Annotated in this window: 52 protein-coding genes and 4 pseudogenes (2 of these 56 cut by a window edge); 21 read left to right on the plus strand and 35 right to left on the minus strand. The window is 59.5% G+C overall.

The features are described from left to right. The 14 genes from AB4O23_RS24415 to mtnA form a co-directional block, all read right to left on the minus strand. Positions 1-159, minus strand: partial view of an EpsG family protein gene (locus AB4O23_RS24415; protein WP_017526593.1) — the 5' end (the start) only. 957 nt of this gene lie to the left of the window's left edge; 159 of the gene's 1,116 nt are visible here — the first part of the coding sequence; it begins with the start codon at positions 157-159; its stop codon lies beyond the left edge, outside the window. Next, complete coding sequence (locus tag AB4O23_RS24420; RefSeq protein ID WP_135196692.1) at positions 159-1,439, minus strand: O-antigen translocase; 1,281 nt, start codon at positions 1,437-1,439, stop codon at positions 159-161. Before AB4O23_RS24420 ends, AB4O23_RS24415 begins: the two co-directional genes overlap by 1 nt. Next, the gene (gene rffA / locus AB4O23_RS24425) at positions 1,423-2,568 is read right to left on the minus strand and encodes a dTDP-4-amino-4,6-dideoxygalactose transaminase (RefSeq protein ID WP_135196712.1); all 1,146 of its coding nucleotides are present in this window, start codon (positions 2,566-2,568) and stop codon (positions 1,423-1,425) included. Before rffA ends, AB4O23_RS24420 begins: the two co-directional genes overlap by 17 nt. A gap of 496 nt (positions 2,569-3,064) precedes the next feature. After that, the gene (locus AB4O23_RS24430) at positions 3,065-3,310 is read right to left on the minus strand and encodes a lipopolysaccharide assembly protein LapA domain-containing protein (RefSeq protein WP_017526596.1); all 246 of its coding nucleotides are present in this window, start codon (positions 3,308-3,310) and stop codon (positions 3,065-3,067) included. 24 nt (positions 3,311-3,334) lie between these two features. After that, on the minus strand, positions 3,335-3,631 hold the full coding sequence (gene ihfB, locus AB4O23_RS24435) for an integration host factor subunit beta (protein ID WP_003218804.1): 297 nt from the start codon (positions 3,629-3,631) through the stop codon (positions 3,335-3,337). Positions 3,632-3,762: 131 nt separating this feature from the next. Next, the gene (locus AB4O23_RS24440; protein WP_223496969.1) at positions 3,763-4,047 is read right to left on the minus strand and encodes a hypothetical protein; all 285 of its coding nucleotides are present in this window, start codon (positions 4,045-4,047) and stop codon (positions 3,763-3,765) included. 163 nt (positions 4,048-4,210) lie between these two features. Then, positions 4,211-5,896 (minus strand): 30S ribosomal protein S1, encoded by a 1,686-nt coding sequence (rpsA, locus tag AB4O23_RS24445; protein ID WP_016975322.1) that lies wholly within the window; start codon positions 5,894-5,896, stop codon positions 4,211-4,213. A gap of 119 nt (positions 5,897-6,015) precedes the next feature. Continuing rightward, positions 6,016-6,705: a (d)CMP kinase gene (gene cmk, locus AB4O23_RS24450; protein WP_135196693.1), complete on the minus strand. Its 690-nt coding sequence runs from the start codon at positions 6,703-6,705 to the stop codon at positions 6,016-6,018. Beyond that, positions 6,702-8,912, minus strand: coding sequence for a bifunctional prephenate dehydrogenase/3-phosphoshikimate 1-carboxyvinyltransferase (locus AB4O23_RS24455; protein WP_460150289.1), 2,211 nt, complete (start codon positions 8,910-8,912; stop codon positions 6,702-6,704). Before AB4O23_RS24455 ends, cmk begins: the two co-directional genes overlap by 4 nt. Before the next feature lie 28 nt (positions 8,913-8,940). Next, positions 8,941-10,053 (minus strand): histidinol-phosphate transaminase, encoded by a 1,113-nt coding sequence (hisC, locus tag AB4O23_RS24460; RefSeq protein ID WP_065877012.1) that lies wholly within the window; start codon positions 10,051-10,053, stop codon positions 8,941-8,943. Between the two features lie 9 nt (positions 10,054-10,062). Then, positions 10,063-11,157 carry a prephenate dehydratase gene (gene pheA, locus AB4O23_RS24465; protein ID WP_065877013.1) on the minus strand — a complete coding sequence of 365 codons (1,095 nt, stop codon included), beginning with the start codon at positions 11,155-11,157 and terminating at the stop codon, positions 10,063-10,065. Next, positions 11,157-12,242, minus strand: a complete 1,086-nt coding sequence (serC, locus tag AB4O23_RS24470) for a 3-phosphoserine/phosphohydroxythreonine transaminase (protein ID WP_017526600.1) — start codon at positions 12,240-12,242, stop codon at positions 11,157-11,159. The genes pheA and serC overlap by 1 nt, the downstream gene beginning before the upstream one ends. Positions 12,243-12,353: 111 nt before the next feature. Continuing rightward, positions 12,354-15,008 (minus strand): DNA gyrase subunit A, encoded by a 2,655-nt coding sequence (gene gyrA / locus AB4O23_RS24475; protein WP_065877014.1) that lies wholly within the window; start codon positions 15,006-15,008, stop codon positions 12,354-12,356. 423 nt (positions 15,009-15,431) lie between these two features. Continuing rightward, positions 15,432-16,508, minus strand: a complete 1,077-nt coding sequence (mtnA, locus tag AB4O23_RS24480) for an S-methyl-5-thioribose-1-phosphate isomerase (RefSeq protein WP_017526602.1) — start codon at positions 16,506-16,508, stop codon at positions 15,432-15,434. Between the two features lie 110 nt (positions 16,509-16,618). On the opposite strand from mtnA, the gene AB4O23_RS24485 reads away from it, so the two are divergent. The 4 genes from AB4O23_RS24485 to AB4O23_RS24500 all read left to right on the plus strand — a co-directional run bounded on the left by AB4O23_RS24485 (position 16,619) and on the right by AB4O23_RS24500 (position 20,228). Continuing rightward, positions 16,619-17,950 carry a TRZ/ATZ family hydrolase gene (locus AB4O23_RS24485; RefSeq protein WP_065877016.1) on the plus strand — a complete coding sequence of 444 codons (1,332 nt, stop codon included), beginning with the start codon at positions 16,619-16,621 and terminating at the stop codon, positions 17,948-17,950. 61 nt (positions 17,951-18,011) lie between these two features. Further along, a complete protein-coding gene (ubiG, locus tag AB4O23_RS24490; protein WP_003172645.1) occupies positions 18,012-18,710 on the plus strand; it encodes a bifunctional 2-polyprenyl-6-hydroxyphenol methylase/3-demethylubiquinol 3-O-methyltransferase UbiG in 699 nt (232 codons plus the stop codon). Between the two features lie 4 nt (positions 18,711-18,714). Next, positions 18,715-19,386, plus strand: a complete 672-nt coding sequence (mupP, locus tag AB4O23_RS24495; RefSeq protein ID WP_137219856.1) for an N-acetylmuramic acid 6-phosphate phosphatase MupP — start codon at positions 18,715-18,717, stop codon at positions 19,384-19,386. 101 nt (positions 19,387-19,487) lie between these two features. Beyond that, positions 19,488-20,228 carry a YciK family oxidoreductase gene (locus AB4O23_RS24500; RefSeq protein WP_068933590.1) on the plus strand — a complete coding sequence of 247 codons (741 nt, stop codon included), beginning with the start codon at positions 19,488-19,490 and terminating at the stop codon, positions 20,226-20,228. 132 nt (positions 20,229-20,360) lie between these two features. On the opposite strand, the gene AB4O23_RS24505 is transcribed toward AB4O23_RS24500, so the two are convergent. The 6 genes from AB4O23_RS24505 to AB4O23_RS24530 are packed head-to-tail and all read right to left on the minus strand — an operon-like array spanning position 20,361 to position 26,518. After that, entirely contained in the window at positions 20,361-21,875 is a 1,515-nt protein-coding gene (locus AB4O23_RS24505) for an ABC transporter substrate-binding protein (protein WP_460060998.1), read from the minus strand. After that, positions 21,857-22,876 (minus strand): ABC transporter ATP-binding protein, encoded by a 1,020-nt coding sequence (locus tag AB4O23_RS24510; protein WP_065877019.1) that lies wholly within the window; start codon positions 22,874-22,876, stop codon positions 21,857-21,859. Before AB4O23_RS24510 ends, AB4O23_RS24505 begins: the two co-directional genes overlap by 19 nt. Beyond that, positions 22,873-23,829 (minus strand): ABC transporter ATP-binding protein, encoded by a 957-nt coding sequence (locus tag AB4O23_RS24515; RefSeq protein WP_068931591.1) that lies wholly within the window; start codon positions 23,827-23,829, stop codon positions 22,873-22,875. Before AB4O23_RS24515 ends, AB4O23_RS24510 begins: the two co-directional genes overlap by 4 nt. Continuing rightward, positions 23,826-24,683, minus strand: coding sequence for an ABC transporter permease (locus AB4O23_RS24520; RefSeq protein WP_017526607.1), 858 nt, complete (start codon positions 24,681-24,683; stop codon positions 23,826-23,828). The genes AB4O23_RS24515 and AB4O23_RS24520 overlap by 4 nt, the downstream gene beginning before the upstream one ends. Next, on the minus strand, positions 24,680-25,627 hold the full coding sequence (locus tag AB4O23_RS24525; RefSeq protein ID WP_460061003.1) for an ABC transporter permease: 948 nt from the start codon (positions 25,625-25,627) through the stop codon (positions 24,680-24,682). Before AB4O23_RS24525 ends, AB4O23_RS24520 begins: the two co-directional genes overlap by 4 nt. A gap of 3 nt (positions 25,628-25,630) precedes the next feature. After that, positions 25,631-26,518, minus strand: a complete 888-nt coding sequence (locus AB4O23_RS24530) for a proline iminopeptidase-family hydrolase (RefSeq protein ID WP_017526609.1) — start codon at positions 26,516-26,518, stop codon at positions 25,631-25,633. A gap of 181 nt (positions 26,519-26,699) precedes the next feature. On the opposite strand from AB4O23_RS24530, the gene AB4O23_RS24535 reads away from it, so the two are divergent. Continuing rightward, on the plus strand, positions 26,700-27,464 hold the full coding sequence (locus AB4O23_RS24535; RefSeq protein WP_017526610.1) for a LuxR family transcriptional regulator: 765 nt from the start codon (positions 26,700-26,702) through the stop codon (positions 27,462-27,464). Between the two features lie 93 nt (positions 27,465-27,557). Beyond that, a complete protein-coding gene (locus AB4O23_RS24540) occupies positions 27,558-28,490 on the plus strand; it encodes a proline iminopeptidase-family hydrolase (protein WP_065877021.1) in 933 nt (310 codons plus the stop codon). 37 nt (positions 28,491-28,527) lie between these two features. Here the strand turns inward: AB4O23_RS24540 and AB4O23_RS24545 are convergent, their stop codons facing one another. After that, positions 28,528-30,030 carry a nucleobase:cation symporter-2 family protein gene (locus tag AB4O23_RS24545; protein WP_460061009.1) on the minus strand — a complete coding sequence of 501 codons (1,503 nt, stop codon included), beginning with the start codon at positions 30,028-30,030 and terminating at the stop codon, positions 28,528-28,530. A gap of 158 nt (positions 30,031-30,188) precedes the next feature. Here AB4O23_RS24545 and AB4O23_RS24550 point away from each other — a divergent pair, with 158 nt between their 5' ends. Further along, positions 30,189-31,022: a nucleoside-binding protein gene (locus AB4O23_RS24550; protein ID WP_065877022.1), complete on the plus strand. Its 834-nt coding sequence runs from the start codon at positions 30,189-30,191 to the stop codon at positions 31,020-31,022. Between the two features lie 72 nt (positions 31,023-31,094). Here AB4O23_RS24550 and punC read toward each other — a convergent pair whose 3' ends face one another. Continuing rightward, positions 31,095-32,273 (minus strand): purine nucleoside transporter PunC, encoded by a 1,179-nt coding sequence (gene punC, locus AB4O23_RS24555; protein ID WP_017526614.1) that lies wholly within the window; start codon positions 32,271-32,273, stop codon positions 31,095-31,097. 122 nt (positions 32,274-32,395) lie between these two features. On the opposite strand from punC, the gene punR reads away from it, so the two are divergent. Next, positions 32,396-33,310 carry a DNA-binding transcriptional activator PunR gene (punR, locus tag AB4O23_RS24560; protein ID WP_017526615.1) on the plus strand — a complete coding sequence of 305 codons (915 nt, stop codon included), beginning with the start codon at positions 32,396-32,398 and terminating at the stop codon, positions 33,308-33,310. Between the two features lie 20 nt (positions 33,311-33,330). Here punR and AB4O23_RS24565 read toward each other — a convergent pair whose 3' ends face one another. Further along, positions 33,331-34,500, minus strand: coding sequence for an aspartate aminotransferase family protein (locus tag AB4O23_RS24565; RefSeq protein WP_065877023.1), 1,170 nt, complete (start codon positions 34,498-34,500; stop codon positions 33,331-33,333). 103 nt (positions 34,501-34,603) lie between these two features. Here AB4O23_RS24565 and AB4O23_RS24570 point away from each other — a divergent pair, with 103 nt between their 5' ends. Then, positions 34,604-35,509, plus strand: coding sequence for a LysR family transcriptional regulator (locus AB4O23_RS24570; protein ID WP_017526617.1), 906 nt, complete (start codon positions 34,604-34,606; stop codon positions 35,507-35,509). Here the strand turns inward: AB4O23_RS24570 and AB4O23_RS24575 are convergent. After that, the gene (locus tag AB4O23_RS24575; RefSeq protein WP_068931589.1) at positions 35,506-36,129 is read right to left on the minus strand and encodes an HAD family hydrolase; all 624 of its coding nucleotides are present in this window, start codon (positions 36,127-36,129) and stop codon (positions 35,506-35,508) included. The genes AB4O23_RS24570 and AB4O23_RS24575 overlap by 4 nt on opposite strands. 208 nt (positions 36,130-36,337) lie before the next feature. Next, complete coding sequence (gene fabV / locus AB4O23_RS24580; protein WP_460061017.1) at positions 36,338-37,531, minus strand: enoyl-ACP reductase FabV; 1,194 nt, start codon at positions 37,529-37,531, stop codon at positions 36,338-36,340. Positions 37,532-37,841: 310 nt separating this feature from the next. Here fabV and AB4O23_RS24585 point away from each other — a divergent pair, with 310 nt between their 5' ends. The 3 genes and pseudogenes from AB4O23_RS24585 to AB4O23_RS24595 all read left to right on the plus strand — a co-directional run. Continuing rightward, positions 37,842-38,666: an aspartyl/asparaginyl beta-hydroxylase domain-containing protein gene (locus AB4O23_RS24585; protein ID WP_017526620.1), complete on the plus strand. Its 825-nt coding sequence runs from the start codon at positions 37,842-37,844 to the stop codon at positions 38,664-38,666. Positions 38,667-38,812: 146 nt separating this feature from the next. Then, a complete protein-coding gene (gene ppnN / locus AB4O23_RS24590) occupies positions 38,813-40,186 on the plus strand; it encodes a nucleotide 5'-monophosphate nucleosidase PpnN (protein WP_460150292.1) in 1,374 nt (457 codons plus the stop codon). A 14-nt stretch (positions 40,187-40,200) separates the two neighbouring features. Continuing rightward, positions 40,201-40,463: pseudogene (locus tag AB4O23_RS24595) on the plus strand (PIN domain-containing protein); the annotation flags it as partial. Between the two features lie 148 nt (positions 40,464-40,611). Here the strand turns inward: AB4O23_RS24595 and AB4O23_RS24600 are convergent. Together AB4O23_RS24600 and AB4O23_RS24605 are read right to left on the minus strand one after the other, a co-directional pair. Then, entirely contained in the window at positions 40,612-40,941 is a 330-nt protein-coding gene (locus AB4O23_RS24600) for a YXWGXW repeat-containing protein (protein WP_050553981.1), read from the minus strand. A 207-nt stretch (positions 40,942-41,148) separates the two neighbouring features. Further along, positions 41,149-42,045 (minus strand): LysR family transcriptional regulator, encoded by an 897-nt coding sequence (locus tag AB4O23_RS24605; protein WP_217855998.1) that lies wholly within the window; start codon positions 42,043-42,045, stop codon positions 41,149-41,151. Between the two features lie 99 nt (positions 42,046-42,144). Here AB4O23_RS24605 and AB4O23_RS24610 point away from each other — a divergent pair, with 99 nt between their 5' ends. Next, positions 42,145-42,810 carry an NADPH-dependent F420 reductase gene (locus tag AB4O23_RS24610; RefSeq protein WP_368949088.1) on the plus strand — a complete coding sequence of 222 codons (666 nt, stop codon included), beginning with the start codon at positions 42,145-42,147 and terminating at the stop codon, positions 42,808-42,810. Positions 42,811-42,873: 63 nt separating this feature from the next. Here AB4O23_RS24610 and mqo read toward each other — a convergent pair whose 3' ends face one another. Further along, positions 42,874-44,532, minus strand: coding sequence for a malate dehydrogenase (quinone) (mqo, locus tag AB4O23_RS24615; protein ID WP_368949089.1), 1,659 nt, complete (start codon positions 44,530-44,532; stop codon positions 42,874-42,876). 421 nt (positions 44,533-44,953) lie between these two features. On the opposite strand from mqo, the gene AB4O23_RS24620 reads away from it, so the two are divergent. Continuing rightward, on the plus strand, positions 44,954-46,141 hold the full coding sequence (locus tag AB4O23_RS24620; RefSeq protein ID WP_065877027.1) for an MFS transporter: 1,188 nt from the start codon (positions 44,954-44,956) through the stop codon (positions 46,139-46,141). 99 nt (positions 46,142-46,240) lie between these two features. Here the strand turns inward: AB4O23_RS24620 and AB4O23_RS24625 are convergent, their stop codons facing one another. Both AB4O23_RS24625 and AB4O23_RS24630 read right to left on the minus strand, forming a co-directional pair. Continuing rightward, positions 46,241-46,462: a hypothetical protein gene (locus AB4O23_RS24625; RefSeq protein ID WP_026067160.1), complete on the minus strand. Its 222-nt coding sequence runs from the start codon at positions 46,460-46,462 to the stop codon at positions 46,241-46,243. Between the two features lie 135 nt (positions 46,463-46,597). Continuing rightward, positions 46,598-46,951, minus strand: a pseudogene (locus AB4O23_RS24630) (DUF6124 family protein); the annotation flags it as partial. Positions 46,952-47,759: 808 nt separating this feature from the next. On the opposite strand from AB4O23_RS24630, the gene dusA reads away from it, so the two are divergent. Continuing rightward, positions 47,760-48,746 (plus strand): tRNA dihydrouridine(20/20a) synthase DusA, encoded by a 987-nt coding sequence (gene dusA, locus AB4O23_RS24635; protein WP_135196699.1) that lies wholly within the window; start codon positions 47,760-47,762, stop codon positions 48,744-48,746. A gap of 302 nt (positions 48,747-49,048) precedes the next feature. After that, positions 49,049-49,975, plus strand: a complete 927-nt coding sequence (tal, locus tag AB4O23_RS24640; RefSeq protein WP_460150293.1) for a transaldolase — start codon at positions 49,049-49,051, stop codon at positions 49,973-49,975. A gap of 115 nt (positions 49,976-50,090) precedes the next feature. Here the strand turns inward: tal and rssC are convergent, their stop codons facing one another. Together rssC and rssB are read right to left on the minus strand one after the other, a co-directional pair. Continuing rightward, positions 50,091-50,573, minus strand: coding sequence for an anti-sigma factor antagonist RssC (gene rssC / locus AB4O23_RS24645; RefSeq protein ID WP_003172602.1), 483 nt, complete (start codon positions 50,571-50,573; stop codon positions 50,091-50,093). Continuing rightward, positions 50,573-51,755, minus strand: a pseudogene (gene rssB / locus AB4O23_RS24650) (two-component system response regulator RssB). Before rssB ends, rssC begins: the two are co-directional and overlap by 1 nt. A 277-nt stretch (positions 51,756-52,032) precedes the next feature. On the opposite strand from rssB, the gene AB4O23_RS24655 reads away from it, so the two are divergent. Continuing rightward, complete coding sequence (locus AB4O23_RS24655; protein WP_267864263.1) at positions 52,033-52,329, plus strand: PilZ domain-containing protein; 297 nt, start codon at positions 52,033-52,035, stop codon at positions 52,327-52,329. A 62-nt stretch (positions 52,330-52,391) separates the two neighbouring features. Here the strand turns inward: AB4O23_RS24655 and AB4O23_RS24660 are convergent, their stop codons facing one another. Next, positions 52,392-53,078 carry an MlaA family lipoprotein gene (locus tag AB4O23_RS24660; protein WP_017526633.1) on the minus strand — a complete coding sequence of 229 codons (687 nt, stop codon included), beginning with the start codon at positions 53,076-53,078 and terminating at the stop codon, positions 52,392-52,394. 195 nt (positions 53,079-53,273) lie between these two features. Here AB4O23_RS24660 and AB4O23_RS24665 point away from each other — a divergent pair. Continuing rightward, positions 53,274-53,882: pseudogene (locus tag AB4O23_RS24665) on the plus strand (HAD family phosphatase). Positions 53,883-53,993: 111 nt separating this feature from the next. Then, positions 53,994-54,260, plus strand: a complete 267-nt coding sequence (locus AB4O23_RS24670) for a DUF4404 family protein (protein WP_017526635.1) — start codon at positions 53,994-53,996, stop codon at positions 54,258-54,260. Positions 54,261-54,398: 138 nt separating this feature from the next. Here AB4O23_RS24670 and queF read toward each other — a convergent pair whose 3' ends face one another. Then, a complete protein-coding gene (queF, locus tag AB4O23_RS24675; protein ID WP_017526636.1) occupies positions 54,399-55,229 on the minus strand; it encodes an NADPH-dependent 7-cyano-7-deazaguanine reductase QueF in 831 nt (276 codons plus the stop codon). A 66-nt stretch (positions 55,230-55,295) separates the two neighbouring features. Next, positions 55,296-55,817 carry a copper-resistant cuproprotein CopI gene (gene copI / locus AB4O23_RS24680; RefSeq protein ID WP_065877047.1) on the minus strand — a complete coding sequence of 174 codons (522 nt, stop codon included), beginning with the start codon at positions 55,815-55,817 and terminating at the stop codon, positions 55,296-55,298. Between the two features lie 156 nt (positions 55,818-55,973). Here copI and AB4O23_RS24685 point away from each other — a divergent pair, with 156 nt between their 5' ends. Together AB4O23_RS24685 and AB4O23_RS24690 are read left to right on the plus strand one after the other, a co-directional pair. After that, positions 55,974-56,654, plus strand: coding sequence for a heavy metal response regulator transcription factor (locus AB4O23_RS24685; protein WP_017526638.1), 681 nt, complete (start codon positions 55,974-55,976; stop codon positions 56,652-56,654). Then, positions 56,651-57,137, plus strand: the 5' end (the start) of a protein-coding gene (locus AB4O23_RS24690) for a heavy metal sensor histidine kinase (protein ID WP_017526639.1). 869 nt of this gene lie beyond the right edge of the window; the window shows 487 of its 1,356 coding nt (coding positions 1-487); the start codon lies at positions 56,651-56,653; its stop codon lies beyond the right edge, outside the window. The genes AB4O23_RS24685 and AB4O23_RS24690 overlap by 4 nt, the downstream gene beginning before the upstream one ends.

A 57,137-nucleotide genomic window follows, 5' to 3' on the forward strand; every position in this document is an offset into this window, starting at 1 on the left:
ACCGGCCACCCTGAAGGTTGCCAATAGGAAAAGCGGCACCCCCATCAGAGCAGAAACAACCGCTTGCGGCAGTTTCTGTTCACCCAGTATGTCCCACGCGGCGACGATGACCAGAAATCCGAATACGAGATACAGCGGGAGAAAAAACTGCATGCCCATCAGTTACGTGCCCAATAAATAAAACCGGCCATCGAAATCATAAAGTATATGATATATGCTAGCATGTAAGCATACATGACACCGTGCACCCCACCCACTTCGCGCCCTACAGTAAATGTCAAGCCGATAAAAAGTAGCGCCTGCAGCACTTCAGCCAAGATATATAGTTTCGTTGCCGCCTTCGCCACCGCGACGAAACCAACAACATAAGCAGAGACTTTAAAAAAATCGCCAATCAACTGATAAATTATATAGCCTTCCAATTCATGAAATTCGGAAGATAATAATGCTGGGATAAAAAAACTACGCCCAAAATAAAGAACACTACCGCCAGCTAAGAAAGCCGCCATTACCAATAGAAGAAATTTCACTACCTGGGCTTTAACCGCTGCTTTATCTTGAGTCGATGACACCAGCGGCATGTAATATGATGCTAAAAAAACGCTGAAAAAACCAATATACGCGCTCGAGAGCTTGATACTCCCTTGCCAAATTCCCGCCTGGGCATAGCCCACCTGCGTTATTAGCGATTCCCTGATGATTATTTCGACCACTGGAAACATTAAGGCGCTGACAAGCAGCATCAATCCGAATCGGGAAAAATTCCTGCCAAGTGTTATATCAAACTTCTGCCACTTGACCATTCTGAAAATCGACATCCTCCTCAGAAAAAACAAAGAAATGAGCGCGGGCATGGTAAACAATGACACCATTGCCATCGCTGCACCAGACACACCCCATGCAGAAATTAACCACCAGATTATGGGGAGCACAAGAATATTGGAAATAACCTGAACGCTGGCGTTTACCTTCAGTTTCCCTAGACCGTTAAAAAAACCGGAGAACAAAATATTGAACGCAAATACAAATTGAGCAAAGGCCAGCACTATAACAATCCAGAAGTCTTCACGCCGCCCGAATATTAGCGTCGAAATTTTTTCTGAAAAAACAAGCAGAAAAACAAACGCCACAAGGCAAAAACCCAAGGCGTAGAATATTGACGTCGAGAACAATTTGTACATTTTAAAATGACTTTCTTTAAACTCCGCGACGTACTTGATTACGCCGTGGCTTATACCGCCCCCTGCCAGCAACACAGCGATAGATACCAAGCTCATGAAATGACCCAGCTTGCCGAGGCCATCCGCCCCCATGTACACAGCGATTAATTTTAGTAAACAGAAGCCAACCAATATCTTTGACGCTTGAGCAGCGCTTGTAAAAAAAGCGCCGATCAGCATACCTCGGTTTGAGCCATCCAACTTACCGGCCGAGGGCATTAACTGCACCTATCACGGAATTGATAACATGCTGGATCTCAGCCTCTGTCATACCATGCCAGACAGGCAAACGAATAAGACGCTCGCTTTCCCTGGTAGTAAAACGGTCTTCACCGTTGAATCGACCGAGCAAAACACCTGCAGGCGCGCTGTGAAGTGGAACATAATGAAAAACCGCCCCCACGCTGGCATCCTTCAAATGGCTGAGAACTGCCCCGCGTGCAGCGATATCTTTTACTTTGATATAAAACATATGCGCATTGGCCACACAGCCATTTGGAATGGTCGGAACTTCAATCAGTCCCGTCGCCGCCAACTCTGCGAAGGCCGTACGGTAGTGCTGCCAAATACTGAGTCTAGAATCATTAATGAGCGTCGCGTATTCTAATTGCCCAAATAAATAAGCGGCCTGCAATTCCCCCGGCAAATAACTACTACCAATATCAACCCATGTATATTTATCAATCATACCTCTAAAGAACTGGCTGCGATTAGTACCCTTTTCCCTAATGATTTCGGCGCGACCAATAAAGCGCTTATCATTGATTAACAACAAACCACCTTCACCGCCACTGGTGTAGTTTTTTGTTTCATGAAAACTATAAGCAGCCAAATGCCCGATGGTCCCTAGCCAACGCCCTTTATAAGTCGACATCATGCCCTGAGCAGCATCTTCCACGACAAACAAGTCATGTCGCTGCGCAATATCCATGATCACATCCATGTCACAGGCAACACCGGCATAATGAACGGGCACAATCGCCTTAGTTTTTGTAGTGATCGCCGCTTCGATAAGCGTTTCATCAATATTCATTGTGTCTGGCCGAATATCTACAAAAACAATCTTCGCGCCTCGAAGTACAAATGCGTTAGCAGTACTTACAAAGGTATAGCTTGGCATGATGACTTCGTCACCCGGCTGTATATCTATCAAGATAGCAGCCATTTCGAGCGCTTGAGTGCACGAAGGTGTCAATAACGCTTTTTCACAAGAGAATGTTTTCTCAAACCAACGCTGACAACCAATGGTAAACTCACCGTCACCAGACATCTTGGCACTGCGCATGGCACGTATTACATATTGATCTTCGTTACCCGTATAGGGTGGTTTATTAAATGGAATCTGCATCGCGCTCACCGTAAAATTCTTTTGCTTACTGGGCTTAAGCCAAATATTGCTTAAAGACAAGACCCGCAAATAGAATTGATCGCGAGCCGATTAATTGCTGCCTCGGCATTTGTTCGAACACAAAACTGGAGGAGTTTTCACACAGATATGAGGGTATTCACAGTAGCAGATCGCCGGCCGAATCCCGCCTAACTACTAGCACTGAAAACGCAAGACGCCAGCTATCGTTGATGGGCTGCATTTTACCCGATAACCGGTGCGCTTTGAACCTTGACGTGGCGCTTTTATAACGCCAACCCTAGGCAATCTATCCGCAACTGACTGATTTTTATGAAGAAAATCCTAAGCTCAAGGTATCGATTAACTCGACTGAGCAAGAGGAAGGGCGCGCTTTCAGTAGAGCCCCTCCAAATAATGCGGGCCTCACTTGACGATTACCCGGAAGGAAAATAGCCCCTACACAACCCATAGGGAGAAGCGGTCGCGAGGAGGAACTTTATCCGCGCGCAGCCGACGCTCGCTTATTACGGCGGACACTGGCTGCCAATACGCAAAAAAAGGGACCTATCAACAACCCGACGATTAGCGCAGCGACGACATAAACGGCCACTGGCAGTTGCATGGTGGCCCACCCCAGGAACGAAAGAGAGACGCCTTGTTGGTTCTCCAACACAAAAGCTGCAACCATTAGTGCAACAGCTAGCACTACCAACATCAGAAAAACACGTTTAATCCCACGCATGACTTACTCCCACCCTAACGCCACTCAGACGCCTTCTTCCTCATCTTCATTCACCCGATCCCGCAGTTCCTTCCCCGGCTTGAAATGAGGCACAAATTTCCCATCCAGACTTACCGACTGCCCAGTCTTAGGATTGCGCCCTACCCGTGGCGCACGATAGTGCAGCGAAAAACTCCCAAATCCACGGATCTCAATCCGATCCCCGGTAGCCAGGCACTGGGACATTTGCTCAAGCATGGTCTTAATAGCCAACTCCACATCCTTGGATGAGAGCAGCCCTTGATGGGTGACAATTCGTTCGATCAACTCCGACTTCGTCATATTTTTCCCTTCTTTTTCAAGCAGCTAGGAAAAGCGCTTCGAAGGTTTTAGCATGACTTGATGAATTTGAACAGCCCATGCATAAACTTATCTGCTGGTTAAATAAACACCTGAATAGAACACAAAACCTCTCAATTGCATATGACGAGCATCTTGCGAGTAACCGCGCCGGCGGGGTTCCAGCCGAACAGGTAGTCGCCCTCCTCATCCTTGGCGTCGCTGGATCGAGTGATGACCTTATAGCCCTGCATCTTGCATTCACGAGCGGCGCGCCTCTCGCACTTATCCCAGCCGTTGCCAAGACCGGAGCAGTCGACCTCTATGCCGCTGACGCCGCGCCTGGCGTGAGTTTTGGCGCTGGTGACTGAGCAGCCTGCAAGCATTATCACTGCGAATATTACGATAAGCTTGTTCATTGAAATCCTTATTAAAACAACAACAAAACGGGTAACGCTTTTACCAAGACTATAGTCAGTTCTGACCCCGAGCTAAATGCCTTGGTTCTCGCTTGTTGATTCAACAAATTGCAGGCACAAAAAAAGGGCGACCGAAGTCGCCCTTTTTACAGCCTTACAGAACTTAGTTCTGCTTAGCCATAGCTTCGCGCAGCAGGGAGGCCATAGTGGTCTCGCCTTGTGCAGCTTCCGGAGCCGATTTCAGGCTCTGGATTGCTTCTTTCTCTTCCACTTCGTCTTTGGACTTGATGGAGAGCTGGATTACACGGCTCTTGCGGTCAACGCTGATGATCTTGGCTTCTACTTCCTGACCTTCTTTCAGAACGTTGCGCGCGTCTTCAACGCGATCACGGCTGATTTCGGAGGCTTTCAGAGTCGCTTCGATATCGTCGGCCAGAACGATGATGGCGCCTTTAGCGTCAACTTCTTTCACAGTGCCTTTAACGATGGCGCCCTTGTCGTTCTCTTGAACGTACTCGGAGAACGGATCGCTTTCCAGTTGCTTGATGCCCAGGGAGATGCGCTCGCGCTCTGGGTCAACCGACAGGATAACGGTGTCCAGCTCGTCGCCCTTCTTGAAACGACGAACAGCTTCTTCGCCAACTTCGTTCCAGGAGATGTCGGACAGGTGAACCAGGCCGTCGATGCCGCCGTCCAGACCAATGAAGATACCGAAATCGGTGATCGACTTGATGGTGCCGGAGATTTTATCGCCCTTGTTGAACTGGCCAGAGAAATCTTCCCATGGGTTAGATTTGCACTGCTTGATGCCCAGGGAGATACGACGACGCTCTTCGTCGATGTCCAGAACCATAACTTCCACTTCGTCGCCGACTTGTACGACTTTCGAAGGGTGGATGTTCTTGTTGGTCCAGTCCATTTCGGAAACGTGTACCAGGCCTTCCACGCCTTCTTCCAGCTCAGCGAAGCAGCCGTAGTCGGTCAGGTTGGTTACACGCGCGGTAACGCGAGTGCTTTCTGGATAACGGGCTTTGATAGCAACCCATGGATCTTCACCCAGTTGCTTCAGGCCCAGGGAAACACGGTTGCGTTCGCGATCGTATTTCAGAACCTTGACATCGATCTCGTCGCCAACGTTGACGATTTCGGAAGGATGCTTGATACGCTTCCAAGCCATGTCGGTAATGTGCAGCAGGCCATCGACGCCACCCAGATCGACGAATGCGCCGTAATCGGTGAGGTTCTTGACGATACCTTTGACTTGTTGGCCTTCCTGCAGGGATTCCAGCAGAGCTTCACGCTCGGCGGAGTTTTCTGCTTCCAGGACGCTGCGACGGGAAACGACAACGTTGTTGCGCTTCTGGTCGAGTTTGATGACCTTGAATTCGAGTTCCTTGCCTTCCAGGTGCGTGGTGTCGCGCACTGGACGAACATCGACCAAAGAACCTGGCAGGAACGCACGGATGCCGTTAACGTCGACAGTGAAGCCGCCTTTAACCTTACCGTTGATAACGCCCTTGACCACTTCTTCAGCTGCGAAGGCTGCTTCGAGAACAATCCAGCATTCAGCGCGCTTGGCTTTTTCACGGGACAGCTTGGTTTCACCGAAACCGTCTTCAACCGAGTCCAGAGCAACGTGAACTTCGTCACCGACATTGATTGTCAGATCGCCAGCATCGTTGTAGAACTGTTCCAGCGGGATCAGAGCTTCAGACTTCAGACCAGCGTGAACGGTTACCCAGCGAGCTTGGTAATCGATATCAACGATAACACCGGTGATGATGGAGCCTGCCTGAAGGTTCAGGGTTTTTAGGCTTTCTTCAAAGAGTTCCGCAAAGCTTTCGCTCATTTTAATTCCTGTTGATAAGGGCGAAGAATACGCCCATCTCCACACCCCAGACGGTGTGGGTCAGTTTCAGTTAAAGAAGCCACCGCAGGACTATGACTGGTCCCCTGCGGCCTTCTTGATCACCCGGCGATATCGCGAATGGCGATTTCGCTCAAGATGCGTTCCAGCACCTGCTCGATGGACAGCTCCGTGGAATCCAGCTGGATGGCATCAGCCGCCGGCTTTAGCGGGGCTACTGCGCGCTGGGTATCACGCTCATCGCGTGCACGGATCTCATCTAGCAGACTCGACAGACTAACACCATCGACTTTGCCCTTCAACTGCAAGTAGCGGCGGCGAGCCCGTTCCTCGGCGCTGGCTGTCAGGAAAATCTTCAGCGGCGCCTCGGGAAATACCACCGTGCCCATGTCGCGACCGTCGGCCACCAGGCCCGGTGGTTCCTGAAAAGCCCGCTGACGCTGCAGCAGCGCATCACGCACCGCCGGCAGCGCGGCAACCTGGGACGCCCAGGAGCCGACCTGCTCGTTGCGCAGATCATCGGTCACATCATCACCTTCGAGGATGATGCGCTGGGGATGGCCTTCCGTCGCCCCGACGAACTGCACATCAAGGTGCGCCGCCAGTAGCTTCAGGGACTCTTCGTTGGTCAGGTCGACGCCATGATTACGTGCGGCAAATGCCAGCAGGCGATAGAGCGCGCCGGAATCCAGCAGGCACCAGCCCAGGCCCTTGGCCAGGATGCCGGCGATCGTGCCTTTGCCCGAGCCGCTTGGCCCGTCGATGGTAATCACCGGAGCTTTGATATTCACAATTGAGCCTCTTGGGCAACACGCATGCCGACATGGGCACACAGTGTAAGAAAGTTCGGAAAAGACGTAGCAACATTGGCGCAGTCATGGATACGAATCGGCGCCGTTGCCCGCAGGGAAGCGACGCTGAACGCCATGGCAATGCGGTGATCGCCGTGGGCATGTACATCACCGCCGCCTATCGGGCCGCCGTCAATGATAATCCCATCAGGGGTCGGTTCACACTTCACCCCCAGCGCCAGCAGACCGTCGGCCATCACCTGGATTCGGTCGGACTCCTTCACACGCAACTCTTCAGCGCCACGCAAAACGGTCCGGCCCTCAGCGCAGGCCGCCGCCACAAACAGCACTGGAAACTCATCGATAGCCAACGGCACCAGCGCTTGAGGAATCTCGATACCCTTCAGCGCAGCCGCACGTACACGCAGGTCAGCAACCGGCTCGCCACCCACTTCGCGTGGGTTTTCCAGGGTGATATCGGCACCCATCAACCGCAGGATATCGATCACACCGGTTCGGGTCGGATTGATTCCCACGTGCTCCAGCAACAACTCGGAGCCTTCGGCAATCGAAGCGGCCACCAGGAAGAACGCCGCTGAAGAAATATCCCCCGGCACTTCAATGTGGGTCGCTGTCAGTAAATGGCCCGATTCCAGCGATACGGTAGCGCCCGGCACTGCCACCGGATAACCAAACCCGCGCAACATGCGCTCAGTATGGTCGCGGGTCGGCGCAGGCTCCGTCACCGCGGTGACGCCTTTGGCGTACAACCCGGCAAGCAACAGACAGGACTTGACCTGAGCACTGGCCATCGGCAGCGCATAATTCATGCCTTTCAACGATTGCCCACCACGGATGGTCAGCGGCGGACATCCTTGCGGGCCTGTCTCGATCAACGCCCCCATTTCCCGCAAGGGCTTGGCCACGCGATTCATCGGGCGCTTGGACAGCGACGCGTCGCCCGTCAACACGCTGTCGAAACTTTGCGCCGCCAGCAACCCGGCCAACAAGCGCATGGACGTACCGGAGTTCCCCAGATAAATCGGCCCCGGTGCAGCCTTCAAACCATGCAAACCCACGCCATGAATGGTCACGCGCCCATGGTGCGGGCCCTCGATGACCACCCCCATGTCGCGAAACGCCTGCAAGGTGGCCAAGGCATCTTCACCTTCAAGGAAACCTTCGACTTCGGTCACGCCTTCAGCCAACGAACCCAGCATGATCGACCGATGGGAGATCGACTTGTCGCCCGGCACGCGGATACGCCCGCTCAAGCGACCGCCCGGGTTGGCGATGAAGGTCAGCTCATCGGCATTCACAGCTGTTTCCATATAGGCCCGGCGCGCCAGGATCTTGCTGAAGTGCTCTCGCGCCACTCGTGCACGCGTAAACACGCCCAATAATTGATGGCCGTCCCCCGCATCGACCGCGTCGCGCAAAGCGTCGAGGTCACTGCGAAAAGTGTCCAGAGTGCGCAACACCGCTTCGCGATTGGCGAGGAAGATGTCGTGCCACATCACCGGATCACTGCCGGCAATCCGCGTAAAGTCGCGAAAGCCACCGGCGGCGTAACGGAAAATATCCAGGTTCTCGTTGCGCTTGGCCAAAGAATCCACCAGGCCGAACGCCAGCAAATGCGGCAGATGGCTGGTCGCAGCCAAGACCTCGTCATGACGCTCGACCTGCATATGCTCGACATCCGCTCCCAGCTCACGCCAGAGACGATCTACCACCGCCAACGCGGCCGGATCGGTTTGCGCCAACGGCGTGAGGATCACTTTATGCCGACGGAACAACTGCGCATTGGACGCCTCCACCCCGCTCTGCTCGGAGCCTGCAATCGGATGGCCCGGCACAAAGCGCGCAGGCATGCCGCCAAAGGCCAGTTGCGCGGCGCGCACCACATTGCCCTTGGCACTGCCGACATCCGTGAGAATCGCGCCGCCCAACTCCATGCCGGCCAGCAACGCCAACAGTTTTTCCATGGCCAGGATCGGCACGGCGAGCTGGATCACGTCGGCGCCCTGGCATGCGAACGCCAGGTCGGCCTCACACCGATCCACCACCCCCAACTCAACGGCCAGCTTGCGCGATCGCGGGTCCAGGTCCACACCGACCACTTCGCCGCATAGCCCGCTTTCGCGTAGGCCTTTGGCGAAGGAGCCGCCGATCAACCCCAGGTCGACCACCACCAGGCGACCGATCATAGGCACAACAGGTTGCAATGCAGTGACATCAACCACGAGCCAGAACCTTGGCCAGCGCCTCCAGGAAGCGGCTGTTTTCAGCCGGCAAACCGATGGTGATGCGCAGGTGGTTCGGCATACCGTAGTTGGCCACCGGACGCACGATCACGCCTTCACGCAACAGCCCCTGGAACACCGGGGCCGCCACCTGGCCGAGGTCGACGCAAATGAAGTTGCCCTTGGACGGAATCCAGCCCAGGCCCAAATCACGGAAGCCATCCTGCAACTGCAACATGCCGCTTTCATTAATGCGTCGACCTTCTGCCAGGTACTCGGCATCTTTCAACGCCTCACACGCCGCCGTCAGGGCCAGGCTGTTGACGTTGAACGGTTGGCGCACGCGGTTCAGCACATCAGCCACCACCGCCGTGGACAAACCATAACCAACGCGCAACGACGCCAGGCCATAGGCCTTGGAGAAGGTGCGCGACACCAGCAGGTTCGGGTAGGCCGCCAGGAAGTCCAGCCCATCCGGCAGGTCGCTGCCTTCGGCGTACTCGATGTAGGCCTCATCCAGCACCACCAGCACATGCTCCGGCACGTCTTGCAGGAATTCATTCAGCGCCGCTGCATCAAACCAGGTACCGGTCGGGTTGTTCGGGTTGGCGATAAACACTACGCGCGTCTGGGCATCGATGGCCGCCAGCATCGCGGGCAGATCGTGGCCCCAGTCTTTGGCAGGAATCACGCGGGCTTGAGCGCCAACGGCCTGGGTGACGATCGGATAAACCGCAAACGCGTGCTCGCTGAACACCGCATTCAGGCCCGGCGCCAGGTAGGCACGGCCGACCAGCTCGAGGATGTCGTTGGAGCCGTTACCCAGGGTCACCTGGTTCAGCTCGACACGACACTTTTGCGCCAGCAGCGATTTAAGAGCAAAACCATTGCCGTCCGGGTAGCGGGTCAGCTCGGCCAGCTCTTCACGAATCGCCACCAACACCTTGGGGCTCGGGCCGAGCGGGTTCTCATTGCTGGCTAGCTTGACGATCTTTGAAGGATCCAGGTTCAACTCACGCGCCAGCTCGTCCACAGGCTTGCCCGGTACGTAAGGCGACAGTTGTTGCACGCCCGGCTGAGCCAGGGCGAGGAAGTTGCCACTCATGTTAACGCCTCACAAAACCGCTTTCGGGTAAGAACCGAGCACCTTGAGCGCCACGGCTTCCTGACTTATTTTCTCCAGCACGCCCTTGACCAGCGGGTCGCGGTGATGGCCGATGAAATCAATAAAGAACACGTAGGTCCATTTACCGCTGCGCGAAGGCCGCGTCTCGATGCGTGTCAGGTCAATCCCGTTGTCGTGGAATGGCACCAGCAACTCATGCAACGCGCCGGGCTTGTTGCTCATGGAGACAATGATCGACGTCTTGTCATCGCCGGTCGGCGGCACTTCCTGGCTGCCGATCATCAGGAAACGCGTGGAGTTGTCCGGGCGGTCCTCGATTTTCTCGGCCAGGCGCGTCAGCCCGTAAAGGCCCGCCGCCATATCACCGGCGATCGCCGCCGAATTCCACTCACCCTTGACCCGCTTGGCCGCTTCGGCATTGCTGGACACCGCCACCCGCTCGACATTCGGATAATGGGCGTCCAGCCACTTGCGGCACTGAGCCAGGGATTGGGCATGGGAATAGATACGACTGATGCTGTCGGTCTTGGTGTTCTCCCCCACCAACAAGTGATGGTGGATACGCAACTCGACTTCGCCACAGATCACCATGTCGTGCTCGAGGAGGCTGTCCAGCGTGTGGTTGACCGCGCCTTCGGTGGAGTTTTCCACCGGCACTACGCCAAAATTCACCGCGCCGGCCGCCACTTCACGGAACACTTCGTCGATGGCTGCCATCGGCTTGCTGATCACCGCGTGGCCGAAGTGCTTCATGGCCGCCGCCTGGGTGAATGTGCCCTCGGGCCCGAGGTAGGCGACCTTGAGCGGCTGTTCCAGGGCCAGGCACGAAGACATGATTTCACGGAACAACCGCGCCATTTCTTCGTTGCCCAACGGCCCCTTGTTGCGCTCCATCACCCGCTTGAGTACCTGGGCTTCACGCTCGGGACGGTAGAACACCGGCACCTCACCTTCCGCCAGGGACGCCATCTTCACCCGCGCCACTTCCTGGGCGCAGCGCGCGCGCTCACTGATCAGTTCCAGGACTTTCTCGTCCAGGCTGTCAATGCGCACGCGCAGGGCCTTGAGCTCTTGTTCAGACATTAGCCGTGTTCCTTTTCGAACTCTGCCATGTAGGCAACCAGCGCGTTGATCGCGTGAATGTCGACGGCGTTATAGATGGAGGCACGCATGCCGCCCACCGAGCGGTGGCCCTTGAGGTTCAGCAGGCCGCGCTCGTCGGCGCCGGCCAGGAACGGCTTGTCCAGGCGGTCGTCCGCCAGGCGGAACGGTACGTTCATCCATGAGCGGTCGGTGAGGTTGATCGGGTTGCTGTACAGGCCGCTGGCGTCGATAAAGTCGTACAGGACGCGCTTTTTCTCTTCGTTGAGCTTGCCCATGGCCGCCACGCCGCCCTGCTCCTTGAGCCATTCGAACACCAGGCCCGACAGGTACCAGGCGAACGCCGGCGGCGTGTTGTACATCGAGCCGTTATCGGCCGCGACCTTGTAGTTGAGCATGGTCGGGCACAGCGAGCGCGCGCGGCCCAGCAGGTCTTCGCGGATGATATTGACCAGGATGCCGCTAGGGCCGATGTTCTTCTGGGCGCCGGCATAGATCATGCCGTACTTGGAGACGTCGATCGGGCGCGAAAGGATGTCCGAGGACATGTCGCACACCAGCGGCACGTCCCCCACTTGCGGCACCCAGTCGAACTCCAGGCCACCGATGGTTTCGTTCGCAACGTAGTGCACGTAGGCCGCGTCCTTCGATAGCTTCCACTCGTTCTGACCGGGAATGGCGAAGTAGTCGTAGGGCTTGGCGGTGCCTGCCACGTTGACATGCCCGTAGCGCGAAGCTTCTTCGATGGCCTTCTGGCCCCAGATACCGGTGTCGATATAGTCGGCGGTGCCGCCTTCCGGCAACAGATTCAGCGGGATTTGCGCGAACTGCTGGCTGGCGCCGCCTTGCAGGAACAGCACTTTGTAGTTCGATGGGATGTCCAGCAAGTCGCGCAGATCCTGCTCGGCCTTGGTGGCAATGGACACGAACTCATCGCTGCGATGGCTCATTTCCATCACGGAGAGGCCTTTTCCATGCCAGTCGAGGAGTTCACCCTGCGCACGCTGCAGGACTGCTTCAGGAAGCGCCGCGGGACCGGCACAGAAGTTATAGGCTCTCTTGCTCACATCCAATCTCACTCTGATCTGGTGGGGTGGTGCAATAAACGGGTATTCAATACTTTCATAAGGGACAAACAACAAGGGGGCGAATCTTCATCCGCCCCCCTGTGTGCCCGCTTATTCCTGCGGTTCTTCTTCGTCTGCGGCAGCGTCGAGGGTCGGCTCGTCGACGTTGTCATCGCCTGCTGCGATCACCTCGCCTTCAAACGCGTCCCCTTCCAGCTCTTCGCCTTCGACTTCCGATGGTTCCTGGACGCGCTCCAGGCCTACCAGTGTTTCGTCGCTAGCCAGCTTGATCAGCGTCACGCCCTGGGTGTTACGGCCCAGGCTCGACACTTCGGCCACACGAGTACGTACGAGGGTGCCCTGGTCGGAAATCAGCATGATCTCCTCGCCATCGAGCACCTGCACCGCGCCGACCAGACGACCGTTGCGGTCGTTGCTGACCATGGCGATAACGCCCTGGCCGCCACGCTTGTACTCCGGGAACTCGCTGATAGCGGTGCGCTTGCCATAACCGCGCGCCGAAGCGGTGAGGATCTGGCTGCCTTCTTCCGGAATCAGCATCGAAATCAGCTTCTGCCCTTCCGGCAGGCGCATGCCACGCACACCGCGGGCAGTACGGCCCATGGCGCGAACGTCGGATTCCTTGAAGCGCGTGACTTTGCCGCCGTCGGAGAACAGCATGACTTCGCGCTCGCCGTCAGTGATGGCTGCGGAGATCAGCACGTCGCCTTCATCCAGCTCCAGGGCGATCAAGCCCACGCTGCGCTGGCGGCTGAAGGACTCCAGCGGGGTCTTCTTCACGGTGCCTTTGGCGGTCGCCATGAAGATGAAGTGACCTTCGGTGTACTCCTCGACCGGCAGCATGGTGGTGATGTATTCATCGCTGTCCAGCGGCAGCAGGTTGACCAACGGACGACCACGGGCGGCACGGGAGGCCTCCGGGATTTCGTAGGTCTTGAGCCAGTACACCTTGCCCTTGCTGGAGAACAGCAGCAGCGTGGTGTGGCTGTTGGCGACCAGCAGGTGAGCGATGTAGTCCTCATCCTTCACGCCAGTAGCCGATTTACCCTTACCACCACGACGCTGAGCCTGGTACGCGGCCAGCGGCTGGGTCTTGGCGTAGCCACCGTGGGAGATGGTCACCACGCGCTCTTCTTCCGGGATCATGTCACCCAGGGTCAGGTCGAGGCGCGCATCGAGGATTTCGGTGCGGCGCACGTCGCCGTATTCGGCGCGGATCACTTCCAGTTCTTCGCGGATCACTTCCATCAGGCGCACGGCGCTGTTGAGGATGCGGATCAGCTCGCCGATCTGGTTGAGAATCTCCTGGTACTCGGCCAGCAGTTTCTCGTGTTCCAGGCCGGTCAAGCGGTGCAGACGCAGTTCCAGGATGGCCTGGGCCTGTTCCGGCGACAGGAAGTACTTGCCGTCACGCAGGCCGTATTGCGGATCCAGGGTCTCCGGACGGCAGGAATCGGCGCCGGCACGTTCAACCATCGCCACTACGGCGCTGGATTCCCATGGCATCTTGATCAGCGCTTCCTTGGCTTCCGACGGCGTCGGCGAAGCTTTGATCAGGGCGATCACCGGGTCGATGTTCGACAGCGCAACCGCCTGGCCTTCCAGGATGTGGCCGCGTTCGCGAGCCTTGCGCAGTTCGAACACGGTACGGCGGGTGACCACTTCGCGACGGTGACGCACGAAGGCTTCCAGCAGATCCTTGAGGTTCAGGATGCGCGGGCGACCGTCGATCAGCGCGACGACGTTGATACCAAACACGCTTTGCAGCTGGGTCTGGGCGTAGAGGTTGTTGAGGATCACCTCCGGCACTTCGCCACGACGCAGCTCGATCACCACGCGCATACCGTCTTTGTCGGACTCGTCGCGCAGCTCGGTGATGCCTTCGAGCTTCTTCTCTTTAACCAGCTCGGCGATCTTCTCGATCAGGCGCGCCTTGTTCAACTGGTACGGCAGTTCGGTGATGACGATCTGCTGGCGACCACCGACCTTGTCGATGTCTTCGATGATCGAGCGGGCGCGCATGTAAATGCGGCCACGGCCGGTGCGGTAGGCTTCGATGATGCCGGCGCGACCGTTGATGATCGCGGCGGTCGGGAAGTCCGGCCCCGGGATGTACTGCATCAGCTCATCGACGGTCAGCTCGGGGTTGTCGATGAGGGCCAGGCAACCGTCGATGACTTCACCGAGGTTGTGCGGCGGGATGTTGGTGGCCATGCCCACGGCGATACCGCTGGAACCGTTGACCAGCAGGTTGGGGATCTTGGTGGGCATTACAGCCGGGATCATTTCGGTGCCGTCGTAGTTCGGCACCCAGTCCACGGTTTCTTTATGCAGGTCGGCCAGCAGCTCGTGCGCCAGCTTGGTCATGCGCACTTCGGTGTATCGCATGGCCGCGGCGTTGTCGCCGTCGACCGAACCGAAGTTACCCTGGCCGTCTACCAGCAGGTAGCGCAGGGAAAACGGCTGGGCCATCCGAACGATGGTGTCGTACACCGCAGTGTCGCCGTGAGGGTGATACTTACCGATCACGTCACCGACAACACGGGCAGATTTCTTGTACGGCTTGTTCCAGTCGTTACCCAGCTCGCTCATCGCGAACAGCACACGCCGGTGCACGGGCTTCAAGCCATCGCGCGCATCAGGCAGTGCCCGACCGACAATTACGCTCATCGCGTAGTCGAGGTAGGACTGTTTCAGCTCGTCTTCGATATTGACCGGGAGGATTTCTTTGGCCAGTTCGCCCATGAGAAGCCTGATTCCTTTTTCGGGTGAAACCTCGTCACATCCATATGGGACGAACGAAGCTCGCCGCTGCCGACAGAGTGCCTGGCAACGACTTACGACAAATCAACGAGTTATGACACGGATCTGCGCGTTATAGGCCACCCCTTGGGGCAGCCCTGGAAACCGCCGGATGTTATCACAATCGCCGCCACGCACCTATCCCCCTGATGCGCATGGAGCATAGTAAGTTGACGGATGACAGGCTTGAGGGGGACGAGAGAGGCTCAGAGGTGGGGTGGTGCTGTTTTTTGAGGGTGGATCCGGGAGTTTTATTGACTTTAAGGGCCAATCGGGGGCAAGCCCCTCCCACACTTGAAGGGTGAACACAGTCAAAATGTGGGAGGGAGCTTGCTCCCGATAGTCATTTCACAGACACCACGGCCCTCAATGCAGGCGTTTACGGCACATCAGTTGGGCCAGCTTGGCAGTGTCGGGCCGTTCAACGATGCCTTTTTCGGTCACGATCACGTCAATGAGGTCGGCGGGGGTCACGTCAAACACCGGGTTGTAGGCGCTCACATCGGCAGCGAAACGCTGGCCGGCCACTTCCAGCAGCTCGCCCGCATCACGCTCTTCAAGGGCAACGTCATCGCCGGTCGCCATCATCAAGTCGAGGGTCGAACTCGCGGCCACCACCATAAAGCGCACACCGTGGTGCATCGCACACACGGCCAGTTGATACGTGCCGATCTTGCTGATGACGTCGCCATTGGCCGCGATGCAATCCGCGCCGACGATCACCCAGGTCACGCCCTTGGACTTGAGAATATGCGCACCGGCCGAGTCGGCATTGATCATGACTGGGATACCCTCTCCCACCAGCTCCCAGGCGGTCAGCCGTGAACCTTGCAACCACGGCCGGGTTTCGTTGGCGTAAACCTGCTCGACCATGCCTTCCAGGAACGCGGCGCGGATCACCCCCAGAGCCGTGCCCACGCCACCGCAGGCCAAGGCGCCGGCATTGCCGTGAGTGAGGATCGCCTGGGCATTGCCCTGGTGCTTGCGGATCAGCTCAACGCCAAGTTGAGCCATGGTCAGGTTGGCTTCGCGGTCGGTTTGGTGGATCGCAATCGCTTCGGCTTCGAGCAGCGCCAGCGGGTCGGCGTGTTTTGTGATGCGGTCCAGGCGGTCGCGCATGCGCTTGAGGGCCCAGAACAGGTTGGATGCCGTCGGACGGCTATCGGCCAGGAGTGCGTAGTCTTCTTCCCACGCAGCCTGCCAGTCACCGCCCTCTGCGATGCGTTCACGGGCGGCAAGCACCAGGCCATAAGCCGCGCTGATCCCAATGGCCGGCGCACCACGCACGACCATCGAACGAATGGCTGCAGCCACTTCGTCAGCCGTGGAGCAGGCCACCCAGCTTTCCCGGGACGGCAAGGCGCGCTGATCGAGCAGGTACAGCGTGCCGTCGCGCCAATCGATGGCCTTCACTTTCTCCGCAGCCAACAGTCGATCGCGCATCCCTTACTCCGCACTCATGAACAAAAGCCGCCGATTATAGCGATCCGCCAGCCAGGACGCTCGGGTATACTTCGCCCTTCTTTATATAGCTGCCCAGGAAGAAGCCTGCGATGACCGCCACTGCCGCCCCGCTCGACTTGCTGTTGCTGCCAACCTGGCTGGTACCGGTCGAACCCGCCGGCGTGGTGCTCAAGGAGCATGGCCTGGGCATTCGAGATGGGCGCATTGCATTCATCGGGCCACGCGCGGCGGCGCTGAAACTGGCGGCCACCGAAGTGCGCGAGCTACCGGGCATGCTCCTCAGCCCCGGCTTGATCAACGCTCACGGGCATGCCGCAATGAGCCTGTTTCGCGGGCTGGCCGACGACCTGCCACTGATGACCTGGCTGGAAAAACACATCTGGCCCGCCGAAGCCAAATGGGTCGATGAAGCCTTCGTGCGTGACGGCACCGATCTGGCCATTGCCGAGCAACTCAAGGGCGGCATCACCTGCTTCAGCGACATGTACTTCTACCCCAAGGTCGCCAGTGACTGCGTGCACAACAGCGGCATGCGCGCGCAAATTGCCATTCCGATCCTCGATTTCCCGATTCCCGGCGCCAGCAGTGCCGATGAGGCGATTCGCCAGGGCATCGAGCTGTTCAGCGACCTCAAGCATCATCCCCGCATCAAGATTACCTTCGGCCCACACGCGCCCTACACCGTGTGCGACGACAACCTGGAAAAGATCCGGGTCATCGCCGAAGAACTCGACGCCGCAATCCACATGCATGTGCATGAAACCGCCGTTGAAGTGCAGCAAGCGATCGAGAGCACCGGCGAGCGGCCACTGGCGCGCCTGAGCCGCCTCGGCCTGTTGGGCCCACGTTTCCAGGCCGTTCACATGACCCAAATCAGCGAAGACGACCTGGCTTTACTGGTAGAAAGCAACACCAGTGTCATCCATTGCCCGGAATCGAACCTCAAACTGGCCAGCGGCTTCTGCCCGGTGGAGCGTCTGTGGCAGGCTGGGGTCAATGTGGCCATCGGCACCGACGGCGCCGCCAGCAATAATGACCTGGACCTGCTGGGCGAAACCCGCACGGCGGCGATGCTGGCCAAGGCCGTCGCCGGGTCGGCCACCGCCCTGGACGCCCACCGCGCCCTGCGCATGGCCACGCTCAACGGTGCCCGCGCCCTGGGCCTGGAAAGCCAGATTGGCTCGCTGGAAATCGGCAAGGCCGCGGACATTGTCGCGTTCGACCTGTCGGGGCTGGCGCAACAACCGATCTACGATCCGGTCTCACAGCTTATCTACGCCACCGGACGCGATTGCGTGAAACACCTTTGGGTCGCCGGCAAGCAGTTGCTCGACGACCGGCAACTGACCCGCATGGATGAACAACAGTTGACCGCCACGGCCATTGCCTGGGGCCAACGCATCAGCGGCCACCGCGAATAACGTCGGCGTTGAACCCGCGTTCAACGCCGACAAACCGATTATCAGCTTCAGAGGAACCACCATGAGCAACGTCGACCACGCCGAAATCGCCAAATTCGAAGCCCTGGCTCACCGCTGGTGGGACCGTGAAAGCGAATTCAAGCCCCTGCACGACATCAACCCACTGCGGGTCAACTGGATCGACGAGCGCGTCAACCTGGCCGGCAAGAAGGTCCTGGATGTCGGGTGCGGCGGCGGCATCCTGAGCGAAGCCATGGCCCAGCGCGGTGCCACGGTGATGGGCATCGACATGGGCGAAGCGCCTCTGGCCGTGGCCCAACTGCACCAACTGGAATCCGGCGTGAGCGTGGAATATCGCCAGATCACCGCCGAAGCCCTGGCCGAGGAAATGCCCGAGCAGTTCGACGTGGTGACGTGCCTCGAGATGCTCGAACACGTACCGGACCCGTCTTCGGTGATCCGCGCCTGTTTCCGTATGGTCAAGCCCGGCGGCCAGGTGTTCTTCTCCACCATCAACCGCAACCCCAAGGCCTACCTGTTCGCGATCATCGGCGCCGAATACATCATGAAGCTGCTGCCGCGCGGCACCCATGACTTCAAGAAATTTATCCGCCCGTCCGAACTCGGCGCCTGGAGCCGCCAGGCCGGCCTGACCGTCAAGGACATCATCGGCCTGACCTACAACCCGCTGACCAAGCACTACAAGCTGGCCAGCGACGTCGACGTCAACTACATGATCCAGACCCTGCGCGAGGAGTAAGCCTGTGAAGTTGCGAGCGGTTCTCTTCGACATGGACGGTACGCTGCTGGACACCGCGCCGGACTTTATCGCCATCTGCCAGGCCATGCGCGCCGACCGTGGCCTGGCGCCGATCAACCCCGAACACATCCGCGATGAAATTTCCGGTGGCGCCCGTGCGATGGTCGCCGTGACCTTCTCGATGGACCCGGAGTCGCCAGGTTTCGAGGAACTGCGCCTGGAATTTCTGGAGCGCTACCTGAAGGGCTGCGCGGTTCACAGCCGCTTGTTCGACGGCATGGCCGAGCTGCTGGAAGACATCGAAAAGGCCCACCTGATCTGGGGCGTGGTCACCAACAAACCCGTGCGCTTCGCCGAACCGATCATGCAGCAATTGGGCCTGGCCGAGCGTTCGGCCGTGCTGATCTGTCCGGACCACGTTAAAAACAGCAAGCCGGACCCGGAGCCGATGATTCTCGCGTGCAAAATGCTCGGCCTCGACCCGGCCAGCGTGCTGTTCGTGGGCGATGACCTGCGCGATATCGAATCCGGCCGTGACGCCGGCACCCGCACGGCGGCGGTCACCTACGGCTATATCCACCCGGACGACAATCCGCGTCATTGGGGCGCGGATGTGGTGGTGGACCACCCGCTGGAACTGCGCAAGGTGCTGGACAACGCGCTGTGCAGTTGCTGATAGCGCCCACACGCTAATGACCGATGAAGATTAAAAAATGTGGGAAGGGGCTTGCCTCCTCCCACAGGGGATCTTCAGTGTTTTCAAATTCGAGGCTATTTATGTTTGATTATTCTGCCCCCCCAGAACTGCTCAAAGGCCGGGTCATCCTGGTGACCGGCGCCGGTCGCGGGATTGGCGCGGCAGCGGCGAAAACCTATGCCGCTCATGGTGCCACCGTGCTGTTGCTGGGCAAGACCGAAGCCAACCTGGCGCAGGTGTATGACGAAATCGAAGCGGCGGGCCACCCGCAACCGGTGGTCATCCCGTTCAACCTGGAGACCGCCCTGCCCCATCAGTACGATGAGCTGGCGGCGATGATCGAAAAAGAATTCGGCCGCCTCGATGGCCTGTTGCACAACGCCTCGATCATTGGCCCGCGTACGCCGATCGAGCAGTTGTCTGGTGAGAATTTCATGCGGGTGATGCACATCAACGTCAACGCGATGTTCATGCTCACCAGCACTTTGCTGCCGCTGCTCAAGTTGTCCCAGGATGCGTCGGTGGTGTTCACCTCCAGCAGCGTCGGGCGCAAGGGCCGTGCGTATTGGGGGGCTTACGGTGTGTCGAAGTTTGCCACTGAAGGCTTGATGCAAACCCTGGCCGACGAGCTTGAGGACGTGGCGGCGGTGCGCGCCAACAGCATCAACCCAGGCGGTACGCGCACCAGCATGCGGGCCCAGGCGTATCCGGGAGAAAACCCGATGGAAAGGCCGGCACCGCAAGAGATCATGCCGGTATACCTTTACCTGATGGGGCCGGACAGTACCGGCATCAATGGGCAGGCGTTTGATGCGCAGTAAACCCTGACACCACCGGAACAACAGGTGGGAGGGGGCTTGCTCTCGATAGCGGTGAGCCAGTCACAGATGCGGTGACTGACACCCTGCTATCGGGAGCAAGCCCCCTCTCACATTTTTTTACAGCGGTGCTTCCTAGTTTTTTACCACTTCTTCAAGCGTGAAACGGCCGAGCGGGTTCTGCAGGAAGTGACTCACATTCTTGCGTGAGATATTGATGTACGGGCTGTAGTACAGATCGATCCAGTTCACATCCTGTTTGGCCAGTTTCTGCAACTCCACATACATCTGCTCGCGCTTGACCGGGTCGGCCTCGATGCGCGCTGCCGCGACCAGGTCCTTGACCTTGTCGTTCTTGTAGCGGGTCATGTAGTTCTGGTTGGTGTCGTGACCCAGCACGAAGGTGGTTTTCTGGTCCGGGTCGAGGATGTCGTTGGTCCAGTACATCACCGAAATATCGTATTCACCGTCCACCAGCATCTGCCAGCTTTGGGTTGGGTCGACCTTTTGCAGGTTGGCGGTGACGCCGACCTTGGCCAGCTGATCCTTGATGATCACCGCAATCTGCTCGTCGGCTTCGTTGCCGGCGTTGACCACGTAGTTCAGCTTCAAACCCTCGGCGCCGGCAGCGGCCAGCAATTTCTTGGCCTCGGCCGGGTCGTATGGGCGTTGCAGGTTGTTGGCGTAGTGGTACAGCGAGCCTTTGGGAATGTAGGAATAGGCCACGGTGCCTTGACCATAAGTGGCGGTCTTGACCAGCGATTGTTTGTCGATGGCCATGTCCAGCGCCTGACGCACTTCGGGTTTGGCCAGCAGGCCGTGGGCGTGGTTGATCAGCAGGTGATCTTCACGGGTGGACGGGTCGGCATGGATCACCACGTTCTTGTCTTTCTTCAATTCGTCAACCCGCGAGAACGGTACGAAGATCGCCGTGTCGAGTTCGTTGTTCTGCACCATGCGCATGCGCGTGTTGTCATCGGTCACCGAGACCCATTCCACGCCGTCGAGGCTGACGTTCGTGACCTGCCAGAAGTTCGGGTTTTTCTTGAGGATTACCCGATCGCCCTTGCGCCACTCATCCACGGTAAACGCCCCGGAGGTCACCGGGTTTTCCGAGTAGGCGTCTTCGCCCATTTTGGTCATGGCTTTTTCCGACAGGATCGACACGGTCGGCGACGCCAATTGCGAGAGAAAGGCGACCGCCGGGGTCTTGAGGGTCACCACCAGGGTTTTCGCGTCTGCGGCCTTGGCCGTATCGATCAGGTTGAAAGGGTCTGCCCACAGCGAGGCTTTGTTATCGCGGATGCGCAACAGGCTGAATGCCGCGTCATCAGCAGTGATCGAGGTGCCGTCGGAGAACTTCGCGTCGCGCAGTTTGAAGGTGTAGGTCAGGCCGTCCTTGGAAATCTCCCAGCTTTGCGCCAGGCCCGGCACCATCTTGGTGCCCAGGTTATCCACGCGGACCAGGGTGTCGTAGACGTTGGCGAACACCCAGGTATCGCGGTTCTGCGCGCTTTTGATCGGGTCAAACGTGGTGCTGTCTTCACGGCAGCCGATGGTCAAAACGCCAGCGGCCTGGGCCAGGCCGGCAGTGAGGGACCAAGCGGTCAGCGTGGCGGCGGCGAGCAACTTCAAGTGGCGCGATTGCATGTCATAACTCCTTGTTTATGGACGGCAGAAAGGGTCAATGGCTCTTCAAGCACGCAACTGTACCGATGCTCGTGCAGAAAATGGGTCGGCGGCAACACCACGGAACACATGGCGCGCGCATAGCCGCAACGCGGGTGAAAGGCACAACCGGTGGGTAAGTTCAGTGGGCTGGGCGGCTCGCCCGGCAAGGGCTCGGCAGGCAATGGCCGATGCGGATCGATCTGCGGAATCGCCTGGATCAACGCCGCCGTGTACGGATGACGCGGTGTGGTGAACACCGCCTCCACCGGGCCTTCCTCGACGATCTTGCCCAGGTACATCACCGCCACGCGGTCGCACAGGCGCCGCACAATGGCCAGGTCATGGGCGATGAACAGGATCGCCAGGTTCATACGCTGTTGCAGTTCCAACAGCAGGTTGATGATCTGGCCCTGGATCGACACATCCAGCGCCGCCACGCACTCATCGGCGATGATCAGGCGGGGTTCTACCGCCAGGGCCCGGGCGATACCGACGCGCTGGCATTGCCCGCCGCTGAGGGAGCCGGGTTTGCGGCCGGCCAACTCAGGGCGCAGCCCCACCAACTCCAGCAGTTCATTGACGCGGGCGGGAATGTGCTCTGCGGTCACTTTGCGCTGCACGCGCAAAACTTCGGCGATGGTTTCGCCAATGGTATGGCGCGGGTTCAGCGCGGCGTAGGGGTCCTGGAAGATCATTGCCGTTTCCTGGCGCAGGCGCGTGATGTCGATCGCGCTGCCATGGGCCATGTCGACCCCGTCGAACAGCACCTGCCCGGCGCTGATCGGGTTGAGGTGCAAAATCGCGCGGCCGAGGGTGCTTTTGCCGCTGCCGGACTCGCCCACCAAGCCGAGGGTTTGGCCTGCGGCGAGGTTCAACGAAACCCCGTTCACCGCCCTCACCCACTGTTTGTTCAGGCCCAACAGGCCAGTGCCGGACGCGGCAAAACGTACCTCCAGGTCCTTGATCTGCAACAGGCTCATGGGCGCGCTCCCAACGGATAGTGACAAGCCACCCGCACGCCTTCAGGCAAGCGTTCGGTACACAAGGCGCCGACCTGCGGGCAGCGCGGATTGAAGCGGCAGCCGGCGGGTAATGCATCGAGCAAGGGCGGTTGGCCGGCGATGGTGCGCAACAGGGCGTGGCCGCTGCTGTGGGCCGGCTGGCAGTCGATCAGGCCAGCGGTGTAGGGATGTTGCGGATGCGCCAGTACGTCGTACTTGCTGCCGTGCTCGCACAGGCGCCCGGCGTACATCACCGCGATGGAATCACAGGTTTGCGCCACCACGCCGAGGTCGTGGGTGATCATGATGATCGACAACCCGTGCCGGTCACGCAGCGCCAGCAACAACCGCAGGATTTGCGCCTGCACGGTCACATCAAGCGCCGTGGTCGGCTCGTCGGCGATCAATACCTTCGGCTTGCAGCCCAGGGCCACTGCGATCATTGCGCGTTGGCGCATGCCGCCGGAAAACTCGTGAGGGTAGTTGTCGACCCGCGCCTGGGGGTCGGGAATGCCCACTTGGCGCAGCACGTCGATGGCCGCCAGGCGTGCGTCTTTTTTCGACGCGCCTTGATGCAGGCGAATACCTTCGGCGATTTGTTCGCCGATGCGCATCAGCGGGTCCAGGTGGCTGCTGGGGTTCTGGAAAATCATGCCCAGTTGCCCGCCACGCACCGCGCGCATGCCGGCCTCGTCCAATTGCAGAAGGTCCTGGCCGGCCAGGCGCACCGCCGCGCCTTGTACCCGCAAACCGGGCGACGGCAGCAGGCGCATCAGGCCACGACAGGCCATGGTCTTGCCCGAGCCGCTCTCGCCCACCAAACCAAGGATTTCGCCTTCGGCCAGGTCAAACGACACGCGGTCGACCAGGGTCACATCGCGCCCGGCATTGTTGGCGATCACACTCAGGTCGCGCACCTGTAACAGGCTCATGAGCGCTCCCCCAACACTTGCGCCACGCCATCGGCCAGCAGGCTGAAGCCCATGGCCAGGGTCACGATGGCCAGCCCCGGAAAAGTGCAGATCCACCACGCAGTGGTAATAAACGCCTGCCCTTCGGCGACCATGGTGCCCCACTCGGCGGTGGGCGGCTGCACGCCGAGGCCCAGATAACTCACGGCCGCGCCATTCAGCAGCACCAACACCGCATCCGACATGGAAAACACAATCGAGCCAAACAGGGCATTGGGCAGCAAGTGCCGGAACAGGATGCGCCCATGGCCAAAACCCAGGCTCTTGGCGGCCAGGGCGAAGTCGCTTTCCTTGAGCACCAGGATCTGCGAACGGATCAGCCGTGCATACGAGACCCATCCCACCAGCGCCATGGCGATATAGAAACTCTTCAAGCCCGGGCCGAGGATGGCCATGATCGCCAGCATCAGCACCAGGAACGGGAACGCCAGGACCACATCGATCACACGCATGCAGAGGCTGTCGAAACGCCCGCCGATATAGCCCGACACCGCGCCGATAAAGGTGCCGATCATGAACGGGAAGATCACCCCGATAATCGCCAGTTGCAGGTCGATGCGCGCGCCCCAGATCACCCGCGACAGAATGTCTCGGCCGTAGTTATCGGTGCCGAATGGATGGGCCAGGTGAGGGCCGAGCAAACTGATATCGGTGTTCTGCGCAATCGGGTCATACGGCGCAATCCACGGCGCAAACAGCGCGAGGCCAAACCACGCCAGCAGGATCGACAGCCCCCACGCCGCCGTCAGCCGACCATTGCGAAAACCAAAACGCAGACGCAAGCGCCAAGGGGCAATCAGTGGGCGGCTGCTCATCGCATATTCACCCGCGGGTCGAGGGTCACGGTCGCCACGTCCGCGAGGAAGTTGACCACCACCGTCGCGCAGGTCAGCACCATGGCCACGCCCTGCACCACCATGTAATCGCGGGTAAAGATGCCGCGGACCAATAGCTGGCCAATACCGGGAATGGCAAACAGGCTTTCAATCACCACCGTGCCGCTGATCAGCCAGCCGATATTCACCGCCAGCAGGTTGACCGCCGGCACCAGGGAGTTGGGCAACACATGCCGGCGAAACACCGCTGCCTCCGACAACCCGCGCGCCCTGGCCGCAGTGACGTGATCGGCCTGCAACTCCATCAACATGCCCGCCCGCAGGTTGCGTACCAGCACCGCCGACAGCGCCAGCGCGATAGTCAGGCACGGCAACACCATGTGGTGCGCCTTGTCCAGCCAGGTGCGCCCGTAGCCCGACACAGGGAACAGCCCCCATTGGACACTGAGCAGCAGAATCAGCATCAAGCCCAGCCAAAAGGCCGGCATGCCCAGGCCAACGGTGGTGAACACGCGGATCAGGTTATCCGCCCAGCGGCCTTGGTTGCGCGCGGCCAACGTCGCCAATGGCAGCGCAATCAGCAGTGCCAGCAGGACACTGCCGAGCACCAGCACCAAGGTCGGTTCGATGCGGGTGACGATCAGTTTCAAGGCGTCGACCTTGTACAGCAGCGATTGCCCGAGGTCGCCCTTGAGCAGGTTCTTCAGGAAGTAGAAATATTGCAGCCACAACGGCTGATCAAGGCCGTACTGGGCGCGGATTTTCAGCAAGGCATCCGGCGTGCTGCGTGAACCGAGCAAGGCGCGCGCCGGATCGCCGGGGATCGAGCGCACCAGCACAAAGGTGATCAGGCTGATGCCAAACAGCACCGGCAGCAATTGCAGCGGCCGGGACAGCACAAAACGGTAGCGCGCCAGGTTCATCGGTCAGCCTCGATGACGAGCGAGAAAGTCGAGCAGCACCGGGAAATACGCCTGGGGTTCTTCATAAAACGGCATATGGCTGCTGTTGGGAAAGACGTGCAATTGGGCGTGTCTGGCGGCCATTTTCATGCGCATGGCGCAGGCGGGGGTGAGTTCGTCGTGCTGGCCGGTGGTGATCAGTATGGGCATGGTGAAATCGGCCATCTCCTTGAGGCGGTTCCAGTCCTTGAGGTTGCCGACGTAGAGAAACTCGTTGGGGCCCTGCATGGTTTCGTACGGCCCCATGTTCCAGTCGCCGAGGGAGCGTTTGACCGGCTCGGGCCACTCATCCAGGCGGCACACGTGGCGGTAGTTGAGCAAGGTGATTGCGGCCTGATACTGCGGGTGGTCGAGGGTACCCATGGCTTCGTGGCGTTGCATCATGGCCACGGTTTCGCTGCCCAGCGCGCCGCGCAGGCGTTCGAGCTCCTGGGACAGGTGCGGAATGTCGCCGACGGTGTTCTCGAGGATCAGGCTTTTGAGTGCGGCGGGGTAATAAATGGCGTATTCGATGCCCAACCAGCCACCCCATGAATGCCCAAGCAAATGCACGCGGCCCAGACCAAGGGCCTGGCGCACGGTTTCGACTTCTTCGACATAACGGCGGATTTCCCACAGGGAAACATCGGTCGGTCTGGCTGATGCGCCCGTGCCAAGCTGATCGAATGCAACCACTCGCAGGTTATGGTCCTTGAGCCAGCCATGGGCGTCGCGCAAGTAGTCACACGGCAAGCCCGGCCCGCCGTTGAGGCACAAGAGCACCTCATCGCCTTCGCCAAAGCTGTAGACCGCGAGGTTGTGGCCGTCGACTTGCACGGTGTACCGCTGGTCGGGGGCAATTTCACGCCACATGCATACATTCCTTGTGTTATCGGCCTGGTGGGTAGTGGCCGTTTACCACGCCAACACTACCGAGGATGCCGTGCGTCCATAACCTAGTATTTCTTATAGGTTTGGCCTGGCTGTCCTTCGCCGGGGCGTGGCATTCTACTTGCAGGAAGTCGAGATTCAAATGAATTCGGGAGCAGAACGGATGCTGGCCAAGCTAACTGCCGTCAATAATCGTCTGATGCCGGGCAGGAGCCTGGACGAGCAGATGGACAACGCTTTTATCCTCGCCCAGCAGTTGGGTTTCGATGCCTTGGTGTATGACTACACCCCGGTGCCGATCGATCAGGATGGTGCATTGATCACCCCCTCGGTGCTGGAACTGCGCAATACACCGCCAGGCTGGCACACCTTGTGGTGCAGCGAAGGTTTTTACCAGATAGACCCGGTGCAGCATCTGGCCCTGAGCACGGTGTCACCGTTTGTGTGGTCCTACGAAGCCAAGGCCGATACCCCGCTGCAGAAGATCATCGACCCCTGCCACGCGCCAGTTTCAACCTACCTGCACGACCAGCAACTGACCTGCGGCGTGAGTGTGCCCATCCACCTGCCCCGCGGCGGTTTTGCCTCGTTGACCGGCCTGCGCACCGGCAAGGCCCAGACCGTGCTGCAAGAGGCGCAGCACACGTTGTCGGATTTCAGCCTGATTTCCCACGCCTTGCAGGAAGCGGCCTACCCGTTATTCAGCAAGGAACTGCGCACCTACCCACATATCCACCTGACCAAACGAGAACGCGAATGCCTGAAATGGGCGGCCGAAGGCCTCACCGCCGCTGAAATCGCCACGCAGTTGAGCCGGTCACTGGCCGTGGTCACCCTGCACCTGGCCTCGGCGATGCACAAACTGGGCGCCAAAAACCGCGTACAGGCTGTGGTTCGCGCCACCCATTACCGCCTGCTCGACGACTGACTCCTCGGCAAAACCTAGCTGTTTTGCTAGTTACTTAAATGTTGCCGGCGGATTATCGTGCCCCTGATCGTTTTCTTCAGAGCAGGGTACGAAATGGAGTTCATCGAAAAGATCCGCGAAGGGTATGCAACGTTCGGCGCCTACCAGACCTGGTACCGCGTCACCGGCGACCTGGCCAGCGGCCGCACGCCGTTGGTCATCATCCACGGCGGCCCCGGTTGCACCCATGATTACGTCGACGCCTTCAAGGATGTCGCCGCCAGCGGCCACGCCGTGATCCACTACGACCAACTGGGCAATGGCCGCTCCACGCACCTACCCGATGAAGCCGCGTCTTTCTGGACCGTCGACCTGTTCCTCAAAGAACTGGACAACTTGCTGGATCATCTGCAAATCAGCGACAACTACGCGATCCTCGGCCAGTCCTGGGGCGGCATGCTCGGCAGTGAACACGCGATTCTGCAACCTAAGGGGCTGCGCGCGTTTATCCCGGCCAACTCACCGACCTGTATGCGCACCTGGGTCAGCGAAGCCAACCGCCTGCGCAAATTGTTGCCAGAAGGCGTGCATGAAACCCTGCTCAAGCATGAAGCCGCCGGCACCTACCAGGACCCGGAATACCTCGCCGCCTCGCGAGTGTTCTATGACCAGCATGTGTGCCGCGTCAATCCGTGGCCGGAAGAGGTGGCGCGCACTTTCGCCCAGGTCGACTCGGACCCCACGGTGTACCACGCGATGAGCGGCCCGACCGAGTTCCATGTGATCGGCAGTTTGAAGGATTGGAAATCCATTGGCCGCCTGTCGGCGATCAAGGTACCAACCCTGGTGATTTCCGGTCGGCATGACGAGGCTACACCGCTGGTGGTCAAGCCGTTCCTGGATGAAATTGCGGATGTGCGCTGGGCGCTGTTTGAAGACTCCAGCCACATGCCCCATGTGGAAGAACGCCAGGCGTGCATGGGCACAGTGGTGAAGTTTCTGGATGAGGCGTGTCCGGTGCCGCACGCAGAGCGCAAGGCCGGCTGAGTTCAATGTGTGGGAGGGGCGTGCCCCTCCCACACATTCAGACCTCGGAGGTCTCAGGTTTCGATGCGTGCCTTGAGGCTTGCTCCATCAACGGAATCTCCTTGCCCTCGGCATCGAACAACTTGCCGCCCCTGAAATAGTCCCCATCACGCAGCGCCGCCACATCGTGGAAGCACAAGCTGCGCTCGGTCCCCGCCACAAACACCGACTGCTGGTCCGAGTTGCCCGCCGTGAAATGGTTGAACGCCAGGTTCAACGCTATCGCCATGATCGCCGACGAACTGATGCCCGAATGGAAAATGGTCGCGAACCAGCTGGGGAACTGATCATAGAAACTTGGCGCGGCGATAGGAATCATGCCGAAACCAATGGACGTGGCGACGATAATCAAATTCATGTTGTTGCGGTAATCCACCTTGGACAAGGTGCGAATACCGCTGGCCGCCACGGTGCCGAACAGCACAATCCCGGCGCCGCCCAGCACTGACGTCGGCACTGCCGCGATCACCCGGCCCATGAACGGCAGCAGGCCGAGGATGACCAGAAACAGACCACCGGTGGCGACCACAAAGCGACTCTTCACCCCGGTCACCGCCACCAGGTCGACGTTCTGGGCGAACGCGCTCTGGGTGAACGAACCGAAGATCGGCGCAAACATACTCGACAGCATATCGGCGCGAAGGCCGTTACCCAGGCGTTTGGAGTCGACCTTGGTGTCGATGATTTCGCCCACGGCCAGGATGTCGGCAGAAGTTTCCACCAGAGTCACCATCACCACGATGCACATGGAAATGATCGCGGCGAGGTGGAAGGTCGGCATGCCGAAATGGAAGGGTGTGGGAAAACCGAACATCGGCCCCTGGGTCACACCGGAGAAGTCTGCCATGCCGAGCAACACCGCAATCAGGGTGCCGATCACCATCGCCAACAGGATGGACAAGCGTGAGATGGTCGCGCTGCCGATCTTGCTTAGCAGCAGCACCAACACCAGCGTCAAGGCGGCCAGGCCGATATTGGGCATGCTGCCGAAATCCGCCGCGCGGCTGTTGCCGCCCATGGCCCAGCGCGCCGCAACGGGCATCAGGGTCAGGCCGATGGTGGTGATCACGATACCCGTGACCAAGGGTGGGAAGAACTTGGTGATCCTGGAGAACACCGGCGTGATCAGCAGCCCGATGAACGACGCAGCCATCACCGCCCCGAGAATCGCAGGCACCCCGCCAGCACCGTCGCTGCCGACAATCGCGACCATGGTGGCCACACCGGCAAACGACACGCCCTGCACCAGCGGCAACTGACACCCAAAGAACGGCAGGCCAAGGGTTTGCAACAGGGTGGCCAGGCCACCGGCAAACAACGACGCGGCGATCAACAAGCCAATATCCGCTGGGGATAACCCAGCCGCCTGGCCAACGATCAGGGGTACCGCGACGATGCCGCCGTACATGGTGAGCACATGCTGCAGGCCGTAAGCCATGTTGGCGGCGACGCCAAGATTCTCATCTTCCGGCCGCTGCGGTGACGCCTTCGGGATAGTCATGGTGAGGGGTTCTCTGTTTTTGTTGTGCGGCCACTGTATGCAATGTGAGGACTAGATGTCCATAGAGTTGTATACAATCAACCGAACAAGATACCCTCCATCGGCGTTACAAAAACCACTCGGCCGCGATGAGCCAGAACGCCAAAGGACCTAGAACAATGAAAAAGGCATTACAGGGCGCCACCGTTGCACTGACCCTCCTCGGCGGCGGCGAGGCCGTTGCCATGGAATGGATGAACAACAGCGTCGGCTTTCGCTACGGCCAGCATTTCACCAATCCCAATAACCCCGACGACTTCAGCAAGCGCATCTACAGCTTCACCCACGCCAGCGGCTACCGCTACGGCAGCAATTTCCTCAACCTGGATGTGTTCCTGTCCGACAGCCGCGACCCGCGCAAGGGCACCGACCATGGCGGCAGCGAGGTGTACGCGGTGTATCGGCACCAGCTGTATGCCTCACGCGTCTTCGACATGCCGCCGGGCACCGGGCTGATCAAGGATTACGCGTTGACCCTGGGTTTTGATGCCAACCGCAACAACAACTTCGCCTCGGCCAGAAAACGCGCGCTGGTGTTTGGCCCCACGCTGAAATTCAACAGCGTCGGTGTGCTGGATTTGAGCCTGATGTACTACAAGGAAAAGAACCACACCGGCATCCCCGGCGCGCAAGAATCGAACCACACGTTTGATGACACCTACCTGCTCAACCTGACCTGGATGCGCCCGTTCGAGATCGCCAACCACGCGGCTAAATTCCAGGGGTTTATCAATTACGTCGGGGAAAAAGGCGAGGACTATCATGGCCGTGACACGGCGCCGGAAGCGCTGATGCGCACGGCGCTGATGGTGGCGGTGCGGCCAGGCAAAAGCGTGAAGCCGAACCTGTACCTTGGGGTAGGTTATGAATACTGGCACAACAAGTTCGGTGTGGACGGTGGCCGGGGGAGCCGCACCTCCACGCCGACGCTGAACATGGAAGTGACGTTCTAGCTATGCACTTCATTCACTCAATCCACATGTGGGAGGGAGCAACCCCCTCCCACTTTTTTACGCATTCTCAGTTCAGGCATTGGCCAGTTCGGCGGGGTCCGCCTTCGGCCGCGCCAGCCAATAGCCCAACACCGCCAACGGCGCAGTCGCCAGCATCACCATCACCGTGATCAACAACGGTTGTTCGATCATCGATGACACCAGCAGGCTGCTGAGGAAGCACAGCCCCAACTGCAAGGTGTTTTGCAGTGCTGCGGCCTTGCCGGAATTTTCCGAAAAGGGCATCAGCGCATTCGCTACCACGATCGGGTAACTGGCGCCGTTGACCAGCGCCATCAGGCAGAACGGAATCAGTAAGGTGGTGAGGGTCGGCACAGTCCAGGTGGCGACCATGTACAACGCCACCATGCTGATGCAGTAAGCCACCAGCAGCCAGGGCAGTAATGTCTTGCCCTGGAAACGCTGCAAGGCACTGCGACAACTGTAGCCGCCTACCAGAAACGCCAGGGTTGGCGGCACATAGCTCAGGCCGATGTCATTGGGGCTGTAGCCCATGTCGCCAAGGATGAACGGCGAAGCCGTCAGCCAGGCGAAGAAACTGGCGGAGCAGGCGGCGAAGATCATCACGTTGCCGCTGAACACCCGAGACCTGAACAACTGCGCATAACCGAGGCGCGACGGCGTATGCGTCACATTTTTTGGCGTACGGCGCAGGCACACCGTCGGCAGCAGCAACAGCAGCGACACCCCCAGCAACACCCCGAAAATCGCCTGCCACCCCAAGTGATTCAGCACCATCGCGCCCAACAGCGGCGCCAGGGCGGGCGACAGTGACATCAACGGCATGATGCTGGCGAACACCCGGTGCGCCTTGTCGGCCGGGTAACGATCAATCACCAACGCTTGCCAGCTCACGGCAGCCGAGCACACACCAATCGCCTGCAGAAAGCGCAAGGCCAGGAGCTGCGGCGCCGTCTCGACCCAGAACATACCCGCGCAGCCCAGTACGAACAGACTCAACCCCACCAGCAGAATCGGCTTGCGCCCCAGTCGGTCGGACAACGGCCCCCACAACAACTGCCCCAACGCAAAGCCGGCGAGGAAGATGCTCAAGCTGGCGCCCACCGCGCCAGCGCCGATCTGCAATTGCTCGCCCATGGCGCCGAACGCCGGCAAGTACATGTCCATGGCGAGATAACCAAGCATGCTCAGCCCCGCCAGGTACCAAGTGAACCCAAAAGAATTTTTCATCGAAACCTTGTTGAATCTGCCATCAAACCATTTGCTGACTGGCAGCCATTATGAAGCTGACATATTTTGTGTGAAGCGATAATAATTGGACACTATCATCAAAAAATTTGAAGGCAGCCCGTATGTGGTCTGAATACTCCCTGGAGGTAGTCGACGCGGTAGCGCGCCATGGCAGTTTCAGCGCCGCCGCCCAGGAATTGCATCGCGTGCCGTCGGCCATCAGCTATACGGTACGTCAGATTGAGGAGTGGCTGGCAGTGCCATTGTTTGTGCGGCGCCATCGCGACGTCGAACTGACCCCCGCCGGCCGCCTGTTTATCGACGAAGCCCGTGGCGTGATGAAAAAAATGCTCGGCACCCGGCGTTTGTGCCAGCAGGTGGCCAACGGCTGGAGTGGCCAGTTGAAGGTGGCGGTGGACTCTATCGTCAAACCTCAGCGCTGCCGGCAGTTGGTGCTGGATTTCTATCGGCGGTTCCCCGAGGTGGAGTTGCTGCTGGAGTACGAGGTGTACAACGGCGTGTGGGATGCCTTGGCCGACGAGCGTACCGACATTGTGATCGGCGCCACCAGCGCAGTGCCGGTGGCCAGCCGCTTTAGCTTTCGCGACATGGGGTTGTTGAACTGGCTGTGTGTCGTCAGTGCAACGCATCCCTTGGCCAACATTGAAGGGTTGCTCAGCGATGACCAACTGCGCCCGTTCGCCTCGCTGTGCATGACCGACACGTCGCGCAACCTGCCCAAGCGCGACACCTGGACCCTGGATAACCAACGTCGCCTGGTCGTACCGAACTGGGCGTCGGCCATCGATTGCCTGCGCGATGGCCTGTGCGTCGGCATGGCACCGGCGCATCAGGTATTGCCGTGGATCGAACGCGGCGAACTGGTGGCGCTGCAACTGACCCGGCCCTTCCCCGCCAGCCCGTCGTGCGTGGCCTGGGCACAGGACAAGCTGTCCCCGGCCATGGCGTGGTTGCTGGCGTATCTGGGAGACACCGAGACGATGAATCAGGAATGGCTGAATGGGCATGACCTATAAGCCCGCAGTTTCAGCGCACTTCAATCCAATAGCCGGGTGATGGCCCGTACGATCATCTCGACCTCCTTGGCCTCCAGGGTCAGGGGCGGCAACAGGCGAATGACTTTGCCCCGCGTCACATTGATCAACAGCCCATGCTCGTGGGCGGCGCGCTGCGTCAGGTCGCGACTGGGGCTGGCCAGTTCGATGCCGATCATCAGGCCCCGCCCCCGAATCGCCAGTACCTGCGGATGTTCATCCAATTCCACCCGCAACCGCGCCAGCAAGCGTTCCCCCTGTTGCGCCGCGTTCTGCAACAGGCCTTGCTCTTCGATAATGTCGAGCACGGTGCAGCCTACTCGGCAGGCCAGCGGGTTGCCACCGAACGTGCTGCCGTGACTGCCCGGCGTGAACAACTGGGCCACCGCCGTGCGAGCCAGGCAGGCGCCGATGGGTACCCCGTTGCCCAGGCCTTTGGCCAGGGTCATCACGTCCGGCACGATACCTTCGTGCTGGAATGCAAACCAGGTACCGGTACGGCCGATACCGGTCTGGATTTCATCGAGCATCATCAGCCAGCCATGCCGGGTGCAGTGATCGCGCAGGGCGCGCAGGTAACCCGCGGGCGCCGGCATGACGCCGCTTTCGCCCTGGATCGGCTCCAGCAAGACCGCTGCGATCCGCGAGCCAAACGTTTGGGTGATCGCTTCAATGGCCGCCAGATCACCGAACCGAACCTTGAGAAAATCGCCGGGCAAACGTTGAAACCCAAGGCGTACCGACGGCCCATCGCTGGCCGCCATGGTGCCGAGGGTGCGGCCATGGAAGGCGTTTTCCATCACCACCACCAGCGGCTCTTCGATGCCTTTTTTCCAGCCATGCAACCGCGCCAGCTTCAGTGCGGCCTCGTTGGCTTCGGCGCCGGAGTTGTTGAAGAAGGCGCGGTCCAGGCCCGACAGCTGAGTGAGGCGCCGGGCCAGGCGTTGCTGCCAGTCGATGCTGTAGAGGTTGGATGTATGCAATAACAAGCCGGCCTGTTCGCTGATGGCCGTCACCAGTTTCGGGTGAGAGTGCCCGACATTGGTCACCGCCACGCCTGCCACCGCATCCAGGTATTCGCGCCCCTGCTGATCCCACAGGCGCGTGCCCAGGCCGCGAGTAAAGCTCAAGGCCAAGGGTTGGTAGGTCGTCATCAGGCAGGTGGCGGTCATGGTGGCAAGCTCCAGTGCATCGTAGGGGTAGCTGAAGTATCGTTAACCACCCCAACTGGATAAACTGCGCCTTTCTGCAATGACTTTAAATCAGGGATTGATAATGGATCTGTTCCAGGCGATGTCGGTGTACGTAAAAGTGGTCGAGGCCGGCAGCATGACCGCCGCCGCCCATGCCTGCGGGATGTCGACCACGATGGTCGGCAATCACTTGCGCGCCTTGGAGCAACGCCTGGGTGTCAGCCTGCTCAAGCGCACCACGCGCAAACAAAGCCTCACGGAATTCGGCGGCCAGTATTACCAGCGCTGCCTTGAAGTACTGGGGCTGGTGGCCGACTCCGAGCAATTGGCGGAACAAGCGCACAGTGACGTGCCCAAAGGCACCTTGCGCATCACCGCCCCTCCGGCGTTCGGCACCGAGCGCCTGGCGCCGGCCTTGAGCGAGTTCTCCCAGCGCTACCCGCTGCTCAAGCTCTATGTCGTACTCAGCAATGAACGCATGGACCTGGTCGACAGCGGCTTCGACGTAGCGATCCGCCTGGGTGAACTGGAACCTTCAAGCCTGATCGCCCGGCCCCTGCAGGATTACACCATCACCCTCTGCGCGTCCCCGGACTACCTGGCGCAGCGCGGCACGCCTGCTCGCCCTGAAGACCTGCAACAGCACGACTGCCTGGCGTTCGCCTACCCCTCCACCGACGATTGGCGCAATGCCGACAAGCTATGGCGCATGACCGGGGAGCAAGGCGAAGTGGAGATTCCGGTGTCCGGCTCATTGACCATCAACAGCTCCCAGGCCCTGCGCCAAGTGGCGGTGCAAGGCATGGGCATCGTCATGCTGCCCGATGCCCTGGTGCAGCCCGACCTGCAGAGCGGCAAGCTCGTGGCCTTGCTGACCGACTATCAACTGCCCAGCCGGCCCATGCATTTGCTCTACGGCCAGGACCGTTACCGCCTGCCGAAACTGCGGGCGTTTGTCGATTTCGTCATGGAAAAGTGGGCGCGCTAAAAGCTCACGCCCAGCTCACGCAATCGTGCGGCGGTATGCTCGGCCGACACATGGTGAATGCCCTGCCAACCCAACGCGACGGCGGCGTCGATATTGCCGGCCACGTCATCGATAAACACCACTTCTGCGGGGCGGATATCCGGCAGGCAGGCACGCACCTGAGCCAGGCTGGCGTGGTAGATCGCCGGATCGGGCTTGATGAGTTTCAATTCGCCGGACACCACAATGTCGCGAAAACACTGCAGGAATGGGTAATGGGCCCGCGCATAGGGAAAGGTTTCGGCAGACCAGTTGGTGAGCCCGAACAGGGGCATATGGGCAGCATGCAGCGCATTGAGAATCGCCACCCCTTCCGGCAACGGGCCGCGCAGCATCTCGTGCCAACGCTCGTAATAAGCCTGGATCAAGGTTTCATGGCACGGGTATTGGTCGATGAGGGTGCGCGTTGCGTCGGCGAGCGTGCGCCCGGCGTCCTGCTCGGTGTTCCAGGCCTGGGTACAAATGGTGTCGAGAAACCATTGCCGTTCGTGGTCGTCGGCAATCAGCTTGCGGTACAGATGGTGCGGGCTCCAGTCGAACAGAACACCGCCGAAATCAAAAACTACTGCACGAATCGTCATCAGATCCTCCGTTGGCGCGGCTTGATAGCCGAAGGAGTCTGGCAGATCTGAAAAGCGGGAACTGCGCGCCGAAGCGTAAGAATTTTCTGAAACGTACACAACCAAACGTGGGAGGGGGCTTGCTCCCGATTGCGTCGGGCCAGACAGCTTATCGCTAGCTGACCCCTCGCTATCGGGAGCAAGCCCCCTCTCACATGTTCAACCGCGTTTAGGCTTGGACCAGACCGTTGATTTTGACGGTCGGGTTCACATCAGCATCGTAGTCCACACCCTTGACTTCAAAGCCGAACAACCGCATGAACTCTGCCTTGTAGCCGGCAAAATCGCTGATCTCGTTGACGTTCTCGTCGGTGACCTGGTTCCACAGCGCTGCCACGGCGTCCTGGACTTTCGGCTCCAGCTCGGCCAGGTCGGCACGCAGGCGGCCGTCGGCGTCGAGTTTCGGCTGGCTGCCGTACAGGCTGTCCTTGAACAGGCCGTAGACCTGCTCGATGCAGCCTTCATGAGTGCCCTGCTCTTTCATCACCTTGAACAGCAGCGACAGGTACAGCGGCATGATCGGGATCGCCGAGCTGGCCTGGGTGACCACGGCCTTGAGTACCGACACGCGGGCATCGCCCTTGAGCGCGGCGAGGTTGTCACGCAGGGTCAGGACTTTCTTGTCCAGGTCTTTCTTGGCTTCGCCGATGGAGCCGTTCCAGTAGATGTCCTGGGTCAGCTTCTCGCCGAGGTAGGTGAACGCGGTGGTCTTGGCGCCTTCGGCCAATACATCGGCGTCACGCAGGGCGTCGATCCACAGCTGCCAGTCTTCGCCGCCCATGACCTTCACGGTGCCGTCGATTTCTTCCTGGGTGGCCGGCTCCAGGGTGGTGTCGACCACAACGCCCTTGTCGGTGTTGATCCCGCGCAGGGTCACGGCTTTGCCGATCGGCTTGAGGGTGGAGGTGTGCACCACGCCTTGCGGGTCGGTACGGCGTGGCGCGGCCAGGCTGTAGACCACCAGGTCGATCTTGCCCAGGTCTTTTTTGATGGTCTCGATGGTCAGGCGCTTGATCTCGTCGGAGAAGGCGTCGCCGTTGATGCTTTTGGCATACAGGCCTTTTTCAACGGCAAACTTCTCGAACGCGGCGCTGTTGTACCAGCCGGCGGTGCTCAGCTTGCCTTCTTCGCCTTCTTTCTCAAAAAACACGCCCAGGGTGTCGGCGCCGCAGCCAAACGCAGCACTGATGCGCGCGGCCAGGCCGTAGCCGGTGGAAGCGCCAAGAACCAGCACCTTCTTCGGGCCACCTTTGATTGCGCCGTGTTTGGTTACGTAGTCGATCTGTTCCTTGACGTTCGCCTCACAGCCAACAGGGTGAGCGGTCACACAGATAAAGCCACGAACCCGCGGTTTGATGATCATAAAATTTCTGCCTCTTCCAAGGTGCCGAAGGCCAGTGGTGGCCATTCAACTTCAATCGTACCGGTCTATGACGCCCGAAAAACCGAAGCGTCACGATAGTCGCAAATCTTCTGTTTACAAAATCCAATCCAAACACGGCCGGCAGCGCTTAAAAATGTGCAGGGTTTTCACAATTTCGCACTATTAAAAAACGCCTTTGCGGCGCGGAACGGCTTATTATGACGCAGTTGTTTCAATATGTTTCAAAACCCAACCACTCGCGGCCACGGATCCGGAACTGTCGAATGGCGTCCTGCTGGAGCGAAGTTGCATGAACACGCTGGCCTTGCGTAAAAAAATGGTATCGGTTGCCTGGGTACTCGCCGTCCTGTTGATCATTGATGTGTTCCCAGAAACCACCCTGGTATTCCTCTGCCTGGTGCTGGTGTGCGGTATTTACGACTTCCTGCGTAACGGTTTGTATGACGCCCCTACGTTCAAGAAGTATTTTATCGGCAGCGGCCGCAACACCTGGCTACTGGCGCCGTTCAACACCTTGTTCGACCTGTTGAGCTCGCGCAACCGCCATGTTTACACGATGAGCGACCTGCCACCCGCCTGGCGTGAAGACCTGCAACAGGTCCTCGACGACGCCATGGCCCATAAAGATGAAATCATCGGTTACCTGGATGAACGCATGGCCGAGAAAAAGCGCGGCATGTTGTTTTTCCAATGGTACGGGCGGTCAATTGAAACCACGCTGGATATTCCCGAACTGCGCAAAAAACTGCCGTTCGTGAAGACCATCGGCGTGTCGGTGTTCAATGAAAACCGCTCGACCTCGTTTCACTTCGGCCCTCTGCGCATGATGTTCCGCGTGCTTTACAACATGGCGCCGGCGCCCCATCACGACGGCGTGTACATCCAAGTGGGCAAGCATAAGCATTACTGGCATGACGACCCGTTGTTCATCTTTGATGACACGCTGATGCACGCGTCCTTCAACAAGAACGATGCCAAGCGCTACTGCCTGTTTATCGATATCGTGCGGCCCACTCCAGTGCCGACGGTGCTTAACGCTGTGATTGCCGGGTTTGCCGGGATGGTCTTTACCCTGCGTCGGGTTTTCTACAAAAACTGGAAGCTGATTCAGTAAGTTCTGCGGCATGATGGTGTTGGACGGTATTTGCGCTCGGCCTTGCGCCTGAGGTAAATAGTCGGCTCGTGCGCTTCAACCGCGCCCACCATTCTCAAGCCATCGCGCCTCACCGGGTGCGGTGGCTGTGCTTTCAAGGAATCAGAATGCCCCAACGTCAAGTCATCAACGCCTCCGTCAGCCCCAAGGGCAGCCTCGAAACCCTTTCCCAACGCGAAGTCCAGCAACTGAGCGAAGCCGGTACCGGCAGCATCTACACCCTGTTCCGCCAGTGCGCCCTGGCAATCCTCAACACCGGCGCGCATATCGATAACGCCAAGACCATCCTCGACGCCTACAAAGACTTTGAAGTGCGCATCCACCAGCAGGACCGTGGCGTGCGCCTGGAGCTGCTGAATGCTCCGGCCGACGCTTTTGTCGACGGCGAAATGATCGCCAGCACCCGTGAGATGTTGTTCAGCGCCCTGCGCGATATCGTCTACACCGAGAACGAACTGGACAGCCAGCGCATCGACCTGAGCAACTCCCAGGGCATCACCGACTATGTGTTTCACCTGCTGCGCAACGCCCGTACGTTGCGCCCGGGTGTCGAGCCGAAGATCGTGGTGTGCTGGGGCGGGCATTCGATCAATACCGAAGAATACAAATACACCAAGAAGGTCGGCCACGAACTGGTCCTGCGCAGTCTCGATGTGTGCACCGGTTGCGGCCCTGGCGTAATGAAAGGCCCGATGAAGGGCGCGACCATTTCCCACGCCAAACAACGTATTACCAGCGGGCGCTACCTGGGCCTGACCGAGCCGGGCATCATCGCCGCCGAAGCCCCGAACCCCATCGTCAATGAACTGGTGATCCTGCCCGACATCGAGAAGCGCCTGGAAGCCTTCGTGCGGGTCGGCCACGGCATCATCATCTTCCCGGGCGGCGCCGGTACGGCGGAAGAGTTCCTGTACCTGCTGGGCATCCTGATGCACCCGGACAACCGCGACGTACCGTTCCCGGTCGTCCTCACCGGGCCGAAACAGGCCGCGCCGTACCTGCAACAATTGCATGCGTTCGTCGGCGCCACCCTCGGTGAAGCGGCGCAGGCGCACTACCAGATCATCATCGACGACCCGGCCGAAGTGGCGCGCCAGATGACCGCAGGTCTCAAGGCGGTGAAACAGTTCCGCCGCGAGCGCAACGACGCCTTCCACTTCAACTGGCTGCTGAAGATCGATGAAGGCTTCCAGCGCCCGTTCGACCCCACCCACGAAAACATGGCCAGCCTGCAACTCAACCATGCATTGCCGCCCCATGAGCTGGCGGCCAACCTGCGCCGGGCGTTCTCGGGGATCGTGGCGGGGAACGTGAAGGACAAGGGTATCCGCCTGATCGAACAGAACGGTCCTTACGAGATCCACGGCGACCCGGCCATCATGCAGCCGCTGGACGAACTGCTTCAGGCATTCGTCGCCCAGCACCGCATGAAGTTGCCGGGCGGCGCGGCGTATGTACCGTGCTACCGCGTGGTGCAGTGAGCTAACGCTGGAGGATCGGGCTGGATACCAACGTACTCGTGCGCTATGTCACCCAGGATGATCCTCTGTCCAGTCCCCCAAGGCATCCGCCCTGATCGAATCCCTCGCCACCCTCTCGCCAGGCTTTGTCAGCCTGGTGTGCGTGGTGGAACTGGTGTGGGTTTTATAAAGCTGCCCATCGACCAAGAGCGAAGTCGTCACCGTGCTGGAAACGCTCTTGCGCACCCGTGAGTTGACCGTCGAACATGCCGAAGTCATCTGGCAGGCGTTGCGACGATTGGCAGGCTTTGGTAGAAATCGCCTTCACCTTCCGATGGAGAGAAAGCCCACGTGCGCACGCTTCTTCTTGCTGCCCTGGCCACATTGCCTGGCCCGACCTGCCAACAACCTGCTTCGTGAGCGGCCGCTCTGCCACCAGCGTAGGTTCAGCGAACCCAGCCCCCTACCTGCCAGTGATACCCATCGCTGCGTTGCACCCAGTGCGGATGCACATAGCGATAGCCTTCGCGCACCGGCTCCCAATGGCCGTGCACCGCCACATAGCGCCCGCCTTCCCAGCGCCAATAGCCGCGTGACCACAAGTAGCCTTCACGTACCGGTGGCTCGACCTCAATCACCTGCACCGGCGGCGGTTGCGGCGCCACCACCTCGACATATTCACGTTGCACCGGCCGACGCTCATGCACAACGCGCTCTTGCACACACCCGGATGCCGCGACGACGACCGCCGCCAATGCCGCATAACGTAACAACATAAAAACCCCTCGGGCGCTGACGCCCAACACGTGCACCAGTAAAAAATCCCCCTGTGTTTCAGCCGCGCTCCTGCTTGGCCTGGGTACTTTTTTAACAGGCGGTGTCTGTCAGATTGCTGAACCCGAGGGCATCAAGAAGTGCAAGCGACAGTCGGTCGTTGGCGCTGATCGGGGGGAAACCGCCGGTCGCCGCTCAAGCAAAGGACATCACGCGGGACCGAAGCGCTGAACCACTGCCTCGACAAATCGCCGCAGCTTGGCCGTACGCTGCCGGTTGGCGGTGTAGACCAAATGCATCGACCGGCTCGGCGCGTCAAAGTCCGGCAGTACCCGCACCAACTCGCCCCTGGCCAAGGCCCCGCGCAGAAAATCCTCCGGGCCAAGGACAATGCCGAAACCATCCAGCGCGGCCGACATCAGGGCCCGGCTTTCATTGATCTGCAAACGGCTGGCAACCTGCACCCTGTGCGCGGTCGCCCCCTGGAAAAACACCCACTCGCGATCGGCCGGGCGCGACCAGAAGGCATATCCCAGGCATTCGTGATGCTCAAGGTCTGCCGGCACCGCCGGTGTACCGCGGGCCGCCAGGTAGGCCGGCGCCGCGCAGACCACCAGGCGATAAGGCGCCAGCGGCCTGGCCGTGAGGCCGGTGGTTGCCAGGGGCCCGATACGAAAGGCCGCTTCGTACCCCTCCTCCACCAGGTCGACAAACCGATCCGTCAGGTGCAGGTCGATTTCCACATCCGGGTGGTCACGCAGGAACCCGGTAATCAGCGGCATCAAGCTGTGGGAGCCAAACGTGACCGGCGCGGTGATTTTCAACTTGCCGCGCGGGGTGTCGTTCATGATCTGCGCCAGGGACTCGGCGGCCTCGGCCTCTGTGAGGATGTGTTTGCAGCGTTCGTAGTACGCGCTCCCCAACTCCGTCAGGCTTTGCCGGCGCGTGGTGCGGTTGAGCAACCGTGCACCCAGGCGCAATTCCAGCGCGGCGACATGTTTGGCCACCATCTGCGGCGACATGCCCAGGCGCTCAGCGGCACGCGCGTAGGAGCCCAGCTCAGCCGCCGTCACGAACGCATTCATACTTGATAGGCGATCCATCATTCCCCACTCCCAGTAACAACATCCACACCAGAATGACGATTTATCACCCATTGGTTGCCAATCATCATAACGGCTCCCCCCATTCACAGGAGCACAATCATGAAGATTGGCGTTATTGGAGCAGGCTTTATCGGGCGCGCCGTGGCTCAACTGGCACTGGCGGCCGGGCATGAGGTGATGTTGAGCAACTCACGCGGCCCCCACACCATGAGCAGCGTGGTAAGCGGGATACTCGGCGTGCAAGTGGGCAGCGCCGAAGACGCCGCTCGATTCGGCGATATCGCCCTCGTGGCGATTCCCCTGGAGCATTACCGCAGCGTCCCGGCTCAATGGCTGGAAGGCAAAACAGTGATGGACGCCAATAATTACTACCCTGACCGCGACGGGCATATCCCGGTGCTGGATCGCTTTGAAACCACCACCAGCCGACTGCTGGCTGACCACCTTCCCCACTCGCACGTAGTGAAGGTATTCAATGCGATCTTCGCGCCCGAGCTGACACAGGATGCCCGCCCCCACGGCGCGCCCGACCGCCGTGCCCTGCCGGTGGCCGCGGACGACGCCGCCGCGAAGGCACACGTGATCCAGTTGCTCGACGAACTCGGTTTTGATGCCGTGGATGCGGGTGGGCTGGATGACAGCTGGCGGTTTGAGCGGGCCAAGCCTGCGTATTGCGTGCCGCTGGACCAAGCCGGCTTGAAGGCGGCGCTGGCGGCGGCTGAACGCACGGTTGAACTGCCTCCCGTCGAGCGCTCGCGCCCCTAAACACCACGCCATGAAAAAGCCCGCTGACCGTCACCGGTTCAGCGGGCTTTTGCACAGCTTTGTTTACAGCGCCAGATCAGACGCCGGCTTGCTCGGCTGGGCCGCAGGCTGGGCCGCAGGCTTGGCCGCCTCGGTCGCCGCCGGAGCGGTCCTGGCCGGAATCACAGGCGGCGTTGGCAGTTGCAGAACGCCAGCGGTGTAGGCCCATTCCTTGGCAACCGCTTCAGGGCTGTCGTTCAGCTTGGTGCCGTAGCTCGGTACGATCTGGTGCAGTTTTGCCTGCCACTCAGGGGTCGCGACCTTGTCCTTGAACACCTTCTGCAGCACGGTCAGCATGATCGGAGCCGCGGTCGACGCGCCTGGCGATGCACCCAACAGGCCCGCGATGGTGTTGTCGGCGGAGCTGACCACTTCGGTACCGAGTTTCAGGACGCCGCCCTGCTCTTCGTCACGCTTGATGATCTGCACGCGCTGACCGGCTTGCCACAGGCGCCAGTCTTCTTTCTTGGCATTCGGGAAGTACTCTTGCAGCGCCTTGAAGCGGTCGTCGTCCGACAGCATCAGTTGGCCGGCAAGGTACTCGACCAGTGGGTATTCACGAATACCGACTTTGGTCATTGGCCAGATGTTGTGGGTGGTGGTGCTGGTCAGCAGGTCCAGGTACGAGCCTTCTTTGAGGAACTTGGTGGAGAAGGTTGCGAATGGGCCAAACAGGATCACGCGCTTGCCATCCAGCACGCGGGTGTCCAGGTGCGGAACCGACATCGGCGGCGAACCGACCGAAGCTTTACCGTAGGCCTTGGCCAGGTGTTGCTCGGCCACGGTTGGGTTATCGGTCACCAGGAACGAACCACCCACCGGGAAGCCGGCGTATTCCTTGGCTTCAGGAATGCCCGACTTTTGCAGCAGGTGCAGGGCACCGCCGCCGGCGCCGATGAACACGAACTTGGCGTCGGTTTCAGTCTTGGTGCCGTCTTTCAGGTTTTTGTAGCTGACACGCCACGAACCGTCATCGTTCTTGGTGATGTCCTGCACTTCGCTCGACAGTTTCAGGTCGAACTTGGGCGTGGTCTGCAGGTGGGCAACGAACTGGCGGGTGATCTCGCCGAAGTTCATGTCGGTACCCAGCGGGCTCCAGGTGGCCGCGATTTTCTGGTTCGGGTCACGCCCTTCCATCATCAGCGGCACCCACTTGGCGATCTGCGCCGGGTCTTCGGAGTACTGCATGCCGGCGAACAGCGGGCTGGCCTGCAGCGCTTCGTAACGCTTCTTGAGGAACTTGATGTTGTCATCGCCCCACACAAAGCTCATGTGCGGTGTGGAGTTGATGAACGAGCGCGGGTTCTTCAGCACGCCCTGCTGGACCTGCCAGGACCAGAACTGACGGGAGATCTGGAACGCTTCGTTGATCTCGACCGCTTTGGGGATCTCAACGTTGCCGTTCTTGTCTTCCGGGGTGTAGTTCAACTCAGCCAGGGCCGAGTGACCGGTACCGGCGTTGTTCCAGCCGTTGGAGCTTTCTTCGGCCACGCCATCGAGGCGTTCGACCATTTCCATCGACCAGTCCGGTTCCAGCTCGTTGAGCCAGACACCCAGGGTCGCACTCATGATGCCGCCGCCGATCAGCAGCACATCGACTTTCTTTGCCTCTTGCGCGTGGACGGTCGAGATCCCCATCGACAACGCCAGCCCCAGCAAGGCAGTGTTTACTTTTTTAAACATCAGTAGCACCTATGATAAAACGCCATCCGCCCTACCGCCCCTGACTCTTCAGGCCGTAGGGTGGGCACACAAGGCCGACGTATCGACCTCACTTTTATGTCCCTTCTGCGCTGACTTCTTATCATTATTGGCTTCAGCTACCTGGACGACAGCCAATCGCCGGGACGTATACGGGTGTACGCACCAGGAAAGACTAGCCCAAGACGGCGCGCAGAATATCACGGCAAACAGCGTTTATGCGCCGTTTGGCCAATTGACAGCTCTGAATCGCGGGTTTCGCCGCGCCAGTGTCAAGTGCATCGAGCGCGACGTGGCGTCACAGGCCCGGAACTCTCGCGCGTGCGGCGGTTCTAGACACCTTCACCGTCGCGTGCGTAGCATCGGCGACTGACTTTCGTGCCCCTATCCAACAGAGCAATCCATGTCTACCCACCAAACACTCGGGCACGTGCTGCCTGCGCGCAGTGCCGCCAAAATGGAAGCGGCCATGGCCGTGGGCGCTTTCGCAATCGGTACCGGCGAATTCGCCATCATGGGTTTGATGCCCGACATCGCCCAGAACCTGGGCTTGAGCGAACCCCAGGTGGGCCACGCCATCAGCGCCTACGCGCTGGGCGTCATGGTCGGTGCCCCGCTGCTGGCCATCCTCGGCGCCAAGCTACTGCGCAAACATATGCTGCTGTTGTTGATGGGCCTGTATGCCCTGGGCAACTTCGCCACGGCGTTTACTCCGAGCTTCAGCTCATTGGTGGCCTTCCGCTTTATCAGCGGCCTGCCCCACGGTGCCTACTTCGGCATCGCCGCCGTCGTCGCCTCCAGCATGGTGCCCACCGACAAACGCGCCGGCGCCGTGGCCCGGGTAATGATGGGCCTGACCCTGGCCATGCTGCTGGGCAACCCCATCGCCACCTTCCTCGGCCAACACCTGGGCTGGCGCTCGGCGTTCGGGCTGGTGAGCGTGATTGCCCTGTGCACCATCGCCCTCGTCTGGCAGTTCGTGCCGCACCGCCACGATGAAGAACGTAGTGACCCACGCAAGGAAATGCGCGCCTTCACCAAACCGCAGGTGTGGATGGCGTTGTCCATTGGTGCGATTGGTTTTGCCGGGATGTTCTGCGTATTCAGCTACCTGGCGCCGACCATGCTGGAAGTGACCAAAGTCTCGCCGCAGTGGATCCCCTTCGGCCTCGCCGCGTTTGGCGTGGGTGGGATCATCGGCAACATCGCTGGCGGCAAGCTGTTTGACCGCCTGCAATTTCGCGCGGTGGGTTTGATATTGGTGTGGTCGATTGCGGTGTTGCTGTTCTTCCCCTTTGCGGCGTCGTCACTGTGGGGCGTGCTATTGAGCATGGGCCTGGTCGGCACCATGGTGGCCTTGGCTGCGCCGTTGCAGATCCGCCTGATGGACATTGCGCACGAGGCACCGAGCCTGGCGGCCGCGTCCAACCACGCGGCGTTCAACCTGGCGAATGCACTGGGGCCGTGGTTTGGCGGGATGGCGATTACGGCGGGGTTGGGCTGGACCAGCACTGGGTACATCGGCGCAGTGACGGCGCTGATCGGCCTGGGCCTCTACCTGATTGCCCGGCGCATGAAAGGCGGCCACTAACGACGCTAGTTTTGCGCCGATTATAGATCCAATGTGGTAGGGGGCTTGCCCCCGATAGCAATAGGTCAGTCACTACCCCAATGACTGACCCACCATTCATCAATCATCATGCAACAACCCCGACCCATACTCCCCATAACTGCTCCCCAGCCCACTCCCGCCAAAATTCATCTTGGCCGCCTTGCTCGGGCTATGGTCCCCAAACGCCTGGCATCCGCCAGTAAAACAAGGGTCACCACTCCCGCCCGACGTTCCCGTCGAACAAGCACCCAACAGCAACGTGCCAGCAATCAGCACGACTTTAACCAGGTTCGAGATCATGTTTTCAGTTCCCTATGGGCTGGAGGTACGGGGGGCCTCTCTTGAACAGTAGCGTAGTCCGCAAATACGCAGGGAATTATGAAACTTTGCGCGGTGACAGCAGGGGTTCAGGTTGCCGCCTTGGGGTAAGGCGGCGGGGTTGGCAGCAGGCGCGACTTGCTCTTGGGCGCGGGCGATGAGTAGAGCGCTTAGGTCGATGAGTTGGTGGATGCCCAGGATGATGGCGCGGTGCGGGTCTTCGAGGTCAAAAGCCAGGGTTGCGGCCATTTGGTTGGCGGATGCGAGGTTTTCGGCGGCGTTGGCTAGGAGGGTTTCGGGGTCGATGGTTGGATTGACCAGAAAGAGGGTGCCGCTTGGGCGTTCGCTAACGGTACCGTCGTCAGATGGCGGCAAGTGATGCTCGATTGCTCGCTGGGCTGCGGCTTGAAGATTGAGATCAGAGGATGTGGCGCTTGAAGCATAAGGCGGGTTAGGTGTGGCTTCGTACATGGCGAAGCTCCTTTAGCGTTTAAGGAACTGCCTATCTCACTTCCACATGAGAGGTGGCAGCTGTACGCAGGTGTGGAAGACCAGGGCTAAAGGACCCGGCGCACCGAAGTGCCCCGCGCACAGCCGCCATAAGCAATCATACAGACGTAAAAAAACGCCGGTAGGTGTTTATGGGCGATTGAGCGCCTTCAGCTTGGTCGGACTTCCACATCCGGCCGCTGGGTTGGCAGCGGCTTAAGGAGGTTAGCGATGGGAGGTCTGAGGGGGCAAGCCGAGAGAACTGTGAGAAATTTCCCAAGATCTTAGCCATCCAAACTCGACATCCGATACACGACTTAACAAATTCAGTTACGCAATAAAAACTCCGCCAAATTTTGGTAGCCTTTATCGAGCATGCCAGCGTCTTCTTTAGTATCAATAACTCGCCGCGCAAACTTCCTCACATCATCAACAGGCATCTTCGCGACCAACTCCACTATCTTAGGAACTGCATCTTTTCTTGACTTCCCAGCATAAAAGTCCTTCTCCAGAGAGAGCCCAAACTTTCTAATACTATCTAAGCTCGATAGATTTTTCCGCTTTGCAGACCCGCCACGAACATTGACAAAATTTCAAGCTTTTCAGGATCATCCACTTGAAAACTAGTTTTCTTTAAATTTTAGTCATTTACATATAAAAAGTACTGAAGGTCAGACCCTCGGCGAAACCGCCCTTACGACGAGGTGAAGGGCACAGACCACACCTCCCAACACCCAACATCCATCCCTGATAAACTGCGCACTATTCGCCTCGCTGACTCAGACACCCAATGCCCCTACAAACCGCCCCACTCTCCCGCCGCTTTAGCGTTGCACCCATGATGGATTGGACAGACCGCCACTGCCGGTTCTTCCTGCGCCTGCTCTCCAAACACGCCTTGCTCTACACCGAGATGGTCACCACCGGCGCGATTCTCCATGGCGACCATGACCGCTTCCTGCGCCACAACGAAGCCGAGCATCCTCTGGCGCTCCAGTTGGGCGGCAGTGTGCCCGCCGACCTGGCCGCGTGCGCGCACATGGCTGAAGCCGCCGGCTATGACGAAGTGAACCTGAACGTCGGCTGCCCCAGCGATCGGGTGCAGAACAATATGATCGGCGCGATCCTGATGGCGCATCCTGCGTTAGTGGCCGATTGCGTGAAGGCGATGCGCGATGCGGTGTCGATTCCGGTGACGGTGAAGCATCGCATCGGCATCAATGGCCGGGACAGTTATGCCGAGCTGTGTGATTTCGTCGGGCAGGTGAAGGACGCCGGTTGCACGAGTTTCACCGTGCATGCGCGGATTGCGATTCTGGAGGGGCTGTCGCCCAAGGAGAATCGCGACATTCCGCCGTTGCGCTATGACGTGGCGGCGCAGTTGAAGCGGGATTTTCCTGAGTTAGAGATTGTGCTTAACGGCGGGATCAAGACGCTGGAACAGTGCCAGGAGCATTTGCAGACGTTTGATGGCGTGATGCTGGGGCGCGAGGCTTATCACAACCCGTATCTGCTGGCGGAGGTGGATCAGCGGTTGTTCGGGAGTGAGGCGCCGGTGGTGGGTCGGGCGCAGGTACTGGCGCAGTTGCGGCCTTATATTGCTGAGCATCTGGCGAGTGGTGGCGTGATGCATCACATCACTCGGCATGTCCTGGGGCTGGGCACCGGTTTCCCAGGGGCGCGCAGGTTCAGGCAGTTGTTGTCGGTTGATATTCATAAGGCGGCGGATCCGTTGGCATTACTGGATCAGGCTGGGGCTTTGCTGGAAGGGCGTTAACCCGATTGCTTGCAGGGGGGGTCAGTTAGTTGTGGATTGACTGACACACTGCTATCGGGAGCACGCCCCCTCGCACATTTTGTGCGGGGGCAGACAAGCCGGTCTGCACAGTTTTATCCACGTGTCATCGGGCATTTGGGTTGAACCTGCCCTGCATTTTGCCCTCCTATTGAGCAGTACGGCCGGGCTTTCAAACGGCTGTTTTCAGGTTGTTGCCCGCGCAAACGATCGAACGCATTTGCGCCTTGAGCGCCTGCCAGCGCTCGGGTAATGTCACCAGACCCATAGGACAGAGCACGCCCATGACTTCCAAGCTGGAACAACTCAAGCAATTCACGACTGTCGTAGCCGATACCGGCGATTTTTCTACCCTCGCCAAGCTCAAGCCGCAGGATGCGACCACCAACCCTTCGCTGTTGCTCAAGGCTGCGTCGATTCCGGGCTATGCCAAGCTGCTGGATGAGTGCGTGCAGGATTGCAATGGCGATGTGGGCCTGGTCAGCGACCGTTTCGCGGTGGCGGTGGGTCAAGAGATCCTCAAAGTAGTGCCGGGCCGTATATCCACCGAGGTGGATGCGCGCTTGTCGTTCGACGAGGGCGCTATTCTCAAGCGTGCGCACCGTCTGATCGACCTGTACGAAAAAGCCGGGGTTGGCCGTGACCGCGTGCTGATCAAGATCGCCTCCACCTGGGAAGGTATTCGTGCGGCGGAGAAGCTGGAAAAAGAAGGCATCCAGACCAACCTGACACTGCTGTTCTCCTTCGCCCAGGCGGTTGCGTGCGCAGAGGCCGGCGTGTTCCTGATTTCGCCGTTCGTGGGCCGTATCTATGACTGGTACAAGAAGGCCAATGGCAACGACTACACCGGTTCCGATGATCCGGGCGTGCAGTCGGTGACGCGTATCTACAACTACTACAAGGCCAATGGCTACAAGACCGTGGTGATGGGTGCGAGCTTCCGCAACCTGAGCCAGATCGAAGAGTTGGCCGGGTGTGACCGCCTGACCATCAGCCCGGACCTGCTGGAAAAACTGGCGGCGGATGAAGGCAAGCTGGAACGCAAATTGTCGCCAGGGCATGCGGGTGAAGCGCGAGTGCATATGACTGAAGCGCAGTTCCGTTGGGAGTCCAACGAGGATGCGATGGCGACTGAGAAACTGGCGGAGGGTATTCGTCAGTTTGCTCGGGATCAGGAGAAGCTGGAGGCGTTGTTGTCTGCCAAGCTGTAAGGGCAGATAGCAGCAAAAAGGGCGGCACCTGTGAGGGTGCCGCCCTTTTTTGTGTCTTCGCCGGTCTCAAGCCGAGCAGACTCCAACTGTGGGACGTGTTTCGACAGGAAGGACGTCAGTGACGCTCGAGGGCGTTGACGAGGTCGTGGAAGGCTTCGCGATTGGACTCGTTGAGACCCATCAGGATCTTGTGCGCTTCCAGCACTTTGACCCGCACCACTTCTTCGGACTGGTCCTGGGACGGCAGGTCGGTCAGGCATTCCGGGCAGGGGATCGGGCGGTCAACAATGTTGAACACTTGGTCGAAACCCATGGACTGCAGCAGCCGGGTGATGTCTTCGTGGGTAGTGACGACGGTCGGCAACAAGCCGACCTTCTGCCGCGACAGAATGGACAACTTGGCCAACAAGCCCAGCGTGGTGCTATCAATGCTACGGGTTTCGGTCAGATCGATCACGATCGCCGAGAAATTCAGCGCAGTGAAGATCCGCTCAATCGTCGCATCCAGTGCCGAACACAAGGTCAGGCGCACTTCACCGACAAACTTCAGGACAAAAGTCCCATCTTGCTCGGCGAATTGGATTCTTCCGGTACTCATCAAAGATTCCTGCTCAACACCAATAGGGCGATATCATCCGGCATCTCCCCTAGCGTGGCCAATCCAAAAACCTGCCGCAGGCCATCCAGGCTGCCGCCCGCCGACTTGACCCGTTGGGGCAAGGCGGCTTCTTTCTCTTTGAGTGTAGGCTCTGGCAAAAGGTCCAGGATACCGTCGGACATCAGCGTTAGGCTGAAGGTCGGCGGCAGCTCCAGGATGTGGTCTTCGTACGTAGCCTCATTGAACAAGCCTACGGGCAGACCACGCCCTTCCAGGTAGCGCACACTGTCGGGAGTGTATAAAACAGGCATCGGCAGGTGACCGCCAATGCTGTAGGTCAAAAGACCCGTTTCTTCATCAATAACGCCGCCGACCATCGTCACGTGCTTACCCAGCTTGCAGCTGATCAGGCCTCGGTTGATGTGGCCCAGCACTTGCGAAGGGGTGAACTCCGGCAAGGTGCCATTGCGCTTGGATTCGAACAACAGCCGTGTGGTCATGAACTTCAACAACACGGTTACAAAGGCAGAAGACGCACCGTGGCCGGACACGTCGGCCAGGTAGAACGCGACACGCCGCTCATCCACGCGAAAATAGTCGACAAAGTCCCCTGAGAGGTACAACGAGGGGATGATCTGGTGTGCGAACTGGAACTCATCAATGGTCCAAGGGCTCACCGGCAGCATATTCATCTGCACCTGGCGACCGGCGTTCTGGTCTTCCTGAAGCAGGTTCAGGCTGGCTTCGAGCTCGCGGTTGGCGGTCTCGAGCTTTTCGCGGTAGCGCTGGTTCTCTAACAGCAAACGCGCACGATCCAGGGCGCGGCGCACCGAATGCTCCAGCACCGCCAGGTCTTCCAGGGGTTTGATCAGATAGTCGGCGGCACCCAGGCGCAAAGCCTCGACAGCATCGCTCATGACCCCGGCACCGGACACGACAATTACCGGCGTCTGCGGGGCAAGCTCGGTCACCTGGCGGATCAGCTCGAGGCCGCCCATCTGGGGCATGCGCAGGTCGCAGATCACGAGGTCGGGCTGGTCGCGCTCGAATACCTGGAGACCCTGTTGACCATTGCTGAGCCTGCAATACGCTGAAGCCGCTGTCTTCCAAATAGGCCGCGAGGCTCGCACGCACCACTTCGTCGTCATCGATTATCAGCAGCGTGGCACTGGTTTTTTGCATGTGGGCAAACGGCGCCAGAATTAGGTTGGCGTAGGCGGCTCGGCAATGGCCGGGCTCACACTACTGGATTCGCTTTCTAGCCTCTCTGTCCTACAAAGCATAGGCGTTTTGCCCACGCACAACTGTAAAGCAGAGGTGCCCTTCTAAGGCGCAGACGGTACTCCCATCCGACAGGCGTTTCAAGCTCACGCCGATGGTCGCCGGGCGTCTTTACACCGCAAATCACCGGGAGTTATAAGAACAGCCACAACCACAACACAATGTAAGGATGGAACCCATGAGCGAACACGAGCGCGACTACGCTGAAAAACGCGATTTCATCCGCATGAAAGTGGAGGCCGATGTGGCGCTGATCCACGCAGGTCAGGAGATTGCAGGCGTCTGTGTGGACCTTTCAAGCTCGGGCATGCAGGTGCAGGCGCCTCGTCAGTTCAACGTGGGTGACCCACTGACGGTGCGTATCGAATCGGAGCACCCCGCGCTCAAGGGGCTGGAGGCGGACACTGAAGTGGTGTGGGCTAAAACGGTGGATAACGAGAAACAGCTCGGCCTCAAGATCCTGAAAATGCGCTGAAATGCGCGCATAAAAAAGGCGATCACCCAGGATCGCCTTTTTTCGTTTCAAAACGTCACAGCTTAAAAGTCGTCGACAACCTTGCCATCCTTGACCTTGAACTCGCGGTTCTGCAGGTAAGCGTTACGGATGAAGGTGTACTTGTCACCAGTGATCAGCCGCTCGCTGTCGAGCAGGCTGGCGCGAGTGTCGACAATGTTCAGGCCCATGACGCTGTTGCGCACGGACACATCATCCATATAGCGGTACGGCTGGGTGTAGCTGTCCACGTATTTGGACGGCGCATCACGCAATGTGCTCGGGCCCAGCAACGGAAGCATCACGTACGGACCGCTGCCGACCCCCCAGTAACCCAGGGTCTGGCCGAAGTCTTCGTCGCTGCGCTGCAGCCCCATTTTGGTGCCTACATCAATGAAGCCCAGCACGCCAAAGGTGGTATTGACCAGCAAACGGGCGGTGTCGACGCCAGCGTTATGAGGCTTGAGCTGCAGCACGTTGTTGGCCAGGTTGCCGACATCGCCGATGTTGCGGAAGAAGTTGTGAATACCGTCTTCGACAAATTGCGGGGTGACCCACTGATAACCTTGGGCCAGGGGCTTGAGGGCATAGGTGTCAACAGTGTCGTTGAAGGTGAAGATCGGGCGGTTGATGCTTTCCCATGGGTCATCTTCCGCAGCCTGGACGGCGAACGGGGCCAGCAAGACAGTGGCACACACCGACAGCTGAGCGAAATAGTGGCTCCAGCGCATAGCTTTAGCTCCTTGAATGGTCTGTCATGGGCGCTATGCCCTGAATAAGGCTGTCAGTATATGACGGAAGCGCCCATTTAGGCAGTCGCTAGGAAACGTCTTAACTAAAATGGACAAAATTCCTACAATTAGCCGGACTGTCATCGGCCTGTCATCCTGCCCCGATAGCGTCACAGCTATTTCAGGGATGTCGACATGCCTCACGCCGAGATAGCCATCGCCAGCGCCCCCGCCTTGACTGCTGTGTTGTTTGGCCTGAGTGGCTGCCTGGTGGACTTCGGTTCCCAGGCGCGCACCGACTCTTGCGCCCTGAGTTCCCAAGCCACACCTGGCGCCCTGAAAGTCCTGCGCCACCTCAAGGAACAAGGCATACCCTGCGCCTGGCTGGATGAGCTACCCCCGTCGATAACGACCCCACTGGCCGCCGCGCTACCCGACTGGCTCAAGGCCGCCTCGCCCTCCTCCATCCGCTGACCTGCGCCCCATGCTTGTTGGCAAGCCTTGATGGAATTGAACATCGAACGCCTGGAAGGCTGCGTATTGGTCAGCGGCGAGCCGCGCCTGTTGCAATCGGGCCTGAACGCAGGGTTGTGGACTATCGGCCTGGCCTCCTGCGGTTCACTGTGCGGCCTGGCGCCCGAGCAGTGGCAAGCGCTGAGCGACAAAGAACGCGAACACAAGCGCGGCAAGGCTACCGTGGCGCTGTATGGGCTGGGGGTGCACTCGGTGATCGATCACCTCGGCGAGCTGGGCACCTGCCTGGCGGACATCAGCCTGCGCCGGCTCAAAGGCGAGAAGCCCTGATCGAGATCATGCACAGTCGGCGCCGGTGGATTAATCTACACGTCAGCCCGTAGACCTTTCACGGCGTGCCGCGGTCTATGCCAGTGCCTATCGATAAAAGGAAAGAACGTCATGCCTGATCGCAAAAAACTGGAAGAACAGGTCGAGATCCTGCGCGGGCAATTGGAACAGGACCCGCCACTGCCGGAAGAAAAACGTGAAGCACTGGAAGCCTTGATCGCCAAGTTTGAAGTGCAACTTGAACTGGAACCGGCCACCCAGTCGCCCAGTATTTCCGACGACGTGAGTCAAGCGGCTATAGAGTTTGACGCTGAGCACCCAGTCATTTCCGGGACATTGCGCAATATCATGATCAGCCTGGGCAACATGGGCATCTAACCCGCCCGCCAGCCAAGCGCAGATGCAAAATGTGGGAGGGGGCTTGCTCCCGATAGCAGTGGGTCAGGCACAAATACCGTGACTGACACCCCGCCATCGGGAACAAGCCCCCTCCCACATTAGGTGTTGCGTGAAGGCTTATTGCCGTGCCAGACGCACGTTCTGGAACGCCACATCCTCGGTACTGCGATACGGGTTGATATCCAACCCACCGCGGCGCACATACCGCGCATACACCGTCAATTTTTCCGGTTTCAGCAGGCGCTGCAAGTCGAGGAAGATGCGCTCCACGCACTGCTCATGAAAATCCGAGTGCTGACGAAAGCTCACCACGTATTCCAGCAAGCTGGCGTGATCCAGCGCGCGGCCACGGTACTCCACCACCACACTGCCCCAATCAGGCTGGCTGGTGACCGGGCAGTTGGATTTGAGCAGGTGGCTGTGCACGCTCTCCTCCACCACACGCGAGGCATCGCAGCGCAGCAACTCCGGACGGGGGTGTTCGTAGCTGCTGACGTTGATGTCCAGGTCGTCGATACACACACCCGGCAACGCCATCACACCTTCGGCCTCGACCTCGACCAGGCTGCGGATACGCACGCTCACCGGCTTGCCGGCGGCGGCACTGAGGTCAGTGCGCAGGGTCGCCTCCAGGCTGCTAGTGTCGGTAAACGCCGTCTGGTTCAACGAATTGAGGTACAGCTTGAACGACTTGGACTCGATGATATTCGGCGAGTCGGCGGGAATGCTGAACTCACCGATCGCCACCACCGGCTTGCCCGACGGCAGCAACCAGGACAATTCGAAGCAGTTCCAGAAATCCACACCTTTGTAAGGCAGGGTCTCGGCACTCAGGCCCAGCTCGGCCCACTTGGCGGCACGAGGGATCGGGAACAGCAACGAAGGGGTGTAAGTGGAGATGTATTCACTGGACTTGCCCAGCGGCGAATGTTCGGCTGCGGGATGCATGGCGGAAACCTGGCTAAATTAACCGCGCCAGTCTACCAGCCTTTGCCCCCGCTCTTAAGCTGCGCCTCACTCAACGGTCACCTTGCCGACCATACCCGCCTGGTAATGCCCGGGCAGGTTGCAGGCGAACTCAAGTCCAGTCGCCTGGGTGAAGGTCCAGGTCAGCTCAGCGGTTTTACCGGGCTCGACCAGCACGCTGTTAGGGTCATCATGTTTCATGCCGCCCATATCACCATGGCCCATCGCGCCGTGGTCCATCTTGCCCATCCCGGTGGACGTAAGCATGCCACTGGCCTGCATCTGCATCATTTCCTTCTGGTGCTCGGCATGCATCGCCGCGTCACCAAGGTTGAATTCATGCAGCAATCGGCCCTTATTGACCAGTACAAAGCGCACCGTCTCACCGGCTTTTACAGCCAGGGACTTAGGCGAAAAGGAAATATCCTGCAGCGTGACTTCCACGGTCCGCGTGGCTTTATCCGCCGTTGCCGGCTGGCCAAACGCGTAGGCGTGGGCCGTATCGGCCATTGCGTTGACACTCAACGCCAACAGGCAACCAGCCAACAGCAAGGGGGTACGCAACGTCATGGCTCTTCTCCAAAAATCTATAAGCATCTTGGGCTGCACTCTAAGATGACGCCGCTGCCAGCCAGCTGACTGCTAGATTACAACTTTGTCAGGTTGCGCCCTTCGCCTGGCACCCACGGTATAAAGCCCTTCGTCACCCGTTGCCAAGAGCCGCCCATGAAACTGCTGATCGTCGAAGACCAACCAAAAACCGGCCACTACCTGCGCCAGGGCCTGGCCGAGGCGGGTTTTACCACCGAACTGGTGGCCGACGGCACCAATGGCCAGCATCTGGCGCTGACCGGTGACTATGACTTGCTGATCCTCGATGTGATGCTGCCCGGCCGCGACGGCTGGCAAATCCTGCAAGCGGTACGCAGCGCCGGCCTGGACATTCCGGTGCTGTTTCTCACCGCGCGCGATGCCGTGGAAGACCGCGTGCACGGTCTGGAGCTGGGTGCCGATGACTACCTGGTCAAGCCCTTTGCCTTTTCCGAACTGCTCGCGCGCGTGCGCAGCCTGTTGCGCCGCGGCGGCAGTACACCCCAGGAAACTACCCTGCAACTGGCTGACCTGCGCCTGGACCTGATCCGCCGCCGCGTTGAGCGTGACGGCCAACGCATCGACCTTACCGCCAAGGAATTCTCCCTGCTGGAGCTGCTGCTGCGGCGCCAGGGCGAAGTGCTGCCCAAGACCTTGATCGCATCCCAGGTGTGGGACATGAATTTCGACAGCGATACCAACATCATCGAAGTGGCGATCCGCCGCCTGCGTCTGAAAGTGGACGACAACTTCCCCAACAAGCTGATCCACACCGTGCGCGGCATGGGGTACGTGCTTGAGGAGCGCTTGCCGTGATCAAGCGCCTGTCCCTCGCCAGCCGCCTGGCGCTGCTGTTTGCCGCTTGCACAGCCATGGTCTCGCTGGTCGCCGGCGTGTTGTTCAACCATGCCAGCGAGGCGCATTTTATCGAGCTGGACCAGCAACAGCTCGACAGCAAACTCATGGCGCTGCGCAGCACCTTGCAAGGCGTCGACTCACTGGAAACCTTCGCTCAACGTGAAGCGCAATTGCGCGCCGAACTCACGCGCCAGCCCGACCTGAGGCTGCGTATCAGCGCTGACGGTCGACGCTGGCTGGACGATGCGCCGAGCGTCAACCTGCCGACGGCGCCCGGCCTGTACAGCCTGCAAACGGCCGACACCGATTACCGTGTATACAACGCGCCGTTGACGCCAGGCCAGCCCGGCTCGCCGCAACTGAGCTTGATGCTCGACATCACCCACCACCAGCATTTCCTGCAGCGCATGCAGCATTTGATCTGGCTCACCGTCGGGCTGT

This window comes from Pseudomonas sp. H2_A10, from assembly GCF_054680085.1.

Bases quoted from the DNA above. Each gene is read 5' to 3' on its own strand.
- AB4O23_RS24670 (WP_017526635.1), top strand. From the start codon at position 53,994: ATGCCTGATCGCAAAAAACTGGAAGAACAGGTCGAGATCCTGCGCGGG.
- fabV (WP_460061017.1), bottom strand. From the start codon at position 37,531: ATGATCATCAAACCGCGGGTTCGTGGCTTTATCTGTGTGACCGCTCAC.
- AB4O23_RS24515 (WP_068931591.1), bottom strand. From the start codon at position 23,829: ATGAGCCTGTTACAGGTGCGCGACCTGAGTGTGATCGCCAACAATGCC.
- ppnN (WP_460150292.1), top strand. From the start codon at position 38,813: ATGCCCCAACGTCAAGTCATCAACGCCTCCGTCAGCCCCAAGGGCAGC.
- AB4O23_RS24520 (WP_017526607.1), bottom strand. From the start codon at position 24,683: ATGAGCAGCCGCCCACTGATTGCCCCTTGGCGCTTGCGTCTGCGTTTT.
- dusA (WP_135196699.1), top strand. From the start codon at position 47,760: ATGCCCCTACAAACCGCCCCACTCTCCCGCCGCTTTAGCGTTGCACCC.
- rffA (WP_135196712.1), bottom strand. From the start codon at position 2,568: ATGCAGATTCCATTTAATAAACCACCCTATACGGGTAACGAAGATCAA.
- AB4O23_RS24530 (WP_017526609.1), bottom strand. From the start codon at position 26,518: ATGTGGCGTGAAATTGCCCCCGACCAGCGGTACACCGTGCAAGTCGAC.
- hisC (WP_065877012.1), bottom strand. From the start codon at position 10,053: ATGAGTGGCAACTTCCTCGCCCTGGCTCAGCCGGGCGTGCAACAACTG.
- copI (WP_065877047.1), bottom strand. From the start codon at position 55,817: ATGACGTTGCGTACCCCCTTGCTGTTGGCTGGTTGCCTGTTGGCGTTG.
- AB4O23_RS24570 (WP_017526617.1), top strand. From the start codon at position 34,604: ATGGATCTGTTCCAGGCGATGTCGGTGTACGTAAAAGTGGTCGAGGCC.
- AB4O23_RS24505 (WP_460060998.1), bottom strand. From the start codon at position 21,875: ATGCAATCGCGCCACTTGAAGTTGCTCGCCGCCGCCACGCTGACCGCT.
- rssC (WP_003172602.1), bottom strand. From the start codon at position 50,573: ATGAGTACCGGAAGAATCCAATTCGCCGAGCAAGATGGGACTTTTGTC.
- AB4O23_RS24620 (WP_065877027.1), top strand. From the start codon at position 44,954: ATGTCTACCCACCAAACACTCGGGCACGTGCTGCCTGCGCGCAGTGCC.
- AB4O23_RS24685 (WP_017526638.1), top strand. From the start codon at position 55,974: ATGAAACTGCTGATCGTCGAAGACCAACCAAAAACCGGCCACTACCTG.
- mtnA (WP_017526602.1), bottom strand. From the start codon at position 16,508: ATGCGCGATCGACTGTTGGCTGCGGAGAAAGTGAAGGCCATCGATTGG.
- rpsA (WP_016975322.1), bottom strand. From the start codon at position 5,896: ATGAGCGAAAGCTTTGCGGAACTCTTTGAAGAAAGCCTAAAAACCCTG.
- AB4O23_RS24575 (WP_068931589.1), bottom strand. From the start codon at position 36,129: ATGACGATTCGTGCAGTAGTTTTTGATTTCGGCGGTGTTCTGTTCGAC.
- punR (WP_017526615.1), top strand. From the start codon at position 32,396: ATGTGGTCTGAATACTCCCTGGAGGTAGTCGACGCGGTAGCGCGCCAT.
- AB4O23_RS24660 (WP_017526633.1), bottom strand. From the start codon at position 53,078: ATGCGCTGGAGCCACTATTTCGCTCAGCTGTCGGTGTGTGCCACTGTC.
- AB4O23_RS24455 (WP_460150289.1), bottom strand. From the start codon at position 8,912: ATGATCGGTCGCCTGGTGGTGGTCGACCTGGGGTTGATCGGCGGCTCC.
- AB4O23_RS24440 (WP_223496969.1), bottom strand. From the start codon at position 4,047: ATGAACAAGCTTATCGTAATATTCGCAGTGATAATGCTTGCAGGCTGC.
- mqo (WP_368949089.1), bottom strand. From the start codon at position 44,532: ATGTTTAAAAAAGTAAACACTGCCTTGCTGGGGCTGGCGTTGTCGATG.
- AB4O23_RS24565 (WP_065877023.1), bottom strand. From the start codon at position 34,500: ATGACCGCCACCTGCCTGATGACGACCTACCAACCCTTGGCCTTGAGC.
- AB4O23_RS24540 (WP_065877021.1), top strand. From the start codon at position 27,558: ATGGAGTTCATCGAAAAGATCCGCGAAGGGTATGCAACGTTCGGCGCC.
- queF (WP_017526636.1), bottom strand. From the start codon at position 55,229: ATGCATCCCGCAGCCGAACATTCGCCGCTGGGCAAGTCCAGTGAATAC.
- AB4O23_RS24420 (WP_135196692.1), bottom strand. From the start codon at position 1,439: ATGCCCTCGGCCGGTAAGTTGGATGGCTCAAACCGAGGTATGCTGATC.
- AB4O23_RS24610 (WP_368949088.1), top strand. From the start codon at position 42,145: ATGAAGATTGGCGTTATTGGAGCAGGCTTTATCGGGCGCGCCGTGGCT.
- tal (WP_460150293.1), top strand. From the start codon at position 49,049: ATGACTTCCAAGCTGGAACAACTCAAGCAATTCACGACTGTCGTAGCC.
- AB4O23_RS24500 (WP_068933590.1), top strand. From the start codon at position 19,488: ATGTTTGATTATTCTGCCCCCCCAGAACTGCTCAAAGGCCGGGTCATC.
- AB4O23_RS24625 (WP_026067160.1), bottom strand. From the start codon at position 46,462: ATGATCTCGAACCTGGTTAAAGTCGTGCTGATTGCTGGCACGTTGCTG.
- AB4O23_RS24485 (WP_065877016.1), top strand. From the start codon at position 16,619: ATGACCGCCACTGCCGCCCCGCTCGACTTGCTGTTGCTGCCAACCTGG.
- AB4O23_RS24535 (WP_017526610.1), top strand. From the start codon at position 26,700: ATGCTGGCCAAGCTAACTGCCGTCAATAATCGTCTGATGCCGGGCAGG.
- AB4O23_RS24550 (WP_065877022.1), top strand. From the start codon at position 30,189: ATGAAAAAGGCATTACAGGGCGCCACCGTTGCACTGACCCTCCTCGGC.
- ihfB (WP_003218804.1), bottom strand. From the start codon at position 3,631: ATGACGAAGTCGGAGTTGATCGAACGAATTGTCACCCATCAAGGGCTG.
- punC (WP_017526614.1), bottom strand. From the start codon at position 32,273: ATGAAAAATTCTTTTGGGTTCACTTGGTACCTGGCGGGGCTGAGCATG.
- AB4O23_RS24545 (WP_460061009.1), bottom strand. From the start codon at position 30,030: ATGACTATCCCGAAGGCGTCACCGCAGCGGCCGGAAGATGAGAATCTT.
- ubiG (WP_003172645.1), top strand. From the start codon at position 18,012: ATGAGCAACGTCGACCACGCCGAAATCGCCAAATTCGAAGCCCTGGCT.
- AB4O23_RS24655 (WP_267864263.1), top strand. From the start codon at position 52,033: ATGAGCGAACACGAGCGCGACTACGCTGAAAAACGCGATTTCATCCGC.
- AB4O23_RS24600 (WP_050553981.1), bottom strand. From the start codon at position 40,941: ATGTTGTTACGTTATGCGGCATTGGCGGCGGTCGTCGTCGCGGCATCC.
- AB4O23_RS24605 (WP_217855998.1), bottom strand. From the start codon at position 42,045: ATGATGGATCGCCTATCAAGTATGAATGCGTTCGTGACGGCGGCTGAG.
- AB4O23_RS24525 (WP_460061003.1), bottom strand. From the start codon at position 25,627: ATGAACCTGGCGCGCTACCGTTTTGTGCTGTCCCGGCCGCTGCAATTG.
- AB4O23_RS24430 (WP_017526596.1), bottom strand. From the start codon at position 3,310: ATGCGTGGGATTAAACGTGTTTTTCTGATGTTGGTAGTGCTAGCTGTT.
- AB4O23_RS24510 (WP_065877019.1), bottom strand. From the start codon at position 22,876: ATGAGCCTGTTGCAGATCAAGGACCTGGAGGTACGTTTTGCCGCGTCC.
- gyrA (WP_065877014.1), bottom strand. From the start codon at position 15,008: ATGGGCGAACTGGCCAAAGAAATCCTCCCGGTCAATATCGAAGACGAG.
- AB4O23_RS24585 (WP_017526620.1), top strand. From the start codon at position 37,842: ATGAACACGCTGGCCTTGCGTAAAAAAATGGTATCGGTTGCCTGGGTA.
- pheA (WP_065877013.1), bottom strand. From the start codon at position 11,157: ATGTCTGAACAAGAGCTCAAGGCCCTGCGCGTGCGCATTGACAGCCTG.